The sequence below is a fragment of the Xylella fastidiosa genome (assembly GCF_011801475.1).
GTDB classification, from domain to species: Bacteria; Pseudomonadota; Gammaproteobacteria; order Xanthomonadales; family Xanthomonadaceae; genus Xylella; species Xylella fastidiosa.
In genome coordinates this window covers 2,119,324-2,176,994 of record NZ_CP044352.1, presented here as the reverse complement: position 1 = coordinate 2,176,994, position 57,671 = coordinate 2,119,324, and the positions used below count along the sequence as shown (strand labels likewise).

The window sequence follows — 57,671 nt, the reverse complement described above, 5'->3', positions numbered from 1 at the left end:
TGAAAGCCGTCGCGGCTGCCGGACATGGAGAGGATGGGGGTGAGGGTGATTTTCTTTTGTTGGGCGATGCGGTAGACGTGTTCGTTAGGTGTGCCGTTGACAACTCCCGTTGGGTCTACTCTGTACCAGGTGGGGACGAGTGTGTCGATTTTGTCGGCGTGGGCAAGGAAGGAGTTTGTCGATTTATCGCTGTTCATCAAGTAGAACAGGGCCGTTGGATTTTTTGCGGTCGCAGGCAGTGCAAAAATGAGTGTTAGTAGTAGGGCGAAGGGACGTTGTGTCATACGGGGGGAGTCCATCAAATGGTGGATGAAAGAAGGTGGTGTTACGCGATCGGGAATGTCTATGGGGTTGAGGGGGCAGGTTGCAGGGGGCGGCTGTTTATTGGGATGGTGTAGGGGCCTTTTTATTGAGGTGAAAATGTGTTTTAGCGGTGTGTTGTGTGTGTTTTGAGATTGCAGGGTGTGTCAGGTGCGGTATGTGGTGTTATCGCCGCGGTGTAGTTGATCTGGAAGCAGTGTGCCGGTTGGGATAAAGGTGAGTGAGACGGAGTTCAGGCAATACCGTTCGTAGGTCGGTGGCGGGCCGTCCGGGAAGAGGTGGCCAAGGTGGCTGTTGCAGCGTGCGCAGAGGATTTCGGTGCGGATCATGCCGTGGCTGGTGTCGTGTTGTTTGCGTATATGTGTGTGTGTGTAGGGTTCGAAGAAGCTCGGCCAGCCAGTGCCAGATTTGAATTTGGCGTTGGAGTGGAAGAGGGGGAGGCCGCAGAGCCGGCAGGTGTAGGTTCCAAGCTGGTTGTTGTCCAGCAGTCTGTTGCAGAACGGTGCTTCTGTGCCGTGTTGCAGGAGGATGCGGCGTTCTTCGGCGTTGAGTGTGGCAATCAGTGCTTCACGTTGCGATGGGGATGGCGGGGTTAGGTCGAAAGTGACATTCATCGTAAGGTCTGAGGAGAGGATGCGGTGGAAGATGTCAATACGGTTGTTGATGTTTTGGATGAAGTCACGTTTTTGTGGATAGATTTGGCGATGTACTGTGCAGGGTGTTGAGTGAATGTTATTTGAGCTGCATTTCACTGTTGAACTTGGTTGGGTATGTGTGGTGTGCCCGGTGTGATGGTGTACGTTGCGATGTCATTTTTTGGTGGCATGGTTGCCGTTTGTGTGAGGTGCTGTCTGGGTGTGATCGTTTTTTGGTAGGGCCAGGGTTAGTTTGAATTTTGGGGTGGGTTTCAGTAACAAAAGCATGTGTAGCAGCTTATATGGTGCTCGGATATAGTGCTCCGACTGTGATTGCTGTATGGAATAATCTGGACGGAGATTTCGGATGCGCGTGCTCATTTTGGGAAGCGGCGTGATCGGTACCACCAGTGCCTGGTATCTGTCCAAGGCTGGTTGTGAGGTAGTGGTGGTGGATCGTCAGTCTGGTGCTGGTCTGGAGACCAGTTATGCCAATGGTGGTCAGCTGTCTTTTGGTTATACCTCGCCCTGGGCGGCCCCCGGTGTTCCGTTGAAGGCTGTGAGGTGGTTGTTTGAGCGGCATGCGCCGCTGTCGATTCGTCCGACGACTGATTGGAATCAGTATGTTTGGTTGGCACGGATGTTGCGCCATTGCTCTGCTGAGCGCTATGCAGTGAATAAGTCGCGGATGTTGCGTCTCAGTGAGTACAGTCGTGAAGCGTTGGAGGCGTTATCTGCTGAAACTGGGATCACGTTCGAGGGGCGCCGTTTAGGGACTATTCAGTTATTTCGGACGCAGCAGCAGCTTGATGGGGCTGTTCGGGATATCGAACTACTCACTCAGTACGGTATTCCATACGAGGTGCTCAGTCCGCATCAGCTTGCTAAGTTTGAGCCTGGTTTGGCCGATGGTAGCGTCCGTTTTGTGGGTGCGCTGCGCTTGCCTCATGATCAGACTGGGGATTGTTGTTTGTTCACGCAACGGTTGGCTGCGTTGGCGGCTAAGCGTGGGGTTGAGTTCCGTTACGGTTGTACGGTGCAACGCTTGGAAGTGGATGGTCCTCGTGTGACGGGTGCTTGGATCAATGGAGCGTTGGAGCGTGCCGATTGTTGTGTGGTTGCGCTCGGTAGTTATTCGCCGCTGTTATTGGCGCCGTTGGGCTTGCGTTTGCCAGTGTATCCGTTGAAAGGGTTTTCGTTGACGTTGCCGATGATTGATGCGTCGCGTGCGCCCGTTTCGACGGTGCTTGACGAAAGTTACAAGGTTGCGGTTACTCGTTTCGATGAACGTATCCGTGTGGCGGGTATGGCAGAGGTCTCTGGTTACGATGTGTCGTTGAATCCACGTCGCCGTTCGACGTTGGAGATGGTGGTGCAGGATGTGTACCCTGGGTGCGGTGATTTGGGGCGTGGCGAGTTTTGGACTGGGCTGCGCCCGGCGACGCCGGATGGGACCCCGGTGATCGGTGCGACGCCCTATCAGGGTTTGTTTCTTAATACTGGGCACGGCACGCTTGGTTGGACGATGTCATCCGGTTCAGGCCGTTATTTAGCCGATTTGATATGTTGTCGCCCTTGTGAAATCTCCAGTGAAGGGTTGGATATGTTCCGTTACTTGGTGTCGACGATACCTTGCCCGCAAGAGTGTGCTCCGTGCGTCCCGCCCACGCCGTAATTGATCTGGATGCGTTACGTCACAATTATCGATTTGCTCGCCGTCTTGGCGGTGGCAAGGCGTTAGCTGTGGTGAAAGCCGATGCGTATGGTCACGGTGCGGTGCGTTGTGCGCAGGCTTTGGAGGCTGAAGTTGATGGTTTTGCGGTGGCGTGTATCGAAGAGGCGTTGGAGTTACGCCAAGCCGGTATCCAGGCACCGATCCTGTTGCTGGAAGGATTTTTCGAGGTTGAAGAGCTGGAATTGATTGCTAAGCACAATTTATGGACTGTGATTGCTTCGTCCTGGCAGGTGCGGGCGTTGGCTGCGTTCCACAGTCCATCTCCAATTGGGGTGTGGCTTAAGTTGGATAGTGGCATGCATCGGCTTGGTTTGGAGCCAAAGGAGTTTCGTGATGCTTGGATGTCTCTGCATAGTCTGCCGCAGGTGGGCGAGGTCGTCTTGATGACGCATTTGGCCCGTGCTGATGAGTTGGATAATCCTCGTACCAATGAGCAGGCATCGGTTTTTGCACATGCTTCGCAGGGAATGGTGGCGCCAGCAAGTGTGTGTAACTCTTCAGGTTTGCTTGGTTGGGCAGGGTTGTACAGTGATTGGGGTCGGCCCGGGTTAATGTTGTACGGTGTCAATCCTATTTCGCAGGAGAGCACGTCACTTAGTGGGCCATTGCGTCCTGTGATGATGGTGTATTCCAAGCTGATTGCGGTACGCGAGTTGCCTGCCGGCGAGCCAGTTGGCTATGGGGCATCCTTTGTCACTGAGCGGCCAACCCGGGTTGGTGTGGTAGCGATGGGCTATGCAGACGGTTACCCGTATTTTGCGGTCAATGGTACGCCGCTCTTGGTTGATGGGCGTGTTTGTCCGTTGATCGGCCGGGTTTCTATGGACATGTTGACGGTTGATCTGACAGACCATCCGCAGGCGGATGTTGGCAGTCAAGTGCAATTGTGGGGTGTGCAACCGGGTGTGGCTGAACTTGCGGCACATTGTAATTTGAGCGCTTATCAGTTGTTGTGCGGTCTTAAGCGTGTACGTCGATACTATTTGGGTGAGATGGGCGCAGTGTGAGGGCTGGGGTGCTGCTAGTGGAGCAGTTTTGTGTTTTTCTAACGTTCACTACGGTCGTGTTTCTACGGTGTTCAAGCTGTTTGGCGTCAAATGGGTTATACCGTTTTTTGTTCTCTCAGTAGCTGGGGGCGGGCATTAGGCGCTGCGGTGATCGGCTTTTTGTGTATCGTTTTGATCTTGTTGCGGTCGTGCGTGGTGCAATTGGACAAGGTGTCTATGCGCATTCTGTTGTCTGGGTGAAAAAGCAATGTGCCTGTTTGTTGATGTCAAAATAGTTTCTGTTTGGTGACATGATATGACGTTTTTATGATGCCGTTGGTGGTGATCTGATCGTGTTCTCGACTTGATATCGACACGGTGCGTGCTTGGATAGTACGTTGTCCGGTGCCGATCAGTTTCGGGGTCCATGGTGGCTACTACAAGTTTTATCTAGTACGGATTTTCTTTTGGACATATCGCCTCCGCTTGTCCTGCAGTCACTCGACATCCCATCGGATGTCTACCGGGAGATGCTGTGTACCCTTGAGGCTGGCTTTTGCATCGTGCAGATAGTGTTGGATGACGGTCAACCGGTTGACGGTATATTCCGTTTGACCAATGCCAGCTTTGGTCGCCATCTCCGGCTTGATTCGGTGGTTGGGGAGTCCGTGTGCGGCATCATGCCTGACGATGGGCCGGAATACATTAAGCGTTATGGTGGGGTTGCGTTGTCTGGGCAGCGGGTTCACTTCGAGGCGCGGGCGTTGCGCCGTTGGTATTCGGTGGAAGTGATGCGTGTTGGAGCGCCGGAGGGGCGATTGCTTGGGGTTCTATTTGTGGATATCACCGAGCACAAGCGTATGGAACGTAGGTTGGCCGAGAGCGAGGTGCGTTTCAATATTTTGGCTGATGGTTTGCCGATGCCCGTTTGGGTATTTGATGCACAAGGAGGGATGCGGTTCGTCAATACTGCGTATGGGGAGTTCTTCGGTGTCGATTTGAGCAGTGGCACGCTTCCAGAGTGGAGTATGGTGCTGCATCCGGAGGATGTGCTGATATTCGAGTTCAAGTTGAGTGCGGCGCTGAAGACGCAGAGTGCGCTTCGTGCGTTGGTACGGGCACGTCGTTATGACGGGCAATGGCGTTGGATTGAAATGAGTGCCACGCCGCGTTATTCGCCGGATGGTCACTTCATCGGTCTGACGGGGAGCAGTCAGGATGTGACGGAGCGTCTTGAGATTGAGTTGGCGCGTGAGCAGTTGCTGAAATCCGAGCGTGCGGCGCGCAATGAGGCCGAGAATATGGCGCGATTGAAGGATGAGTTTCTGTCCACGCTTTCGCATGAGTTACGTACCCCGTTAACGACGATTTTGGGTTGGAGTGAGTTGTTGTTGCAACGCATTGAGGAGCAGCATCCTTGTTACAAAGGGTTGTCGGTGATTGCTAGCAGCGCCAAGGTTCAAAAGCGTTTGATTTCGGATATGTTGGATCTAAGTAGCATGCTGCTGGGCAAGATGCAGTTGGAAATGGAGGTGCTGGATTTAGTGGAGCAGATCCGCGAGGTGATTGGGTTGTATGAGCAGGTTGTCGAGAGCAAGGGGCAGCGGTTGCTGCTGCGCGCGCCGGAGATGCCGTGTTTGGTGTTGGGTGATGCAACGCGCTTGCGGCAGATATTCGAAAATTTGTTGTCTAATGCGATCAAATTTACTCCAACGGATGGCTGCATTGATGTGGAGATTGATGCCGATGGCGACAGTTTCCGGGTATCGGTGACGGATTCTGGTGATGGGATCGCTGCCGAATTTCTACCGCATTTGTTTAGTCGGTTTCGTCAGGCTGATGGTACGACGACCCGTTGTCACGGTGGGCTTGGTCTGGGGTTGGCGATTGTGCAGAGTTTGGTGGAAATGCATGGGGGTTATGTTGGTGCGACCAGTCCGGGGCTTGGTAAGGGTGCAATGTTCACGGTGTCTTTGTTGCGTTATGTATGTGCGATCAATGTTGCCGATACTGTGATCTGTGATCGGCGTTTTGGATCAGTAGGCGACCAAGGGGAGTATTGAAGTGATTTCATTGTTCTGGTTGTACCAGGATGCATTTGCAAAATGCCGTTTCCAGGTTGGATGCAGCATTGCCGTTCAATGTCATTGTGTGGCCGGTGTCAGTAAAGCGCTGTAGATCGAATGCCTTTGTATTTGTTCGATGCACTGCTCACTTCTGGTCTCAATCGTCGGCGTTGTCGTCAACGGAACAGCGGTGCGTTGAAATCTGTTCATTCACAACGGAGTCAATGTGAAGAATGATTTCCGGCAAGGGACGGATGCAGGGATAAAGGCACGTTTTATTTGAAGCGTCATGTTGCGGCCTATGCCCAATCAGGTTTGGTGATGCATGCTGATGCGGCGTGTGGCGTTAAGCACGTCTCGGTGGCGAATGTTTGTGTTGGCTTTGGGATGACTTTCGTATCGGTTTGAATGATGAATGCGTTGTGGGGGCATCTGGAAGCCGACCAAGTGTATGACGTCATGCTTGGGGGGCTTGGGGGTTGATGTAATAAGCTGAAGGTGAGGAAGGAAAGGAGCGGGGAAACGCTTGGAATCTTCGTAGTGATGCGGACTTAGGAGTTTTTGGGTTGTTCTGGACGCTGGTCGGGGAGACAGGATTCGAACCTGCGACCTCTACGTCCCGAACGTAGCGCTCTACCAGACTGAGCTACACCCCGAAGCAAGCGGCCAATGTTACGGTGATTCCAACATATTCACAAGGATTTTAAGTCATTCGGATAGATCTCCAGCTTTTTTAAATAATGATGTGCTCAATGTATCTGCGCTTGGTTGTGTGCTGATGTGATTTGCACAAACAGCGTTGGGGTTTGTAGTGCGATTGTGTCGCTGAAAGTGGTTAAAAACGACTTGGATAGGTACCTGACGATGGAACAGGCAGATCTCATGTTGTCGTTATGCAGTTTGCTGTTCTGAATTTGGCAACGTGTTGTGTGCTGCTCTGAGTGTTGTCAGCGAGATATGAGGGGCGGTGGCTGTCTCTGCTGGAGGTGGTAAGCATCAGAAAAAACAGTTTGTCAATTGCAATCATAATACGGGTGTATCGTTATTTATTGGAAATAAGAGTGACTCATCAGAATCGAGCGCTGTAATGGTGTTCGATAGGACGACTTCGCAAAATAGCAGATTCAAGCAGGACGATTGACGTTTGCACGGGTTTGCTTGGAATCGCCGGTGGTGTGTTATTTCTTGGGGAGATAAACCAGTGGATCGACGGGTTTACCGTTGTAGCGGATCTCGAAATACAGCATGCGGCCCATTTCGGCAATGGGTTGGTTTGCTTTGACGGTTTGTCCCTCATTGACCAGACGTTTTCGGTTATGGCCGTATGCAGAGATCCATTGCTCGTTGTGTTTGATGATGATTAATTCGCCGTAACCTATCAGGGCCGATCCGGAGTACACCACTGTACCGTTGGCAGCGGCGCGAATGGTTTGACCGTTGTTGCCGTTGATACTCACGCCTTGTTTGGTGGTTTGGCCAGCGACGAAATTGCTGACGACAGCGCCCTCGGTTGGCCAGAACCAATTGAAGCCGCTATTTGCTGGAGCGGTGCTGGTTGTCGTTGGGGATGGGTTTGAGGGTGTGGGTCGGGATGTGACGGGCTGTGTGGGCGTGGGCGTGGGCGATGCTGTTGCATCCTCTGGATACAAACGCAGTACTTGGCCCGGGTAGATGGTTTTGGATGCAGTGAGCCTGTTCCATGCGGCGAGATCTTGCGGTGCAACGCCGGTGCGGCGTGAGATTGCATACAGTGTGTCGCCCTGTTTCACAACCACAGTTTGGTTGGATTTGGCGGTGGTGCGTGGGTTGCTCGTATTGTTGGGGCGTACCGCAGTGGCAGTGCTGCAGGCAGTGAGTGCTAGTGCGAGTGCTGTTGACAGTAATAGTTTTGATATCTCCATTGACCTTTCCATTATCCAAATTTGGTTTTCCAGATAACCCAGCCAACCAGACCGATCAGAAGCGCGCTGGTGATCCAGCCAAGGGGTTCAATCCATCGATGCAGTAGGGTTTCTGCGCGTTTGCCGCCAAGTTTGATTGCGCCAGCGACTAAGTAGACTCGCTTGCCGCGGCCGATCAGCATGCTGCTCAAGAACGGCAGTAAAGGTACACCGACGATGCCCGATGCCCAGGTGAATATTTTTAATGGGATCGGGGTGAAGCCGACCAACACGAGCAGCCAAAACGCGCGCCATGGCGATTCGAGGACGAGCTGTTGCAGTTGGTGTATTTGCTTATCGATGGCTTCGCTCCAGCCCAACCATGCGATCAGTGGTTGCATTATTGCAAATGCGAAGTGGCCGAGTAAGTAACCCAGTAGTGCGCCAGCGAGTGAGCCGAGTAGACTCAATGTGGCGAACCACAGTGCTTGATGTCGGTTGGCGAGCGACATCGGTGCCAGCATCACTTCTGGCGGGACGGGAAAGATGAACCCTTCGACGAAACTCAGTCCTGTGAGGAGTGCGGGGGCATAACGATGACGTGACCAGGTGATTGCGCGGTTGTACAAAGGACCGAATATTTTCATCAATGGCGTCCTTAAGGTGGATTTAATCCAACATCCCTGGTAGCAGGGATACAAATGTGACTGGTTCTAAAATCTCGTGTGTGATGCTACCGTCGATTGTTCGTGTGAGCTGCACTAGGGCTTGCTCTGAAGCGGTGCCGACAGGAGCCACCAGGCGTCCGCCTATTGCAAGTTGTTCGATGAGAGTGTCGATCAGTGTCGGGGCTGCTGCTGTGACCAAGATGGCGTTGTAAGGTGCATGTTCTGTCCAGCCGGTGCTCCCGTCATCGTGTTTGCTGCGTATTTTTATGCCAAGCTGGCGGAAACGCTTACGTGCTTGACGCAGTAGTTTGCCGATACGCTCAATGGTGTACACCTCCAATCCTAGTGAGGCCAGAATGGCGCTCTGGTAGCCGGAACCTGTACCGATCTCGAGTATTTTTTTGGGGACAACCTGCATGACAGCTTCGGTCATCCGTGCGACGACCCAGGGTTGCGAGATGGTCTGTCCATGGCCGATGGGCAATGCGGTGTCTTCGTAAGCGCGCAGTGCCAAGGCTTCATCAATGAATAAATGGCGTGGCACGATGCGAATGGTGCTGAGTACCCGTTCGTCTTGGATGCCGCATTCGCGTAGTCGTTCGACCAGGCGGTCTCGGACGCGTTGCGACGTCATGCCGATCCCTACGGCTTTCGCTTGCAGGGATGGAGGTGCAGTCATGTGGGCCAGTCCATGTGTGCGGTGAGTCTGTCCGTCCATCGGGTGACATTTTCCAGGGCTTGGTAACGGGTCAGATCGACGTGAATCGGGGTAATGGAGATGTATGTGTTACGTACTGCGTCGAAGTCAGTTCCTGGGCCGGCGTCCTGTTCAGGACCTGCGGGGCCAATCCAATAGATGGTATGTCCGCGCGGATCGGTTTGGGTGAGACAGGGGGCGGAGCGGTGACGATTGCCAAGCCGGGTGACTTTGAAGCCGCGCATCTGTTGCCAAGTCACATCTGGCACGTTGACGTTGAGGATGGTATCGGCTGGGAGCGGGTCGGTTTTTAGTTGCGCCACAATATTTATTGCTGCGTGTGCGGCGGTTTCATATTGAGGTGCTTGCTGTCCTTCGCGGCAGAGAGTGACCAACGATACGGCGACTGCAGGGAGTCCGAGGAAGCGTCCTTCCATGGCTGCCGATACTGTCCCGGAATAAATCACGTCGTCTCCGAGGTTGCCGGTGTTGTTGATTCCGGAGACGACGATGTCTGGGTCGTAGTTCAGCAGGCCGGTGAGTGCCAGATGCACGCAGTCGGTGGGTGTGCCGGCGACACTGTAAGTATGCATGTCGATTTGTTTGGCTCTGATCGGTGTGTCCAATGTAAGTGAGTTGCTGGCGCCGGAACGGTCCCGATCCGGGGCAACAACCATCACTTCGTGTCCGGCATTGCGTAGTGCGTCCGCCAAAATCTTGATGCCGGGAGCGTCGACACCGTCGTCGTTACTGACAAGAACGCGCATTAGTGTTTTCTTGAGTGAGTGTCATGCCATTACATGATCGTATCGTGTAACAAATTGAGGGGCCAACACGATGATCCAGTGATCTTGCGTGTTTGGCATGTGCCTTACATGATGCCTTGCACTCGGTTCCTAATGCCACAGGATTTAGAGCGAGCCGGTGTTTTTTCTACCGGATGGAGCTTTGCTGCGTTCATCAATCCGTATGGTGTTAGGGGATGCGAATGCTTTCCGGAATTGGCCTGCTTCAGTGAAGTGCTGCATCAATATTTTCTTGCGAGCCAGGATTTTAAACGTATCGTCGTGTTGTTGTTCAGCAGTGTTGATAATGAGGTTTGATGTTTTAGTGAACGATGCGTGCGGCGTTTTTGCAGTTGCCTTGCCTCAGTGTGCGAGTGCTTCTGTTCGTATGCTGATGTTGATGTGTGCGAGTTGCTTGCTGAATTGGAATGTGTAAAGAAAAAAATCGATATCCCTTCATCATGTCGTGACGTGGCATTAAGCCGCTTACTGTGGAAGGAGAAGGGATGATGAATGGTGTTAATGCGGTTGTTTCCTAGCAATGGCAATGTTGCGGTATTGCTTAAGTGGTGGGAGTGTCGTTCGCTCATGTGCGGTGTGTGGTGATAGAGCATCGTTGTCGTTGTGTACTGCATTTTTTTAATTTTAAAGGGATCACGGTGTGCTGCATTGATCTGCTGCAGTGATCCGATTGCGTCACAATGCGTATTGCAGCTGTGAGCGGCGGTATGTTTGTATCGTTCTAATTTTACAGTGATGTTAGGGTTGTTTTCATAGTGCACGTTTGCATCGGGGTCACATAGACAGTCGGCGCTGTGTCGGTTTTTTCAGTGTATTGGTGATGTGGTGAAGATGGAGTGCTCAGATCAGCAGCGCTGTGTCCAGGATAAGATGCGGGGGTTTTTCTTTGCCTTGGTGTCATATTGAGATCGCCTCTTAATAGGGATTACGATCCTCGTATGTCTGTTGTCTGTTATTTGCGTTGGTGTGTGGAACATTGTGTTACCAGCGATCTTGGTAATCTCATTCCGTGAAGCGTGTATCAGCGGATGGGTTGGTTCTGAATAGGAAAGCGGCATTGATACCGATAACGCTGTGCTCGCATTATTCCGGACACACTGTCATTGCAGCGTCCATTGTTGTAACCGCAATTCACGTTGCAAATAGCCGTTGCTGATTGCAGTTGAATACAGACATTGTTTCAAGAGGGAGGTTGAATCCTAGCCTGCTGATCACGTGGTGTCCGGAATGCGGTGTTGCTTGGCGTGAGTTATATCGGTGCAGCAGCAGCGTCACACTGAAAAGCAGCAGGTGCTGTGTTAATACGGTCAGTATGGGGTTTCTAGCGATTGGAGTTGCTGTTGATCAGTTGCTATGTAGAGTGTTGATGCGTGATGCGTGATGCGTGATGCGTGATGCGTGATGCGTGATGCGTGATGCGTTGTTGCATTTTGTGATGGTCAAGGGGCGATGGTGTTATCGATCTTTGGGGCTGTTCCTGCGTTGCCTCTGCGGTTGCTGATGTTCGTTTTAGCGACATATGGCGGTAGTTTTTTGCGGGTGTTGTTGCAGGAAGGGTTCCCATGTTCTGTGGTTGTGGAGTTTCATTGTTTCCGCGGCAAGCGTAGTTCTCCTAGAGGGCTTGCCATGCGGAACGGTACGGATACCAGGCGCAGATTGCGATTTAGTTGTATTGCAAAGTGTAAGTGGGGAGCGGTGCTGAAGCCGGTATTGCCTGACAATCCTAAGCATTGTCCGGTGGCGACGCGGTCACCCTGATGCACGGTGATGCCGTCCGCAGACAGGTGTGCGTATATGGCCATGCTGCCGTCTTCGTGCAGGATGCGAATCAGGTTGCCGCCCCCAACGTGGTGACCATTGGTGGCTGTTTCTTGAAAGCCTGTTTGAACTTCCATGATGCGTCCTGCACGTGCGGCCAAGATGGGAGTGCCCTTGGGGAGGGCAAAGTCTAGCGCGTAGTAGTTGGCAACGTCGTGGTGGCTGAATGTGCCGCCAAAGCCCTGATCAATGCGAATGGGGGTGATGTCGAATGGCACACGGTAGATGCTGTCATCGGCGTATCCGTACGGATCTCCTGGAACAACCTCCAGGCGGATATCCACGCCTTGGTGCAGACCGTTTTTACCCGGGTACAGTTGTGCTAGTGCAATGCACTGCCCTGGGGGCAGGACGGCGGTGATGGGGAGTGTGGGGGCTGTATGTAATGGGATTGATCCGGTTGCAATTAGTCTGACTTGTGCCGGTCCTGCGAGTGGATTGCTTGCTTGGGCGGTGTAGCGATCCCCATCGCGGCGTAGATCCAGCCAGGAATTGGGGGCAGTGATGCATGAGGTGGTGGGGGAGGCGGTCCGTGGCCACAGTGTGGTGCGCCAGTCGGGTCGGTCTTGGGCAGTGGAGGGAGGGGGCATCATGGCGATCAGGACCGCAGCAGACACAGGGAGCAGATGTGATGGCATGGTGTTGAGTGTGAGTCGGTGCAGAAGGTTTGAGTGATGAGTGGCATTGAATTTTGATTAGATAAAAATATATCTCTCTATCCGTATGGAGAGATTGACATGGTTGTGTAAGGGTGGCATTTTGGGAAGGCCATTGAGAGCGTCCGACGGGATAAGCCCTGCAATGCTGAAGCAGTCAGTAGGGCGCGTAAAGCGCCTGGGTTTGATGTGGAATTCAGTGTGGACTTCCGCGTCTGCTAAAGGAGGGGGTAACTCCGTGCCCTTTGCTTGACGCACCTGGCTTTCTATCAAGCTCGATGGGTCGTTGCTTTGCTGGAGACTGCTATGAGATCCGTAAATCCCTCATTCACTTTTTGTCTTGATATGCCCACTCCCGACGATGATGGCCAGATTGCTGTGCGCGGTGAAATCATGGTGCCTTTGTCGATGTGCCATGCCGGATGGGTCGATCTGCGTTTGCGTTATGAGTTGATTGGCTGTGCTGCTGGGCCGGTGGTGTTTGTGCTTGGTGGTATCTCTGCACATCGCCATATTGCTGCGACCGCTCGTTTCCCGGAGAAGGGCTGGCTTGAAGGGTTGGTTGGTACGGAGCGTGCATTGAATCCGGAGCGTTTCCGGCTGCTTTCGTTCGATTTTCTAGGTGCTGATGGCCAACTTGATGTGCCCATTGATACCGCCGATCAGGCGGATGCGATTGCTCTGTTGTTGGAGAGGCTGGGGATTGCTACGTTGTATGGTTTCGTCGGTTATTCATATGGTGCGCTTGTTGGTTTGCAGTTTGCGATCCGTCATTCAGAGCGGGTACGTCGCATGATCGTGGTTAGTGGCGCACATCGAGCACACCCTTATGCAGCGGCTTGGCGTGCATTGCAGCGCCGTGCGGTAGCGTTGGGGCAGTTGCAGTGTGCTGAGCATCAGGGTTTAGCATTGGCACGGCAGCTTGCGATGCTGAGTTACCGTACTCCCGAGGAGTTTGAGGAGCGTTTTGATGTGGCGGCGCAAGTGATCAACGGTCGTGTGCGTGTGGCGGCTGAGGATTATCTAGACGCTGTTGGCGCTCAGTATGTGGCGTGTACTCCGGTCAACGCTTATATGCGTCTGTCCGAATCGATTGATTTACACCGTGTGGACCCAACGCAGGTGGTGGTGCCTACGGTGGTGGTTGCCGTTGAGGGGGATCGTTTGGTGCCGCTGTCCGATCTTGTTGCACTGATTGAGGGTTTAGGCCCGTGCGGCAGTTTGCGGGTGTTGCGTTCTCCTTACGGTCACGATGCTTTTTTAAAAGAAACTAATCGCATTGATGCGATTCTTACGACAGCGCTACGTCCTATAGGAGAATCCATATGAGCATTCATGATGTGCACGAAGGCACGTGTCACGTGACCACTTCCGCGGTGCGTGCTGGGATCGATTCCGACACTGCTCATGGGGCAGTGACGCCACCGATTGTGCTTTCATCCAACTTCTCGTTTGAACGTTTCGGTCATAAGCGTAAGTACGATTACACACGTAGTGCTAATCCAACGCGGGATCTGCTCGGCGAGGCGCTTGCGGAGTTGGAGGGGGGTGCCGGTGGTGTGGTTACGGCGACTGGGATCGCTGCGATTACGTTGGTGTTGCACGCATTGCTCCGGCCGGGTGATCGTTTGGTTGTGCCACATGATGCTTACGGTGGCAGTTGGCGTTTGTTCAATGCGTTGGCTCAAAAGGGACATTTTGAATTGATCACTGTCGATTTGACGGATGCACGATCACTGGTTGAGGCATTGGCACTACCACCGAAGTTGGTATTGATCGAAACTCCTTCCAATCCATTGTTACGTATTACTGATTTGGGTGCGGTGATTGAGGCAGCGCACCGTGTCGGTGCTTTGACTGTGGTCGACAATACGTTTATGTCTCCGGTGTTGCAGCGTCCTTTAGAGTTCGGCGCTGACTTGGTATTGCATTCGACCACGAAGTACATCAATGGCCACAGTGATGTTGTCGGTGGCGTTGTTGTGGCACGTGATGTTGCGCACTATCAGCAGTTGGTGTGGTGGGCGAATGCGCTGGGTCTGACCGGCTCGCCATTCGATGCCTTCTTGACGTTGCGGGGGGTGCGCACGCTGGATGCGCGTTTGCGTGTGCATCAGGAGAATGCGCAGATGATTGCAGCCTTACTGGAGGGGCATGGTGTGGTGAAGCACGTGCATTACCCAGGATTAGCTTCGCATCCGGGGCATGTGCTGGCGGGGCGGCAGCAAAAAGGGTTCGGTGCCATGCTCAGTTTCGAGTTGCAGGGTGGGGAAGAGGCGGTGCGGGCTTTTGTCAGTGGCTTGCGTTATTTCACGCTGGCTGAGTCGCTGGGTGGGGTTGAGAGTTTGATCGCTCATCCGGCTTCGATGACGCATGCTGCCATGACGCCCGAGGCGCGTGCTAAAGCGGGTATCTCTGATGGGTTGTTGCGCTTGTCGGTGGGGATTGAGGCCAGTGAGGATTTGATCGTTGATCTGGTGGCTGGTTTGGGGCGTGCTCAGGCGGTGCGGGAAGAGTGCAAGGTGTGAGTATTGGGGCGGGTCATTTGTTTACTCGTTAGTCCGATGTTCGTTGTGCTGGATGATGCACGTTGATGTGTGTGTTAACGGTTGCTTCGGTGACTCGTTGTGGTGATGTTCTCGGTGTGGTTTGTGCTGCTTTATCAATGTGGGTGATAGGGAGTGGGGATTTCTTGATTAGGTTATCCGCACGATCAGGTGCAGTAGGTCTGGGTGATCTGCATGGTTGATATGTAGCGGCGGCTGTCTGTCATTGGGGCAGGGCAGATTTAGTGTGTCGGTGTTTGATTCGTTGTGGGGCTATTGGTGCTGTTGTGATGTGGCTTGTCGATCCGTGGGGGGGGATCAGAGCAGTGATGTGGTAGGGGCAGCATCGTGTTATACCTTTCAGCAGATGTCGAAAGTAAGCTACACCTATTGCAAATAGGGAGGTGTCACATGGGACACGACCACACGCATGTACCGAAGGGGATGCATCACGAGCGCCCCTTGTGGTGGGCGCTTGGGCTTACGGCGAGTGTCCTAGTGGCCGAAATTATTGGTGCGGTGCTGACACGTAGTTTGGCGCTGTTGTCTGATGCGGTGCACATGGCTACCGACGTGTTTGCGTTAATGATTGCATTGGTCGCGGTGCGTCTGAGTCGGCGTCCGCCTGATGTGCGTCGTACCTATGGTTATGCACGGTTAGAGGCGTTTGGTGCGTTGGTTAACGGGGTATTGCTGTTTGGCGTCGGTGGTTACATTTTGTGGGAGGCTGTGCAGCGCTTGCGCGCTCCGCAGGAGATTGTGTCCAGCGGTATGCTGGTCATTGCCGTCTTGGGTTTGGTCATCAATCTGATCGTAATGCGTTTGTTGCATGCCGGTCGTGGTGAGAACCTCAGTATGAAGGGGGCTTACCTTGAGGTGTGGAGCGATATGCTCGGTTCGGTCGCTGTCATCGTTGCTGCGATGGTGATCTATGTGACCCGTTGGTATTGGGTGGATTCGGTATTGGCTGCGTTGATTGGGCTATGGGTTTTGCCGCGAACCTGGCTGCTATTAAGTGAGGCTGTCAATGTGTTGTTGGAAGGGGTGCCGAAGGGGTTTGCGTTGCCACCCATACGTGATGCACTTAGTGATCATCCTGGTGTGGCCAATGTCCATGATGTGCATCTGTGGGCATTAGGGTCCAGGCAGCCGTTGCTGACGGCGCATGTGGTGGCAATCCAAGGCACTGCACCGGATGCGTTGCGTCGCACATTGCAGGAGTTGCTGCATGAGCGCTTTAGTATTGAGCATGTGACGTTGCAAATTGAGATCGAGCATTGTGGGAGTGATGCTTGTGACGCGAAGCGTTCATAGTGTTTCAATGGGCGTTTGTGGTTTGCCCTGATGTGGGGCGCGAATGTCGTTACTGGCGTTGCTGTGCTGTTATTGAGACGGAATTCCACTTTGGTCGAAGTACTCAATGACATCAATGGAAATGTGGTCAATCTCTAACGTTGTGTCCGTCACCATCTCGACCCATATGTGTCTGTTACCCCAAGAGTCTTACAGCCTGCTGGTGCTTTCGCTGATAACGACAAACGACACCCCTGCTTCATCACCCATCATCCTGCCTGACGCGGGGCCATCGGTTGCCGCTCTACCCGCGGGGCGCTGGAGCAGTGCCTTTACCGGCACCTTAGTCGTTTTAATAACTCTGTCTTGGATCTGAGTTAAAGATGCCGGACTCAATCTACATCCCTTAACGATTGAACCATTTCAAACAGGTCAATTGCACTTTTGTTGCTATCTCCAATGTGGACTAGAACGCAATTCTTGATAGTGTTTTGAGTAAACGGTCCGCTATTGTTTAGCATCTGAAAGCGATTCACACAGAACCCTAATTTCCGCTCCGCAATTACTAATTTCCATTAAAAATCCGCTGAAAAGAATAATTAGTAATTTCACTCATTGCTGAGTTGAAATCCAATATAAATTATTTATTTTTATAAATAAAACATGCATTTCCTATGTTGTACGGTGACCGTAGCATCCAGTTCAGCGCTGGCTACACTGGATGGTGTTGTCTGAATGTCGATAGGCTAGTTGGCTATGTTGCTTTACTTTGCTGAAGTAGCGGATTTTTTGGGGAGATACAAGTCGGTGATGGTGCCGTCGTAGACTTCGGCGCTCATGGCAATCGATTCGCTCAGTGTGGGGTGTGCGTGGATTGTGTGGCTGATGTCTTCGGCTTCGGCACCCATTTCGATGGCGAGTCCGATTTCAGCCAAGAGGTCGCCTGCGTGGACGCCGACGATCGCTCCGCCAATGATGCGGTGTGTGTCTTCGTCGAAGATGAGTTTAGTGAAGCCTTCAGTGCGTCCGATGCCTATGGCGCGACCGCTGGCAACCCAGGGGAATTTGGCGACGCCGATGTTGAGTCCTTTCGCTTTGGCTTCGGTTTCAGTGATACCGATCCAGGCAATTTCCGGGTTGGTGTAGGCCACGGATGGGATCACGCGGGCAACCCATTCCCGATGTTTGCCTGATTCTGTTTCAGCAGCGGCGACTTCGGCGGCCAGTTTGCCTTCATGTGTGGCTTTGTGCGCCAGCATTGGGTTACCAACAATGTCTCCAATGGCAAAGATATGGGGTACGTTGCTGCGCATTTGGCGATCAACCGGGATGAAGCCGCGTTCGGTGACGTTGACGCCTGCTTTTTCAGCGCCGATGTTGTTGCCTGTCGGTGTACGGCCGACGGCAACAAGGACGCGATCATAGGTCGATGTTTTTAATGCGGGTTGTGTGCCTTGGGTGGGTGCTTCGAATGAGACGGTGATGCCTTTTTTGTCGGCTTTGACGTGGCTTGCTTTGGTGTTCAGGTGTATTTCAATGCCCTGTTTTTTCATGCGGTCCGCCAGTGGCTTCACTAGATCTTTGTCGGTGCCGGGGATGATCTGGTCCATGAATTCGACAATGGTGACGTGGCTGCCCAGGGCGTTGTACACGGTAGCCATTTCTAGGCCGATGATGCCGCCACCAACGACAAGCAGTTTTTTTGGCACTTCGGCCAGTTCCAGTGCGTCAGTGGAGTCCATGATGCGCGGGTCGTCCCAAGGGAAGTTTGGTAGCTTCACTGGGTGTGAGCCGGTAGCAATGATGCATTGTTGGAAATGGAGTCGTTGGGTGCTGCCGTCAGCAGCGGTAATGTCCAGTGTGTTGGGAGAGACGAAGTGCGCGATGCCGGTGACGGTGCGTACCTTGCGTTGTTTGGCCATCCCGGCCAAGCCGGCAGTCAGTTTGTTGACTACGTTTTGTTTGTATTCGCGCAGTGTGTCTAGGGTGATTTTGGGTTTGCCAAAATCAATTCCAAAGGTGCTGGCATGTGCAGCTTCGTCGATGACGGCGGCTGCGTGCAGTAATGCTTTGGAAGGAATGCAGCCGACATTGAGGCAGACGCCACCTAGGTTGGGATAGCGTTCAACGAGCACTGTATCCAAGCCGAGGTCAGCGGCGCGGAATGCTGCGGTGTAGCCGCCGGGACCGGCACCGAGTACGACCATGCGGCACTTGATGTCGGAGTGTTGTTGATCGGGTGCTGTCGGCTTGGAAGCGGCTGGTTGGGGGGATGGCGGGGGCGGTGAGGTGGTGTCGGATGTCGCCGCGTTGCTTGGTGAGGGGGGGCGGTGGTGTCTTCGGTCTCCAGCAGGAGGATCACGTCGCCTTGTGAAAGCAAATCGCCGACGTTGACTTTCAGTTCTTTGACAATGCCATTATTCATCGATGGCACTTCCAAGGTGGCTTTGTCTGATTCTAGTGTGAGGATCCCTTGGTTTTTGACCAAGTGGTCGCCAACGGTAACCAGCACTTCGATGACTGGGACCTTGCTGTAATCGCCGATATCGGGAACTTTGATTTCAATCACCGTCATAGGTGTCTCCTGTCGCTCGGTGGTTTGTGTTGGTCAGCGTCTTTGTCACAGCAGTACGCGCCGCATGTCGGCGAGTATCTGGCTGAGATAAGTGGTGAAGTGTGCGGCCAAGGCACCATCAATGACGCGGTGATCGTAGCTTAGTGACAGCGGCAACAGCATTTTAGGTGCGAATTGTGTGCCATCCCAGATGGGTTGGATGAGGGATTTGGAGACACCCAGGATCGCTACTTCAGGTGCGTTGATAATGGGTGTGAATGCGGTACCTCCGATGCCACCGAGTGAGCTGATGGAGAAGCAACCACCGCTCATGTCTGCTGGGGTGAGTTTGCCATCGCGTGCTTTTTTGGCGAGATCGCTGGTTTCTTGTGCGATCTCTACGATGCCTTTTTGGTCTACGTTGCGGATCACCGGGACGACGAGTCCGTTTGGTGTGTCGGCGGCGAAACCGATATGGAAGTATTTTTTGAGTGTGAGCGTTTCGCCAGTGGCATCAAGGGAGGCGTTGAATGTTGGAAATTTTTTCAGTGCTGAGGCGCTTGCTTTGATAAGGAAAGCCAGAACAGTCAGTTTAATGCCGGTTCCGTTCTTGTTGGATGCGGCATTCTCTTTATTGATTTGTACGCGCAGGGCTTCCAGTTGGGTGATGTCGGCCTGATCAAATTGGGTGACGTGCGGGATCATCGCCCAATTGCGGGCAAGATTGGCACCGGAAATCTTTTTGATCCGAGATAAAGGCTGGGTTTCAATTTCGCCGAATTTGCTGAAATCCACATTCGGCCAAGGGAGTAAGTTGAGGCCACCATTTGTGGTGATTGAAGCGGAGGGTGTTCTGCCTTCAGCCATACCAGTACCTAAGGTGGTGTTGACGAATTTCTGTACGTCTTCGCGGGTAATGCGTCCATTTTTCTCGCTGCCTTTGATGCGGCTCAGGTCCACGTCTAACTGGCGTGCAAGCAGGCGTACGGCGGGGCTGGCATAGGGGACCTTGGACGGTAGCACGGTGTTGGCGTCGAAGGTGATCGGTGGGGTGCTCTGTGTCCCTGCAGGGGATGCTGGGGCGGAGATGGCATCCCCTGCAGGGCTGGAATTGGGTGGCAATGCTGGTTTGTTTGTGGTTGGAGTGAGTGGGGTGCTCTCTGCGCTTTGAAGCACAACGACGATATCGCCTTGCGACAAGGTGTCTCCAATGTTGACCTTGAGTTGTTTGATGACACCGGTGGCGGAGGAGGGCACTTCCAAGGTTGCTTTGTCAGATTCTAAGGTGATTAGACTTTGGTCCTTGGAGACGGTATCGCCAACAGCGACCAGGACTTCAATCACTGGGACGTTGGTGTAATCGCCAATATCAGGGACACGCACTTCGATTAAGCTGCCTTCGTCTTCTGGATGTGCAGTGTTGTGAGCACGCGTGGTTGGCGTGTTAACGGTCATGGGTGTGGTGACTTCGGCAGTCTCTTCGGAGACTTCGATTAATGCGACGACATGGCCTTGGGATAAGGTATCGCCAACCTTCACTTTTATTTCTTTGATGATACCGGCTGTTGACGAAGGTACTTCCATGGTTGCTTTGTCAGATTCCAAGGTGATCAAACTTTGGCCCTTGGAGACGGTATCGCCAACAGCGACTAGCACTTCAATCACTGGGACGTTGCTGTAGTCACCGATATCGGGGACAAAAGCTTCCTTGATTTCGGTCATTACAGTACTCCGGCTATAAACAATAGGGGTGTCTATTGTGGCTGGCTCAGGGTGCAGCGCCAAGCAGTGGGTAATGATGTCAAAAATGAGCTTCGGTGTCGGTCCGCATTTTTTTAGTAAGTAGAAGGCATTTCTTTTTGCATGCGTGTCCGGTGTTGCGTCGTGTGGGTGCTCAGTGTGGTTGCAGTGCGTTTGCTGATTTAACTCATGGTTTGCGTTGGGTGCTGTATTGAGGCGTTATTGCCGGTCATGGGGGCTGGCGACGATGTTAGGGGCAGGGTTGCAGAAAGCGGTTGCTTTTTCTGTTTTTTGATTTTTATGGCGTGTATATGTTCTTTTTTACAGTGTCTTAGAACGTGGCTTGGACTTCGTTGGGTGGCTCGTTCGTAGGTGGAGTCATAGTAATGATGTTGATTTTCCCGTCATCTCATCGTGGATAAGTGTGCGGTTGGGCTGTATTCGCTTTTTGTCTGAAATCTAAACTAAAGTGCGGTACCTGATTTCAGATGGCGGGTATCGTTGGAACAGGGGCCGAATGAAGTAACCCCTGTAGCTGAACGACGGCTACGGATACACGGAGATGATGAAGAAGGGGTGTTTGAAGGGGTGTTTGAAGCGAAGCTGCTCACATTTGTTGTACTGGATATGACTGTTGACTGAATATGCCGCGGCAAACGTTTTTGGAGTGGAACGCTTGGCAGAATTACGTCCGGCGCCTCATGGAGCGCTATTTATGAAACGATGTGCCGTTTTTTTAGATGCATTTGATATTTTTGCCGAGCTAATTTCAGTGTACAGTGTCACAGTTGTTAAAAATTCATCACTTGGACGCCAAGCGTTGCGCTTCCCAATTCCAAGGGTGAGAATGAACAGTTAAGGAACTAGGAGAAAGATTCTATGCGTAAAATTTCACTGATTGGCCTAGCTACTATGAGTATGCTGGCCTTTAACACCTCAGCCTTTGCGTTGGGCACGGCTTCTTCCAACAGTGGTGCCTCCGGCAAGCATTGGTCAGTGGTTGGCGGCGCTGCCCTCGTGCAACCAAAGAATGGGAAAAATGCAGCACAGAATACTGTCAAGTTTGGTGGCGATGTTGCACCAACGCTTAGTGTCACCTACTACATCAACGATAATGTGGGATTCGAGCTGTGGGGTATTACTAAAAAGTTGAGTTATACCGCAAAGACTGACGCATCGGGCAAGATCGGCAATGTGACTCAAAAGACACCGTTAGCGTTGAGTGCGCAGTATCACTTTGGTCAGGCGCAAAACGTGTTCCGTCCGTTTGTTGGTGTTGGTTATTCTCAAGCTAAGTCTAGATTTACTGCTCTGGGATCTACCGATCGTGTGAATCTAGGCAATTTCCGCGGTGCAATCGGCACGATTGGTTTAGATATGAATGTTGATTCAAATTGGTTTGCTCGTCTTGATGCGCGTTATACGCGTTTCAGTAATAGCAATAGCAAGGCGGCTCTTTCTTCAAGTTTGGGTCTCGATCAGAATCGGAGACTGGATCCGTGGTCCGTGGGTTTCGGCATCGGCGCGCGTTTCTGAAAGTTTAGATCTCTCTCCAATAACAGCGTAAACCAAGACGGGCCCACCAGGGCCCGTCTTCTTGTTTGTAAATGTCCAGGCTGATTGGGACACATTTAGAACGCTGGTAACACCGCGCCGCCATACTTTTTATCGATAAAGCGTTTTACTTCAGGGCTGGTTAGTGCTTTTGCTAGCTTTTGTACCCGTGGGTCGTCTTTGTTGTCTTCACGTGAGACCAGATAATTTACATACGGGGAGTCTTTGTTTTCGATTGCCAATGCATCTTGATTTGGTTTCAGCCCGGCACTCAGTGCGTAATTGGTGTTGATGAGTACCAAGTCGATCTGGTCAAGCACGCGCGGTAGCATGGCTGCGTCTAATTCGCGGAATTTGAATAGCTTAGGATTCTCAAGGATGTCGCGCTGAGTCGCTAGCATGTTTTTAGGATCTTTGAGTTTAATCAGCCCTGCTTGGTGCAGTAGGATAAGTGCGCGGCTGTTGTTACTCGGATCGTTGGGGATCGCTATTTCTGCTCCTTTGGGTAGTGATGCGAGTGCTGTATAGCGGCGTGAGTAGGCACCGAACGGCTCAATGTGTACACCAACGACGGTGATCAGATGCGTGTTGCGGCTGCGGTTGTATGCTTGCAAATAAGGCTCGGTCTGAAAGTAGTTAACGTCGATTTGTTTTTGAGCAACCTGGTCATTGGGTTGCACGTAATCGTTGAATACACGGATGTCGAGTTGGATGCCTTGTTTGGCCAGCGTTGGCTTCACAAACTCCAAGATCTCAGCATGCGGTACCGCAGTGGCGGCAATACTGAGGCGATCATGGTTGCTGTCAGAAGGGCCGCAGCCGACGAAGAGGAGAGTGGCGACACACAGTAGGAAATGCTTCATTGCATAGAGTCGGTTATGAAAGATAGTTGGAAATGCGCGCTTTACTGTAGCAAAGCATGGCTGCGACATTTGCTTGGTGATGTGTATTGAAGCTCAACGTCGGCTGTAGTGTGCGACCAACCAATCACCAAACATCTGTATCAATTGCACCACCATGAGCAGTGCAATCACAGTGACCAGAGCAACGTCTGTGTGTGAGCGCAGATAGCCTTCGCGGTAGGCGACGTCACCCAATCCCCCCGAGCCGATTGCGCCGCCCATTGCTGTAAAGCCGACCACCGCGATTGCGGTGATTGTGGCACCAGCAATCAAACCGGGGCGTGCTTCTGGTAGCAGGACCCGCCAGACGAGTTGCCAGGTGGTTGCTCCCATCGCTTGTGCAGCTTCGACGACACCACGATCAACCTCGCGTAGCGCGCTTTCGACGAGGCGTGCGTAGAACGGTGCTGCACCGATGACTAGCGGCAGGATTGCACCACGGATGCCTAGTGAGGTCCCCATGATCAGCAAGGTGACTGGGATCATTGTGATCATCAAAATGATAAAGGGCACCGAGCGTAATAGATTCACTGCCAGTGCCAGCAGGGTGTACACCTGGGGATGGCGGCGCAATTGCGATGTGTTGCATAAATACAGTGCGATTCCCAAGGGAAGACCAAGCGCCAATGCGGGTGGCAATGCACCTCCGACCATGAGCAGGGTATCGAGTGTGGCGCGACCGATGTCTTCCCACTTATCAGCGTCCAGGTTGACGAAAAAACCGGGAGCGGCGATTGAGGGAAAGATCATGGGGATATTCATGCGCGTAGCTCCTCAATATGGATGCCGGCAGCAGCAAACGCTGCCTGTGCGGCGACTGGGTCGCCGCCAGACAGCGCGACAGTCAATTGTCCGTAGGGTGTTTCTTTAATACGGTCGATACGACCTGACAGAATGTTGTAGTCCACGCCAGTTTCTCGCGCCACACGTCCGAGCAGTGGGAGGTAAGTGTCCGTTCCGATGAAGGTCAGGCGCACAATGCGGCCCTTGACTAATGCGAAATCCTGATCCAGCGCGCTTGTGTCGATGTGCTCAGTTTCCATGACGAAGCTGCGTGTGGTTGGGTGCTGTGGATGCAGAAAGACATCTGTTACTAATCCGATTTCGACCAGGCGTCCAGTATCAAGCACGGCGACGCGGTCGCAGATGCGGCGGATCACATCCATCTCGTGAGTAATCAGCACGATTGTCAAACCAAGTTCACGATTGATCCGTGCCAGTAGCTGTAACACCGTGGAGGTGGTTTGCGGATCCAGAGCGCTGGTGACTTCATCGCATAGCAGGATCTGCGGGCGTGTCGCCAGCGCACGCGCGATGCCAACGCGCTGTTTCTGTCCTCCGGATAGCTGTGCCGGGTAAGTATTGGCATGTGCTTCTAGACCGACCCAGGCCAGCAGCTCAGCCACGCGTGCGTTGATCTTGGCATCAGATGCACCGGTAAGCTTGAGTGGGAAGGCGACGTTGCCAGCGACGGTATACGAAGACAGCAAATTAAAGTGCTGAAAAATCATGCCGATCTGGCGACGTAGTGCGCGCAACCCCATGCGATCCAGTACGGTAATGTCTTGTCCGTTGATCAGCAAATGTCCGCCGCTGGGTTCTTCTAAGCGGTTGATCATGCGGAGCATTGTCGATTTTCCTGCGCCAGAATGGCCGATAATGCCGAAGACCTCCCCTGCACGGATCTCTAGATTGAGAGGCTGTAACGCAGTGACCTCACGGCCATTGGCGCCATAGTGTTTGTAACTATCTTTAAACTGAATCACTGTGGTTGCAGCGAAATAAAAGGGAGTCAAGCCTATCAGGCTCGGACGATCGTTATTATTTCATGCGGTGTTTGCATTATGACGGTACCGAAGCAGTGCGGTGTTGTTTTCTATTTTTCTTCATTCATCGTCTTGTCTGAAGATGTCGATGATGCTTAGGGCGCTCGAGACGCACTACGCATGAAGGACGTGTTGTAACGTTTGGGAGCGAGAGTTCCAATGTTGATCGCACCAGGTCGATCACACAGATGCGACGGTTGATGCAGTGATGATCCGAGGTCATCGTGATGGACCGACACTCTAACGATGATTGGTTGATTTGTGACCCACCAAGGTCAGCGGCGCAGCATGGGAACACGGGAAATCAATGCACTGTCATTCTCGAAAATAGTGCTTGAAATTTTTTTCTCAATAGTGGATGAGGCATAAACGTTGGTTTTTTCTCTCTGATTCTCTTCTCACTTGCTTTACGCTCCCTTGCACTCGTTGCTGGTCGGTGTGTTCGACCTTCTGTGGTAGTCGACATATAGCGTTGTGTTGTGCAGATATCGCTGCTTCACCATGACCAACACAAGTTCAAGGTGTAGGTCCGGGCCAGATACGCTACCTGTAAAGTGCGCAACGCAGCGTGCCCGATATGCAGTGCAATGTGCGAGCACTGCGTAAACGTCGTGACGTTGATTTAAAGAATATGGCCGTAAGTTCCACAGTATCTGTGATATCTAAAGCCCATCGCAGCCGTTGTTGCATGTGATTGCTCTACACGCGTTTTTCGAGGTCAGGTTATGGATGCAATGGTCTGTATTGTTCCGCGAATCGTTCTTTTCTTAATGATGGATCAGAACACCATGAGCGCATGTTGGTACCTGGATTCACAGTGGCCGATGTCAGCGTCGTACGGGACCAATTAGCCTGACATTGAACAGGAGCGATTGATGTCGCACTGTTCGATACCTGAGTAGTGTTGGGAGTCACCTGAGTAGTGTTGGGAGTCCTCTGCCGACGTAGACGTCGCTTCACATGCGGTCATCAGACGCTCGGTCAGTTTGTGCAGCGCGGTTGCCTCTTGTTCCAAATGGGCGAGGAGAGCCGCTGGCAAATTGTGCATATCATGTCTCCAAATCTTATTAGCACTGCAAAAAGCAAATTTCAGGCCAATTTATTTGGAGGACCGTATCAACTTGTATTTGCAATGAGTGCTGTGTTCCTGGATGCAGCGACGTGCCCGCATTCATCTATTGGTATTTGTAGTCATGCATGGTGGGGAGGGCAGAAGACCAAGAAAAACATTGGGTAGAATGCATCCCGGGCAGGCAACTGAATATGGACGCTTGGGATTTTGATGGCTATCCCAATTCTGATGTATCACAACATTGCGAAAGTGCCGAAGCAGGTGCGACATCTGCGCGGATTGTATGTGACGCCGACGGCATTCGCGCGCCAGATGTGGCTACTTCACCGGCTTGGCTATTGCTGTCTGTCGATGTCCGCCGCGATGCCGTATCTCCGTGGTGAGCGTTCAGGAAAGGTCATGGTGGTGACTTTGGATGATGGTTATCTGGATAATCTGCAAGCGGCGCTTCCGGTGCTTCAGGCGCACGGTTTCAGTGCAACTTGTTACCTTGTCAGCGGTAGCCTCGCTCGCTTCAACACGTGGGATGCGGAACGGCTCAAAGTGTGCAAACCGCTGATGAGTCCTGCGCAAGTCCGTCAATGGCATGACGCTGGGATGGAGGTGGGGGCGCATACACGTAGTCACCCGCATCTCAGTGGGTGTACAGCAGCACAATTGCATGAAGAGATCGCCGGTTGCCGCGATGATTTGGAGCAGTGTATCGGTGCGCCGGTGACCCAATTCTGTTATCCATACGGTGATGTGACACCGCCGGTGATTGATGCAGTCTGTGATGCCGGCTATGCTGCGGCGACCACGACGCGGCGTGGCCGCGTCTTCCCCGGCCAACATCTGTGGACATTGCCGCGCGTGCCGGTATCGTACCGTCACATCCTCCCTCAGTTCGCGTTACGTACATTGACTGGTTATGAGGATCGTCGGGGATGAAGGTGTTGTTTGTGGGAACGTCCCGTGGAGGTGGGGGGGCTGAGAGTCATTTTGTCGGCCTAGTGCGCGCGATGGCTGAGACCAATCACCAGAGTACGGCGTTGGTTCATCCGGATGGATTGATCGCACGTCAGTTGCAACAGACGGCGATACGGCTGTTTACTGCTACGTTCCGTAACGTGATGGATCTACGTGGCTACCTAGCAATTGCGCGTGTGCTGCGTCTTGTTCATCCCGATGTGTTGGTGGGTGACTTTGGTAAAGAGTATTGGCCTTTGTTGTTGATGGGACGCCTTTACCGCTTGCCGGTGGTGCTGTTCCGGCATCGCTTGCCACCGATGAATCGTTTTTCGACCTATTGGGTGCCGCGCTTGGCAGATCGATTCTTCGCGGTCTCTGCTTACGCGCGCCGCCACTATTTGGCTGAAGGGATGCCCCCAGAACGGGTACAGGTGTTGTATAACCCGGTGGATACTGACGCGTTACGTCCCGATCCAAGAGTGCGTAGAGCAATGTTGCATGAGTTGGGTTGGGATGAGGATGTCCTTGTGGTGGGGTGCTTCGGACGGATCCACGAAGGGAAGGGGGTGTTCGTCCTTGCTGAAGCAATGGAGCAGGCGATGCAGGAGGAGCCGCGTTTGTGCTGTTTATGGATGGGTACAGGACTGCACGTGCAGCGCTTGACAGCCACCGTTGCCGACAGCCGATTCGCATCGCGGCAGCGTGTGTTGGGTTGGGTGACTGACCCGGCGCGTTATTTCCAGGCGTTGGCGATGCTGGCGATGCCTTCTTTGTCGCCGGAGACGTTTGGACGTGTCTCCGCAGAGGCGCAAGCATCCGGTGTGCCTGTGCTTGTGAGTGATGTGGGTGGTGCTGCGGAGACATTGCAGGATGGTACGACCGGGATGCTGCTGCCCGCCGGGGACGTGCCTGCGTGGCGGAATGCGATTCTGGCATTTTGTGATCCGCAACTCCGGGCCGCGATGGCGGCAGCAGCGCCGAGTTTTGTAGAGGCACGTTTCAGTCAGCGGGTGATCGCAGCGGAATTTATCAGTGAACTGGAGCGTGTGATTTCAGATCGTCATCACATGATTGCACCAATGCGCTGACGCTCCAGACCATCACATGCAAATAGGCTTGATCTTTCCTTTGCCTGTTCTTGTCTGCATTCACTAACATTCGTGCCTTTCATCCTCGCCATGTGTGTTTAGGCACACTTAAACCATTCGGGATCAATACGTAGATGCATTCACTTGAGCACTTGCTGCAAAACAACCGCAATTGGTGTGAGCGGATTAACCAAGAGGACCCGGAGTTCTTCGCGCGTCTGTCCAAGCAACAGTCCCCTGAGTATTTATGGATTGGCTGCTCAGATTCGCGTGTACCGGCGAACCAGATTATTGATATGGCGCCAGGGGAGGTATTCGTACACCGCAATGTTGCTAACGTGGTGGTGCATACTGACTTGAATTGTCTTTCGGTGATTCAATTTGCAATTGATGTCCTTAAGGTCAAGCACATCTTAGTGGTGGGGCATTATGGTTGTGGGGGTGTCCTTGCCAGTTTGACTCGAGCGCGCCTGGGCTTGGTCGATAATTGGATCCGTCATGTGACCGATGTTGCTGAGAAGCACAACCCCTATTTGGAGACACTTGGTGCACTTGCTGACCAGCATGCACGGTTGTGCGAGCTAAATGTGCTTGAGCAAGTGATGAATGTCTGTAGCACGAGCATCGTGCGTGATGCGTGGAGCCGTACTCAGCCGCTGAGTGTGCACGGTTGGGTGTATAGCTTATCCAATGGGTTGGTGCATGATCTTGGGATTGATGTGGATCGCTTTGAGATGTTGCCGTCCTGCTATGCCGATGCACTGGCAAGGATCCAGGCTGATCGCGTTGTGCGTTGAATCGTTTTTCATAGCCATTCTATTTTTCCCCAGTTGCACGGGTGTGACGTGGTAGGCAGCAAATAGCATCACTGTGTATGAATGTATCCAGCTCCAACGAAGACACGCCTAATGCGCCTGACATGCTGTCTTGGTGTGTACACACTCAGGACAATCACCCCTTACCATTGCCCGAACTGAGGGCAAAGTTGTTAGCGTTAGGCATTGATGCCGATACATACGCCCTTACAACGGGGTTATCAATGGAGTTAGAACCCACAACGCTTGCCGATGCTGGCTATGACCGTTACCAGCGTCCGTTATTGCTTACGGTCGATGCAGCGCGTGCCTGGCATGCCATGCGTCAGGCCGCTGTAGGCGATGGGATTGTTCTTGATGCGATTTCAGGCTATCGCAGCTACGCGTATCAGTTCGGTATTTTGGAGCGCAAGCTCGCCCAAGGAAAAACATTGCAAGAGATTCTCACTGTTAACGCGGCCCCGGGTTTCAGCGAGCACCATAGCGGTGAGGCGCTGGATATTGGCATGCCTGGCGAGTCGCCTGTGGAGGAAAGTTTTGAAGGTAGCAGCGCGTTTGCCTGGTTGCACAGACACGCTGGACGATTCGGTTTCCATCTCAGTTATCCTCGCAACAATCCACATGGGATTGTTTATGAGCCTTGGCATTGGCGTTGGCGTGCTCGCTGAGTATTCGATCTTGATCGCTGAAGTGCTCCATGCTTCTGTCTTTGGATAAGACGACTACATCGTATGAGCGATTGTGTGGAGCGATGATTGCGGCGGTTCTTCTGGAGCACCTGCAACGCCTTGATGCTTTGCACGAGCGCATCTAGCAATGGGTGATTGTTTGGTGTGCTGAGGCGAAAAAACGTGCGAAATCATCCGATCCGGTCTACACCGGACGCTTGGCGGTGTGAAATTGGGGAATCGTGCCGTGATTCCGTGGGAGCAGTATTGCTGCCGTTGAAAAACGCGCGTACCTCAGCAATATCACGTGTCTGCGGGAATGAGGGCAGCGAATCTAGAAAGATCCGTCCGTAGCTTTTGGACAGCAGTCTCGGGTCACACAGCGCCAGCACACCGCGATCAGACTCGCTACGAATGAGTCGGCCAACGCCTTGCTTCAGTGCAATGACCGCTTGGGGCAATTGTTCGTCAAAAAACGGGTTGCCGCCTTCCTGGCGGATGGCTTCCAAACGCGCTTCGAATACTGGATCGTCCGGTGCTGTAAACGGTAACTTGTCAATGACGACCACGCTCAACGCTTCCCCTGCCACATCCACACCTTCGCGGAAGCTCGCTGAGCCGAGCAATAGGCCATTGCCAGAGACTCGGAAGCGGTCTAGGAGCGTGGCGCGCGGCGCGTCTCCCTGCACGAACAATGGCCACGGCCCGCCACGTAGCGCTGCGGCGGCTTCGCGTAACGCACGATGTGAGGCGAACAGCAAAAAAGCGCGTCCTGAAGAAGCTTCCAACACCGGAATTAATGCCTCAATCAAGGCGACTCCGAAGCCGTGCGCCGCTGGATTCGGTAAGCCTGGAGGCAGGTAGCATAATGCTTGCCGCGCCCAATTGAAGGGACTGGGTTGCAGCAGTGTCATGGGATGATTCAGACCCAGGCGTCGTGCGATATGTTCGAATGTGCCATCCACCGCCAATGTTGCTGAGGTGAACACCCATGCGGCCATTGATGTTTCACGGTGTGCTTGTAATTGCGCAGAGACATCCAGTGGCGTGCGCTGACAGCGAAAGCCGCGCTGTGTCAGTTCGTACCAGAGGACGTCGTTGTTAGGGGGGGATCCCCCTCAAACCCGCTTTTTTCGGCTGTTCCGCCCAGCCAACGTAACAGCCGGGACAGTGCCTCCTGGGCACGTGCGGCGCAGGCATCCAAGCCTGCTGCGGCGCTGCGCAGTGGAACCAGTAGGGAGTGTAGCGAGGTCAGCGCAGTGATGAGAGTTTCAAATCCCTCACATACCTCTGGTTTAGCGAGCAGGCGCGATTGAGTGCCGCGTGATGGTAAGCCTTCCATTGCCGCGCGCAGCGTGCGTAAGGCCTGCTCCAATTGCCATACGGAGTGTTGCAGTGCGGCCTGCGCACCAGCGACCGAGCGTGCTTCGACCATGCAGTCGCGTCCCAGTTCTTGTAACGGACGCATGCCGAAACTCTCGCCAAAAAAGTTGGCGGCCAGTGCCGGGAGTTGGTGTGCTTCGTCAATGATAAATGCCTGTGCGCCTGGCAATATCTCGCCGAAGCCCTCTTGTTTGAGTGCTAAATCAGCTAGCAGCAGATGATGATTGACGACGACAACATCCGCAGCCTGGGCACGCTGCCGTGCTTGCACGACAAAGCATTCATTCCAGAATGGGCAATCCTTTCCCAGGCAGTTATCCAGTGTCGAGGTGACCAGCGGTAGGAGCGGTGAGTCGTCTGGCAACGTGTCCAGTTCGGCCATATCGCCGAATTGGGTGCGGCCGCTCCAGGTGAGGATACGTTGCAGTTGCGTCGTTTGCTCCGCGGTGCCTAAATGGGGCGCAGCAAAGGTCTGCTCTAGACGGTATTTACAGACATAGTTGGTGCGGCCTTTCAGCAATGCGCTGCGCAGGTCGACCCCAAGGGCAGCGCGTACCCGTGGTAGATCGCGGTGGTAGAGCTGCTCCTGTAACGCGCGGGTGCCTGTGGAAATGATGGTTTTCAGTCCTGACAGCAACGTCGGTACCAGGTAAGCAAAGGTCTTGCCGGTGCCGGTCCCGGCTTCAGCCAGCAGAATGTTGCGTTGCTCAAAAACCTCGCCAATCGCCGCAGTCAGCCGTTGTTGCCCCGGACGCGGAACAAAATTATCGAGTTGGCGCGCCAGGAGGCCGCCATCGCTGAGTGCTTCGATGCTAGCCCGGGAAAGCATGGACATGGCTACGGTCAAGGCTCTGGAAAAACACGCAGCAGGTGCATCGTGTCGGAGGACAGAGGCGCAGCAGCGCGCTGCAATGCAATGGTGGACCAGGCATGTTGAACGTGCCGGTATGGTTTAGTAACGCTTGATCCCTGGCACGGTGCAGCGTCCAATCTGCGTGTGCGCTGAGGATGCATTTTCTTTTTCACCGCGTGCCAGTCGTGCCTGCTCAATCGTGGCCCAGTGGCGGCGACAGAGTGGGCCGGTTTTTGAACCGAGTTCTACCGCACGTTTGGCGTAGTGTTCGGCACCGGTCCAGTCGCTCTGCAGCAGGGCGATTTCAGCGCGCTCTTGCAGCACTGCCGGATCATTGGTGACGAGTTCTAGCGCGTGGTCAAGTTCAGCAGCGGCTGCAGCCAAGTTGCCTGCTTGGCGTTTGGCTTTTGCAGCCTGACGCAGGTCATCAATTTGTAGATCATGCAGCGGTTGCACCAACAATTCGGTGTCATCGGCACTGGCAATTTTGGTTACCGCAGCCAAACGCTGCGCTGGGGATAGGGTGTCTACAGGGGGCGGTGTCGCGGGTGGTGGTGCTGGTGTTGCAGGTTGCGGCGGGCTGATACAGGCAGTAAGGGCCAAGGCCATCATGCCGGTAACGGTGAATGCGCGGAACGGAACATGCAATCTTTTCATTGTGTCGATTGATCGGGAGGAGGCGTTATGGGGGGCGATGCTTGGTCCCCCTTCTGCTTATCCAGCCCGAACCAGTTACGCCAGCCGATATTATGCCCGGCTTCGGGTGCTCCGCCAGCACCAGAGCATGCTGTATAAGGCGGAGCGAAGCCGGTTACAAACGGAAAGCGGCGTGCGCCTGGGCAGTTTGCGTCTGTGGTGCCAGTGCCCATAGGCTCGACTGATTGCCAATCCAGTCCTTTGCCGTTGACTTGTAATCTGGTGCTTGGTAACTGCGAGAAGATGCTCGACCAGACGCGCATGGCACCGGTGGCGCCGTATAGGCCAGTTTGCTCGTTTTGGTCGTTGCCGACCCAAATGACAGCCAAGTGGTTCCCGGTATAGCCCGCGTACCAGCTGTCACGTCCATCGTTGGAGGTTCCGGTTTTGCCGGCAGGGGACAGCCGACCCAAGCCATCAATGATGAGTTGCCGCGCGGTACCGCTGTTGACCACTTCCTGTAGCGCAACACTGATGACGTTGGCTGCGACTGAATCACCGGGCTGTGCAGGTGCCGGGGTATTGTCATAGCGTTTGAGCAGTTTGTTTTGCGGATCGAGTACGCCACGCACTGCGTGCAATGGTTGGATTTCACCCCCAGAAGCCAGGAACTGATAGAGCTGCGTCATTGCATAAGGGCTTTGGTCGGTTGCGCCCAGGATCAGCGATGGGTTGGCGTCGGCTTTTAATCCGGCCAGAACGTTAATCAATTGAGCCACACGTTCTGGGCCGACCTGCATGCCAACGCGCACTGTTGCTTGGTTGTAAGAGTGTGCCAATGCATCAATCAAGCGCACGGTTCCGTGGCTGATGTTGTCTGAGTTGCTTGGCGACCAAATGCGCCCATGTGCCAGCGGTATGTTGACCGGGGTGTCTTCTACCCAACTGGACAAGGACCAACGATCCGGTGAGGCCAGTGCTAGTAGATAGACGAACGGTTTCAGCAGCGAACCCACCTGGCGTTGCGCTTCAATGGCACGATTGAAACCCGATTGGGTTGCATCGCGACTACCGACCACGGCCAGGACATCGCCGTTATGCACGTCCGTCAGTACCAGTCCGGCTTGCAGTGGCGGACGTTTCAGCCCCTTGACCTTTTCCAGTGCACTGAGCGTGGTTTTTACTCCTCTCTCAGCATAGGCTTGTGCTGAGGGCGACATGCCGGTAAGTACGGTCATGCCTGCGCCACGCAACACATTCTCTGGGTAATCGTGAGCAAGCTGGCGGCGTACCAGGTCCAGGTACGCGACGAAGCGGTTGGCTGCAACCAGGCCAGGTTCTTTGGGGACACCTAGGGGCGATGCTTGGGCGCGCATGTATTCAGCATCGTCGATCAGTTTGTTTTCATGCAGTTTGCCAAGCACGAAATTGCGTCGGGACAATGCGCGATCAGGGAAACGGCGTGGATCGTAGTACGAAGGTCCTTTGACCAGTCCGATGAGCAGGGCGACCTGCTCAGTAGTGAGCGAGCCTAGCTCACGTCCATACCAGAACTCCGCGCCAGTTGCGACACCATGTACGGCCTGACTGCCACGTTGACCCAGGTAGACTTGATTGAGATAGGACTCCAGGATAACGCGCTTGGAGTAGCGTGCCTCCAGGATCAGTGCATACAGGATTTCGTTGCATTTGCGCTGCAACGTCTGTTCTTTGCCGATACCAAGCAGTCCGCTACGCGCCAGCTGTTGCGTTAGGGTACTGGCACCTTGGCGAACGCCACCGCCTGAACGCACCATCACCCAGGCTGCGCGCAAAATGCTGGTGATGTCGATGCCGTGGTGATGTTTGAAATCGCGGTCTTCCACCACTTGTAAGCCGGTGACGAGCAGTTGGGGAACTTCCTCCAACCTGACCAAACGGCGTTCTTCCTGCTTCTGGCCGTACAGTGTGGCGATCCGTGCTGGATCCAGTCGCCCGCGCCTGATTGGTTTACGTGTATCTGCATTCCGCAGTGCAGACACTTGGTTGTTGTTCAGCGTGATGATCAGACGGCTTGCTGGTATTGCACCATCCACATCAACGTAGCCACGGCTGGAGACAGTGAATCGGCCATTTTGTTGTTGGTAAGTGCCTGGTAACTCGCCGTGATTGTCCTCACGATAGGATGCAGCATCCAGTTCGATCTTCAACGTGCGCGCATCTAATGCCATCCCCGGTTGTAGCATCAAAGGGCGAGCATAGACCCGGGTTGGGATCTGCCAGCGCAGCTCACCAAAGCGAGCGGTCACCTGCTGATTCAGGTAAAGCGTGTAAGGGATCAGAAAGCCCATGGCAAGCGCCAAGCCTGCCAAGCCACAAGCGATCAGCCAGCCCCACCAGGGGGAATGGCCCGGCATGTTGCCATTTGACGCTTCGTTGAAATCATCTTCTGCGTGGTATGCCACGGGTATGTGAGAATTAGGACTTTATGGAGTCTAGCGCAACACCTACATGTCTGTTGACTCTGTCTCACGTAAGCATGACCGGATTCCGTTTATTCGTTTTCTCGGTGTTTACTTATTGTTTCAATGGCGACGCCAGTGCGCGCGGTTACATCGTGCTCGTATTGCGTTGTATTCCCGCCGTTTCGGGCAGTGGATCCAGTTGCGTGCTGCTGTTTCTGCTGACCAGTCAGCACCGCCCAGTGTTGCTGCTGTTGTGCCTGCCAGTGCGACGCAGACCCCCACCAATACCCGCTGTATTTTGCTCATTGATACTGTGCCCCCGCGTCCAGACCGCGATTCAGGCTCATTGCGCTGCCATCATTTAATGCATTTGATGGTTTGCATGGGCTATAACGTGGTGCTGCACTGCCAGGAACGCATGCCAAGCGCTGCGGAGATCATGGCATTACGTGCGATCGGCGTTACAACCACCGCCGTTGCGGGTGGCTTCCCATCCTGGCTCCTGACCAACCCAGAGCGTTATTGTGCTGTTGTAGTTTGTCGTTACCACCTTGGCCTGTCTTGGTTGCCCTTACTACGAACCTTCGTACCTGACAGCCTTTGCATCTTGGATACAGTCGATTTACACCACCTGCGTGAGCAACGCGAAGCCGAGTTACGCAATCTGAGTGGCCTGCGTGCTGCTGCGGCCATCACGCGCCGCCATGAATTGCATGCGATCAGTTGCGCTGATCTAGTGTGGGTGGTGAGTCCTGTTGAACGCGACTATTTGGGCAGATTGCTGCCGCAGGCGCGTGTTGAGGTGGTACCGAACATGCATGACATGGTCGAGACGATTCCTCCGTTCGTGTCCCGGCATGGTTTTCTGTTCGTCGGGGGGAGTCGTCATCCACCCAATGTGGATGCAGTTCGCTGGCTGCTGTCTGAGATTTTCCCACGCATCCGTGAACGGCTACCTGATGCACAGTTGCACTTGGTGGGTGCCGGACTGGCTGAAGCGATACAGAGTCAGCAGATGATATGTCCCGGAGTCAGTTTCCACGGTCATGTGCCACAGATGGCACCTTTACTCCACGCCTGCCGAGTCAGCCTTGCTCCGCTGCGCTTTGGTGCCGGTGTCAAAGGTAAGATCAGTGAGGCCTTGGCCTACGGTCTGCCCGTGGTGACGACACCTGAGGGAGCCGAAGGCATGTACCTGCGCTCCGGTATGGATGCCTTAATCAGCCGCGATGCCGAAGACTTGGCCAGACAGGCAGTGTGTGCACATGAAGATCTGGAGGTGTGGCAACGCCTCTCAGACAATGGGCAACAGATCATCAAGCAGCACTTCTCGCTGCACAGTACGCGTGCTGCTCTGGCGGCCATGCTTCCCCATTGAAGGATTACTCTAGAGTCATTTATGTCACTGTCTCGGATTACCGCGTTGATTGCTCGCCATGATCGCCTCAAGCGTCTGATGGTGCGCTTACTGTCTTGCGTTCCAGCGGTGGATGTTTGGCTTAGGCATCATGTGAGTGCGCGTAAATATCGTCGTTCCTTGCTCGACGTCGGTGAGGCGGATTTGCCTGAGGTGGCCCTATCCGTCTACCGACAGTTGCTGATTGCAGCAGGCAAGGATGGCCATTTGTGAAATTGGTCATTGATTTGCTTGGCGCGCAGACGCGTAGCCATCTGCGTGGTATCGGCCGTTATACCCGTGAACTGACAAAGGCACTGCTGCGCCAAGCGGGTGAGGCCCACGCGATTCACCTCGTTTTGCATGCACCGTTGGAGCAAGCCAGTGATGCATTAATTGCAGAATTTGGTGCCTTGTTGCCGCGTACACGCATCCATTTGTTGCGCCTGCCGCGCCACACCTCCGAACATCTGACTGGCAATACGTGGCGTCATCATGCAGCCTCGCGTTTGAGCCACTATGGTCTGACATGCTTGGATGCAGATACGGTGTGGCATAGCAGTGTATTTGAGGGGTATGACGAAGATGGGGTACTGCCAGATGCACCCCTGTTTCATACAAGCCGTGTTGCCACCCTCTACGATCTGATTCCGTTGCATGATCCGGAAGCATTCTTGCCGGGAGCCCGGCCCAAGGCCTGGTATGAGCGGCGCAGCGCTTTCCTGCCCACTTGCGATTTACTCTTCTGCCTTTCTGAATGGACTGCACAAGAGGCGGTACAGCGGCTGCACCTTGATCCGGAACGTCTTGTTGTCATCGGTGGGGGTGTTGATTCAAGTTTCCGTCCACTGGTGTTCGATGCGCAGCAGCACGGCAACTTACTCGCGCGTTTTTCGATCACCCGTCCTTATGTGCTGTACAACGGTGGGTTAGATCAGCGCAAAAATGTCCCTGCGTTGCTGCGTGCTTTTGCACTGCTGCCGATGGCCATACGGCAACGCCACCAGTTGATTGTGCTGGGTGATGATCGTCAAGTGCACCAATCCATGATCGCATTGTGTCGCCAGCTGGGGTTGGACCAGCAGGAAGTGGTGTTTACCGGCCGTGTCAACGATAGCGATTTGGTCTCACTTTATGGGCTGTGTGCCTTGTTCGTGTTCCCATCCCGTTTAGAAGGTTTCGGACTTCCCGTGTTGGAAGCGATGGCCTGTGGCGCACCCACATTGTGCAGTGATGCGGCTAGCCTGCCAGAGGTGGCGGGGCGTCAGGACATCCTGTTTCCGCCTGAAGATCATGTTGCCTTGAGTGCCCGCATGTCCCAGGTGCTTGATGATCCACAGTGGTTACAGTCGCTGCGTGATTATGGTTTGCGCCGTGCTACAGCATTCACTTGGGATCGCGTGGCGCAACGTGCGCTGGACGCATTGACACGATTGCAAGTGCGATCTTCCGGAATAAAGTCGCAGCGTCTGAGTGGTGTCTCCCCCATGACACACACCGAGACAGCGGCCCCCGAAATGTTGCCGATCACGGAGATTCAACTGGTGACTGATCTGGCTGCACTGCCCGGTGATGCGTCACGCGACGATCTGGCTCAGGCCGCGTTTTCAATCTGCTCAATGCGCGTTGCTCCGCATACGCCACAATGGTTGGTCGATGTCAGTCAGATTGCAAAGACTGATATCGGTACCGGCACGTCCCGTGTGACCCGCAGCATCTTGCGTGAATGGTTGAGCACGCCGCCGCCGGCAGCGTGCATCGTCCCGATATATCTACGTGAAGGACAGTATCACTATGCACGGAGTTTCACGGCACAGCTACTTGGCCTCGTGTCAGAGACCCCGCAGGAAGGGATTGTGATGGTCTATCCCGGTGATGTCTTCGTCGGCCTGGATTGGGCACCGGAGGCGATCAACGCCGCCCGTGCCCGCTTGCAGGATTGGCGCCGTGCTGGAGTGGCGACCTGCTTCGTAGTGCACGACCTGTTGCCAATCACCTTGCCTGATTGCTTCCATCCATACACGTGCAACCTGTTTGAACAATGGCTCCGCACCGTTACTCATCTGGCCGATGGCATCGCCTGTATTTCCGCCACCACTGCCGAGGTACTCTCCAGATGGTTACAGGACACAGCGGTGGATTACCAGTTTGGTATACCGCCACAAGTGAAACATTTCCCACTTGGTGTCAGCTTTCCCGAAGTGTCTACCCCACAGGAAACGATCCGCGAAGAACTCCGTACAGCCTTGGAAATGCGTCCTACTCTGCTGATCGTCGGCACGTTGGAGCCACGCAAAGGCCATGTCCACGCCTTACGGATTTGCGAGCAACTTTGGGAGCAGGGCGAAGATGTGAATTTGGTCGTAGTGGGCCAGCGTGGGTGGTCCGAGCATGCATTGGTTATCCAGCTGACCCGACATCCCGAGGCAGGCCATCGACTGTTCTGGCTCAGCGATGCCGCCGATGCCGAATTGTCGGCATTGTACGTCCATGCCACCGCCCTCTTAGCACTGTCCGAAGGAGAAGGTTACGGATTACCGTTGTTAGAAGCAGCCCATTTTGGGCTGCCCATTCTGGCCAGACCACTGCCAGTATTCCTCGAAATCATGGCTGATTACCCCCACTACCTTGATGGCACTGCTCCGGATACCTGGTCGGCGACAGTGGCGCAGTGGCTTCATACCTCTGACAGACCCATCTCCAGCCATGTGCCTATTACTTCCTGGAAAGAAAGCGCTCAACAACTGGCGGATATCGTCAGCGATTGCCGCCTTTCGCTTGATTCCAAAAAACTGTCCGCTCCCCTCAAATAATCGGTCCATCCCCCCCCATCCCCCCGATTCTGACCGTCTTTCAGATTTTTCTGACATCCACATCCGGCAAATTCCTCCCTTTCGTCTTCACCTCCTTCCCCTGTCGCCCCTGATAAAATGTGACAAAAATCACCCATTAACACAGCATCCCCCCACACCAAACGATTCGGGATGCCCCTTACCCAAAGGAAACCTCATGAACAAGGACCTCTACCGCCTCATCTACAACCGTGCCCTGCGTCTGTGGCAAGTGGCCTCAGAACGAACCACCGCACCCGGCGGTACCCCAGGTCCTTCCCCGACAGCGCAACGGCCAGCCCGTGCCTGCCTCCATCCCATCCCCTTTGCCCTCTGGCTCAGCCTTGGCTGGGTGAGTATCACCGGCATGGCCACCGCCCAAGTGGTGGCTGACCCCCACGCCCCCGGCCAACAACGCCCCACCATTCTCACCGCCCCCAACGGCGCCCCCCTGATCAACATCCAGACCCCCAGCCCAGCGGGCGTCTCCCGCAACACCTACCAACAATTTGACATCACCCCACAAGGCGCCATCCTCAACAACGCCCGCACCCCGACCCAGACCCACCTGGCGGGCACCGTCCAAGGCAACCCCTGGCTGGCCGCCGGCACCGCCAAAATCATCCTCAACGAAGTCAACAGCCCCACCTCCACCCAACTGCACGGCACGATGGAAGTGGCTGGCGCCCGCGCCCAACTCATCATTGCCAACCCCTCCGGCATCACCTGCAACGGCTGCGGCGTCATCAACGCCCACCAACTTACCCTCACCACCGGCACCCCCATCTTCAACGCCCGTGGCGCCCTAGACCACTACCGCGTCCAAGGCGGCGCCATCCAGATTGACGGCCTAGGCCTAGACAGCCACAGCACCGACTACACCGCCCTCATTGCCCGCACCGTCCAACTCAACGCTGGCCTCTGGGCCCACACCCTGCAGACCACCACCGGCCCCGCCACCGTCGCCCTGGACGGACACCCCACCGCCTCCCTGCCTGCCCCCCCAGGCGACCGCCCCACCGTGGCCCTGGACGTCTCCGCCCTGGGCGGCATGTATGCCGGCAAAATCACCCTGATTGGCACCGAACACGGCCTGGGCGTCCGCAACGCCGGCCAACTCAGCGCCACCAGCGCCCCCCTCACCGTCACCGTGGATGGTCTTCTGGAGAACACCGGCCGCCTTCAATCCGCCACCGACACCCAACTCAACGCCACCGCACAAGTCACCAACAGCGGCCTCATCAGCGCCGCCCAGACCCTGACCCTGCACACCCCCACCACCATTGACAACCGCAGCGGCACCCTCAACGCCGCCCGCCTGGACATCACCGGCACCCGCCTGGATAACCGCGGCGGCCACATCCAACAAACCGGCCTCCAACCCCTCACCCTCCAGACCCAACACCTGGACAACCAGGACCAGGGCCGCCTTGGCGTCCTAGACACCCCAGCGCCCGCCACCCCGGCCACCCCGACAGTCACGGCCCCGATTAGCAACGCCCCTCCCACCGTCACCGCCCCCCCGGCCACCGACCCCACCACCTCCCCCGTTGCCCCCACCGTCCCCCACCTGGCCCATGGCACCCTTACCCTCACACAGACCATTGACAACCGCGGCGGCCACATCACCGCCGGCGGCCCCATCGACGCCATCCTCACCGACCTAGACAACCGCGACGGCACCGCCGCCCTCAACCGCCTCACCCTCCAAGGCCAACGCCTGGATAACCAACACGGCATCCTCACCCTCGCCACCGATGCCACCATTCACACCCACACCCTCAACAACACCGCCGGCCAACTTCACGCCAACGGCACCCTGGACCTCACCGCCGACACCTTCAGCAACCAAAACGGCCAACTCCTCACCACCGGCCCCCAGAACGCCACCCTCACCATTGCCGACCTCCTGGACAACCAACACGGCATCATTGCTAGCGCCGCGAACCTCCTGACCCTAAAGACCGACCACCTCAACAACGCTGCTGGCCAACTCCACGCCAACGGCGCCCTGGACCTCACCGCCCAACGTTTCAGCAACCAAAACGGCCAACTCCTCCACACCGGCTCCCAGAACGCCACCCTCACCATTGCCAACCTCCTGGACAACCAACACGGCCTAGTAGCCAGCGCGGCTAACGCCCTGACCCTGCACACCGGCCACCTCAACAACGACGCCGGTCAATTCCAGACTAACGGCGCTCTTGACCTGACCGCCCAACGTTTCAGCAACCAACACGGCCAATTCCTGCACAACAGCCCGCAAAGCGCCCACCTGCGGATTGATGGCCAGCTGGACAACCAACAAGGCGTACTCGCCAGCAACGCCGCCGAACTGACACTAGAGACTGGCCAATTCAACAACGACAGCGGCACCCTCCAACAGAGCGGGCAGGGCACCCTGCACATTGACGCCGCCACCCTGACCGGCCACGGCGGCACCCTGACCAGCCAAGGCGCCCTCACCCTCACCGGCACCCACACCGACCTCAGCCACGCCACCACCACCGCCCAACACATCACCATCCACACCGACGACCTCACTACCGCCGGCGGCCACCTCACCGCCTACGGAGAACACACCCTCCAACTGAATGCCCGTACCCGCATCGACAACACCGCCGGCACCATTGCCACCAACGGCAGCCTAGACCTGCACACCGCCGCCCTGGATAACACCGGCGGCACCCTCCACAGCACCGCCACCGGCCCCAACCGCCTAGACATCACCCACACCCTCACCAACACCGCCGGCCACCTCCTCCTTAACGGCCCCACCACCCTCACCACCGGCACCTGGACCAACACGGGCGGCCAACTCCAGATCACCGGCCCGGCCACCCTCCACGCCACCACCCTAGACAACCGCGGCGGCATCCTCCACACCGCCACCGGCCCCCTGGACCTGCGCGTCACCGGCACCATTAACAACCAAGACAACGGCATCCTCTCCAGCACCGCCGCCCTCACCCTCACCGCCGCCAGCCTCCACAACCAACACGGCACCCTGGATGCCGCCGGCCCCGCCCACCTCACCCTTACCGGCCTACTGGATAACACCGCCGGCCTCCTCCAAACCGCCCACACCCTCTGGCTCACCAGCGCCGGCCTCACCAACCGCAGCGGCACCCTCACCGCCGCCGCCCTCACCCTAGACACCCAAGCCCACACCCTGGACAACACCAGCGGCCGCCTCGGCACCACCACCGGCAACCTCACCCTTCACACCGGCCTACTGGACAACACCGCCGGCCTCCTCCAAACCGCCGCCACCCTCACCATCGACACCGGCGCCGCCCCCCTGACCAACCGCGACGGCGGCACCCTCCTGGCTGCTGACACCCTGGACCTACACACCACCACCCTGGACAACCGCGGCGGCACCATCGACTCCCAGACCGCCACCCACCTGCACACCACCACCATTGACAACACCACCGCCGGACACATCAGCAGCAACGGCACCCTCCAGATTGACGGCACCACCCTCACCAACACCGGCGGCCGCCTCCACAGCGGCGGCGACACCCGCCTCCACCTCCAAGACACCCTGAACAACCACGACGGCCGCATCACCGCCGCCGGCACCCTGGACATCACCACCACCACCCTGGACAACCACAGCACCCCCCTTACCGCGCCCCCGGCCACCCAGACCCGCGCCCCCACCGGCGCCCCAGACAACGGCCTCTACGCCACCCACATCCAAATCGCCAGCACCACCCTGGACAACACCGCCGGCACCCTCAGCGCCGCTCAAAACCTCACCCTCACCCTGAGCGACACCCTCACCAACACCGCCGGCCACCTCAGCGCCGGCGCCACCCTGGACCTCACTGCAGACCACCTGAGCAACCACACCGGCACCCTCCTCAGCGGCGCCAGCCAAACCCTGCACCTCCACCGCCTCACCGGCGACGGCCGCCTCCATGCCGGCAACGCCCTCACCCTGACCCTCCAAGACAGCCTCGACACCGCCGGCACCCTCAGCGCCACCGGCCTGCTCACCCTCACCACCGCTGGCGACCTCACCAACCGCGGCCTCATCCAAGCCGCCGACCTCACCGCCCAGGCCCGTGACATCACCACCACCGCCACCGGCCAACTCCTGACCACCGGCCACACCCACCTCACCGCCACCGGCACCCTGAACAACAGCGGCCACCTCCAAGCTGCCGACCTCACCGCCCAGGCCCATGACATCACCACCACCGCCACCGGCCAACTCCTGACCACCGGCCACACCCACCTCACCGCCACCGGCACCCTGAACAACAGCGGCCACCTCCAAGCCGCCGACCTCACCGCCCAAGCCAACACCATCACCAACACCGGCACCTTCCTGGCTACGAGCCACGCCACCCTCACCGCCACCGACACCCTGACCAACAGCGGCTTGCTCCAAGCCGCCGACCTCACCGCCCAAGCCAACACCATTACCAACACCGCCACCGGACGGCTCCTGACCACCGCCCACACCCAGCTCACCGCCACCGACACCCTCACCAACAGCGGCCTTGTCCACGCCGGTGACCTGACCGTCCACGCCCGTGACATCACCAACACCGCCACCGGCCAACTTATCGCCAGCAACCTCGCCCAACTCACCGCCACCGCCACCCTCACCAACCGCGGCCTCATCGACGCCTTCACCACCCACCTCAGCGCCCCCACCATTGACAACCTCGGCACCGGCCGCCTCTACGGCGACCACATTGCCCTCCAAGCCCACACCCTCACCAACCGCGATGAAACCAGCGACGGCCACACCCACACCGCCACCATCGCCGCCCGCCAACGCCTAGACATTGGCGCGGACACCCTGCGTAACACCGCTAACGCCATGATTCTCAGTGATGGAGATGCCGCCATCGGCGCCACCCTGGACAACACCCTCCACGCCACCGGCATCGCCACCCTCATCGACAACCGCAGCGCCACCATCGACATCACCGGCACCCTGAACATCACCACCACCACCCTCAACAACATCCGCGAAAACGTCCACATCGCCCACGCCCCCGACGTCGTGACCGAAGCCCGCATGTACCAACCCCACTGGCGCAAAAACAAACCCAACGGCGGCTCAGGCGACTTCCGACTGAGCAGCAACTACGACGCCCACGAAATCTACTACCTCAACCCCGCCGACATCCTCGAAGACACCCCCTACATCACCCCCGATGGCCAAAAGATCCACCGCGCCATCGTCCGCCTCACCCCCCAGACCAGCGCCTACTTCTATGCCCGTGGTGGCCTGCATGCCAGCCAGGCTGAACGCCGCCGCCTGGACCTCACCGCCCGCACCGGCGACAGCGTCGTCCTGTACTACACCGACCGTCAGGACAAACAGCCCAACCCCGACCACGTCGCCGCCGCCGCAACCAATGACAGCGCCTTCATCGGCCTGGACGCCGCCCAGCAAAACGAACGCTTAAAAATCGTCCCCATCACCTACGCCCCCGGCGATGACCGCCTCACCTACGACCCCACCTACGGCACCTGCACTGACGACTGCGTCCGCCTCGTCACCTGGCACGACTACACCGACCCAGACCACACCCTCATTGACATGCGCCGCGGCCCCAACGATGTCGACGACAACGAGCGCGAACGTCATGCCACCAGAACCACCCAACAAGAAATCCTCAACCCCGATGCCGGCGCCCCAGCCCTCATCCAGTCTGGCGGCACCATGCGTATTGACGTCGGCTACCTCTACAACCACTACGCCGACCTGCTGGCCGGCGGCGACCAAACCATCGTTGGCCTGCCCCCCCATCCGACCAAAGAAACAGCAGATGACGAACACAAGTACAACAGAGCCCTGCTGATCGACAACCGCGCCCTCCAACTCTCCCGTACCGACAGATTCCAAAACATCAGCACCACCTACCGTGGCAAAGACTCCGCACCATGGAGCAATGAATCCCGGACCACCCCCACCACACAGATTGGCGGCCGCATCACCAGCGGCGGCCACCAACACATTGCCGCCCAAACATTCAACAACGTCACCGACTCCACCCACGCCCCTGAGCCCATCCAACATGTCACCTACAACCCCAGCACCCAAACCCTGACCATTGCTGACGGCCACATCACCGTCACCGACACCCCCCCAGCCTCCACACCGTCTCCCTTGCCGACAACGGCTTCAGCCACGGCCAAGAACTCACCTACATCCCTGAAAAGAGCATCACCACCCCCAACGCCCCCATCCGCGACCCCGCCGCCCCCCCCGCCGTCACCGTCACCCCCACCGGCCCCCTCACCCTGCCCAACAACAGCCTCTTCACCATTCACCCCGACACCGCCACCCTCATCACCACCGACCCCCGCTTTACCCTCGGCCGCCCCTACACCAGCGCCGACAGCCAACTCCACGCCCTGGGCGACCACGACACCCTCCACAAACGCCTCGGCGACGGCTACTACGAACAACGCCTCATCCGCGAACAAATCGCCCAACTCACCGGCCGCCGCCGCCTGGACGGCTACACCGACGACGACCACCAATACCGCGCCCTCCTGGACGCCGGCCTCACCGTCGCCAAACAGCACCAACTGCGCCCCGGCATTGCCCTCAGTGCCGACCAAATGGCCCAACTCACCAGCGACATCGTCTGGCTCGTCCAACAAGACGTCCACCTGCCCGACGGCACCACCACCGTCGCCCTCGTCCCCCGCCTCTACCTGCGCCCCCGCACCGGCGACCTCACCCCAGACGGCGCCCTCCTGGCGGCCGCCAGCACCACCATCAACGCCCACACCCTCACCAACACCGGCACCATTGACGCCCGCGACCTCATCAACATCAACACCCACATCATGGACCAACAAGGCGGCCGCCTTACCGCCGACGCCATCAACATCCACACCACCGGCGACTTCACCAACCTGGGCGGACAATTCACCGCCGGCGACTTCCTCAAAGTCCATGCCCAAGGCAACTTCCTTGCTAGCAGCACCCTACGCGACGCCACCACCCAAGGCACCCGCCACCACAGCGTGACGGAACTGGACCAACAGGCCGGCTTCACCGTCACCGGCCCCGGCGCCTACCTCGGCTTGAGCACCAACCAAGCCATGACCCAACAAGCCGTTGCCATCAGCAACACCGGCACTGACGGCTACACCTTCCTCAAAGCCACCGGCCCCCTACACCTGGGCACCCTCAACACCCACCGCAGCGACACCACCCAGTGGGACCCCCGCAACAGCCGCCACACCCGCATCGACACCGAACACGGCACCAGTATCACCGGCAACGGCGATATCAACATCAGCGCCGATGTCGGTATCACCGGCCGTGCCGTGACCCTGGACAGCAGCGCCGGTGACCTGACGCTGACTTCCAGACACGGCGCCGTGACCCTGCTGGCCGGAGAAGCACGCCTCAGTGACCAACAAGAGCGCACCAGCCGCCGCAGCGGCCTGCTCCGTTCCAGCAGCAGCCACAGCACCTCCAGCAGCACCGATACCGTCGCCCTCTCCAGCGTCCTGGGCGGCAAGAACATCACCATCACCGCCGCCGACACTGTCCACAGCGTCGGCACCCAGTTCATTGCTGATCAAGACATCGACATCTTCGGCACCAAGGGCGTGCGCCTGGAGAGCGCACAAAACACCCACAGCTCCAGCTACACCAGCCAACAGCGCAGCAGCGGCCTCTCCCGCGCCGGCCTGGGTGTGAGCATCGGCTCCAGCCGATCCAGTGAACAAGGCGACACCCAGGCCACCTCCAGCGTTGCCAATACGGTGGCTGCACTCAATGGCAACATCACTATCCACTCCAGCCAAGGCAACGTCGATGCTGCCGGTAGCGAACTGCTTGCCGCCGGCAACCTCAGCGCCAGCGGCGTCAACGTTGACCTGGGCGAGGTCTACGACACCCTCAGCACCCACGAACAGCAATCCAGCAAACAAAGCGGCCTGACCATAGGCTTCAACAGTGCTCTAACCAGCACCGCTCAGGGCGTCTCGGCTGACCTGAAAAACCGCCGCAACGCCCCCACCGGACGGCTGAGCAGCCTCTACGGCTGGCGTGCCCTGAGCACCGCCGCCAGCGCCGGCTATCAGGCCTATGGCGAAATCGACACCCTGCGCAAGACCAGCAGCCTGCCGAGCACCTTTCAAATCGGCGTCTCTGTCGGCACCAGCAGCAGCCAAAGCCAAAGCAGCATGAGCGCCCGCACCGCCCGCGGCACCCAATTACGCGCCGGTGGTGACATCTCCATCACCGCCTTTGGTGTTTACGAACTGGATGAAAAAGGCAATCCCACACTCAAAGCAGGCACCGGCAACATCAACGCCACCGCCGCCCAGTTCAGCAGCCATAATCTGAACCTCACCGCCGCTGGCAACCTGGACGCCCACAGCGCCCAGAGCACCCAAGAACAAACCTCCAGCCAGCGCCACCGCAGCGCCAGCCTGGGTGCCAAGATCGGGGTGACCGGCGGCGGCACCAGCGTCAGCGCCGATGTGGCCCGCGGCCGCGGCTCCTCCCGCCAGCAGTCCGTCACCCAGGTTGACACCGTCTTCACCGTGGCCAATCACGCCACCATCAGCGTTGGCGGCGATGCCACCATGAAGGGGGCCCACCTCAACGCCCACTCCATTAAAGCCACCATTGCCGGCAACCTGGACATCACCAGCCTGCAAGACACCCTGCAGGCCAGCGCCCAGCAACGCCAGAGCAGCATCGGCGGCACCTGGGTCATCAACGGCGCCGGCAGCACCGCCACCTTCAGCCGCAACCGCCAAGACGCCACCCAAGACTACGCCAGCGTCCGCAACCAAAGCGGCCTATTTGCCGGTGCCGGTGGCTATGACATCACCGTCGGCGGCCATAGCCAATTTAACGGCGGCGCCCTCACCAGCACCGCCCCGCAGGCACTCCAAGCCTTCTCCACCAACACCATTGGCTATACCGACATCCACAACCACAACAGCGCCAACGCCAGCGCCTCTGGCATCACCATCGGCAGTGACCTGGTCAGCGGCCTGAGCAAAAACAACCCCAACGGCACCGCCAACCTTGGTTTGTCGATCTACAGCGGCCTGAGAAGCGGCGCCGGCCAATGGATGGCCAATGCAGACCGCAGCGTTAACCAACACAGCACCACCGCTGCCGTGGTCAGCGCCACAAACATCCAGGTCAGTGACCCTGGCAGCAGCGGCGCCCTGGCCACCCTGCGCCGTGACCCCATCGGCGCCCACCAGGCCTTAAGCCCCACCGACCTGGGCGCCCTGCAAACCGATGTCCAGCAGCGCAGCCAGGGCGGCGCCCTGCTGGCTGACATCGGCCGTACCATGGTGGACCAGAGCATCAGCAACATGCTCACCCCCACACTCAACAGAGTGTTCTGCATCCAACAACCCTGCACCAACGACCATGTTGCCAACGATGCCCTGGTGAAAGAACGCACCGAAGCACTGCGCCAGGCCCATCCGGGCTGGTCGGACCGAAAACTCCGCCAACACGCCGTTGCAGAACTCGCACTCACCGACCACAACGCCAACCGCGTGCTGGATCAAGACAAAGTCAAGGAGATGATTGCCAATAAAGGCGAGGGCCACTACAGCCTGCAACATGACCTGCTGGCCTCCGGGCGCTGGGGCATCAGCCGCGGCATCGGCAATGTCCAAGTGCTGCCGGTGAGCCTGGCCGACCTCAGCCGCTTATCGGACGAAGAAAAGAAACACGTCACCCTCTACGGCAACGGCATCAGCAACGACATCCACCGCGCCGGGGAACTGGCCTTGCAGATGACGCCGAAGAATGACAAAACGCACGAGATTCGGGAAAGCGGCGAAACCTACCAAAACACCACCTACCAGGCGTATACCAAACCCACCCACCAGCTGGGGGAACTGGTGACCGCCGGCATTGAGAAACTGCTGGAGATCACCAAAATCGCCAGCCCTGCCTCGCGGCTCCAGGCCGCGGCGGCCAAAGAGGTGATGTATAACGCCGAGGACAAAAAATATACAAATCCGATCTATCTAGAGGGCCACAGCCGCGGCACCATGACCCTCAGCAATGCGTTGCGGCTACTCGCCGCGGATCATGTGTTTGGAAAAAACCTTGAAATACTGGCCTACAACCCTGCCGCGGAAGGGGGGCGCCTGACCGAGGCCGCTGCCTTGGTGACCAGCAATTCAGTCGACATCTGGTCACCACGCAAGGACTTTGTGGCTAACAAGATTGGCGGCTATGCCGGCGATGCCACCTTCCATGATCTGCGGGAGATCTTCCAAACCAACTACTCCGTGCACAGCAGCGGCGGCACCGCCGCCCTGGGTAGCGACTCAAACCATGTCGATAAAGACAAACTGTTTAGCTTTCTTGGCCTGGATATCAACGATATGAACGCCAAGCGTCAGGGGCGGACCATCGGGCTGCTGGAGCAATGGCAGAAGACACCCCGCCCAGAGGACCCGGTGGCGACCCAACTCACCCAACTGCAACGCCTGCTGTGGCAATCCCAGCAGTGGCAACAGCAGCTGGACACCACCCCGGGGGTGCTGACACGGCCCACCCCGACCACCCCGGACGCCCCCAGCGCCCGGCAACAGCACCTCCAGCAGTTGCGCCAGTCCCTCACCCCACATTAAGGAGCCTTCTCCATGCAACGACGTCCCTTACTCGGTGTATCCCTACTCGCCGCCAGCCTGTTGCTGGCCGGCTGCAGCAGTGGCCCCCCCATCGACAGCCGCACCGGTAAACCGATGATGGCCGGCCCCTGGGAGAACCGCGACCTCAGCCTGGAATACTTCAATTTGGATTTTTTAGGCCAATACACCGTCAAACATGCCTTTATCAATGGCATCAATATCAAACGCTGTTATCGCGGCTCACCGCCTGACCATGTGCAGGTGGTGATGGTGACGTCCCCCAGTGGCTCCACGACTCCGGGGATTGTGGCAGATGGCCGTATTAACCAGCCCCCTGAAGCATGGCCAATGCGGGCATACTTCATCGGCTCCCAGTACTCCAATACCAGCAACACATACCAGCCCGATGGGACCGTGCTACGCAACCCCGATGGCACCCCGCAAAAGAAGGTGGTGAAAGGCTGGACATTTAATGCCTTGTGCAGTGCGGAGTTTGCGGGGGGTAATTACATTGGCTTTGGCATCCGCAGTGCTGCTAGCGAAAGTATCGACAGCAATACTAAAGCTATGATTGCTCGGCTAAGTGGTCTTGATCCGGATTACAAGGACACTTACAAGGACAGTCGTTTTTTAGATCCCCCACGCACCGAGACGCGCTGGGGCAACCACTGGACTTGGTACCGCACCTATATACCGACACCGTTTTGGAATGGTACAGAAACCTGGATGACCCCGATTGGCAACACCGGCTACTACATCACCGTGTACCTCAACTTTATTGAAGCCGCCCGCCAAAAAAACACCGAAGACTACCAACGCGCCCGCAAACTGATGGACGGCATCCTGCAATCGGTGGTGATCCAGAAGCAGTGACGGGCTGGGCGATCCCCTGGAGGCCGTTCATCACTCAAGTCATGAACCGCCTTTATATTCAGGACAGCGGCCAAACCTACCGCAACACCACCTACCAGGCGTATACCAAACCCACCCACCAGCTGGGGGAACTGGTGACCGCCGGCATTGAGAAACTGCTGGAGATCACCAAAATCGCCAGCCCCGCCTCGCGGCTTCAGGCCGCGGCGGCCAAAGAGCTGATGTATAACACCGAGCAAGATAATCACTCCAACCTGGTGTATTTGGAGGGCCACAGCCGCGGCACGATGACCCTTAGCAATGCACTGCGGGTGCTGGCAGGATTTAATGTGGGTGACACGAAATTAGAGGTGCTTGCCTACAACCCTGCGGCAGAAGGCAACCGCCTTGCTGAAGCCGCTGCCCTGGTGACGAAAAAACCAGTCAAGACCTGGGCCCCGCCCAAGGACTTTGTGGCTAACAAGATTGGCGGCTATGCCGGCAATGCCACCTTCCATGATCTGTGGGAGATCTTCCAAACCAACTACTCCGTGCACAGCAGCGGCGGCACCGCCGCCCTGGGCAGCGACTCAAACCATGTCGATAAAGAGAAACTGTTCAGCTACGAAGGCCTGGATATCAAGGACATGAACGCCAAGCGTCAGGGGCGGACCATCGGGCTGCTGCAGCAATGGCAGAAGACACCCAGCCCAGAGAACCCGGTGGCGACCCAACTCACCCAGTTGCAACGCCTGCTGTGGCAATCGGGCCAGTGGCAACAGCAGTTAGACAACACCTCCGGGCTGCTGACACGGCCCACCCCGACCACCCCGGACGCCCCCAGCGCCCGGCAACAGCAACTCCAACAGTTGCGCCACTCCCTCACCCCCTACTAAGGAGACCCCCTTATGTCCCTGCATCCGCGACTGTCTTGCTCCCTGCTGGCCGCCAGCCTGCTGCTGGCCGGCTGCAGCAGCGGCCCCCCCATCGACAGCCGCACCGGCAAACCGATGATGGCCGGCCCCTGGGAGAACCGCGACCTCAGCCTGGAATACTTTCAGCTGGATTTTTTAGGCCAATACACCGTCAAACATGCCTTTATCAATGGCATCAATATCGACCGCTGTTACCCAGGCGCGCCGCCTGACCATGTGCAGGTGGTGATGATGTCTTTCCGTGATGGCTCCAGGAGTCCGGGGATTGTGGTGACGGGTGGAGGACGTCCTCCACGCCCTGCCGATGAACATGCCGCATTTATCGGCTCCCAGTACTCCAATACCAGCAACAAATACCAGCCCGATGGGACCGTACTACGCAACCCCGATGGCACCCCGCAAAAGAAGGTGGTGAAAGGCTGGACATTTAATGCCTTGTGCAGTGCGGAGTTTGCGGGGGGTAATTACATTGGCTTTGGCATCCGCAGTGCTGCTAGCGAAAGTATCGACAGCAATACTAAAGCTATGATTGCTCGGCTAAGTGGTCTTGATCCGGATTACAAGGACACTTACAAGGACAGTCGTTTTTTAGATCCCCCACGCACCGAGACGCGCTGGGGCAACCACTGGACTTGGTACCGCACCTATATACCGACACCGTTTTGGAATGGTACAGAAACCTGGATGACCCCGATTGGCAACACCGGCTACTACATCACCGTGTACCTCAACTTTATTGAAGCCGCCCGCCAAAAAAACACCGAAGACTACCAACGCGCCCGCAAACTGATGGACGGCATCCTGCAATCGGTGGTGATCCAGAAGCAGTGACGGGCTGGGCGATCCCCTGGAGGCCGTTCATCACTCAAGTCATGAACCGCCTTTATATTCAGGACAGCGGCCAAACCTACCGCAACACCACCTACCAGGCGTATACCAAACCCACCCACCAGCTGGGGGAACTGGTGACCGCCGGCATTGAGAAACTGCTGGAGATCACCAAAATCGCCAGCCCCGCCTCGCGGCTTCAGGCCGCGGCGGCCAAAGAGCTGATGTATAACACCGAGCAAGATAATCACTCCAACCTGGTGTATTTGGAGGGCCACAGCCGCGGCACGATGACCCTTAGCAATGCACTGCGGGTGCTGGCAGGATTTAATGTGGGTGACACGAAATTAGAGGTGCTTGCCTACAACCCTGCGGCAGAAGGCAACCGCCTTGCTGAAGCCGCTGCCCTGGTGACGAAAAAACCAGTCAAGACCTGGGCCCCGCCCAAGGACTTTGTGGCTAACAAGATTGGCGGCTATGCCGGCAATGCCACCTTCCATGATCTGTGGGAGATCTTCCAAACCAACTACTCCGTGCACAGCAGCGGCGGCACCGCCGCCCTGGGCAGCGACTCAACGCATGTCAATGCCCCCGAGTTGTTCAGCTACGAAGGCCTGGATATCAACGACATGAACGCCAAGCGTCAGGGGCGGACCATCGGGCTGCTGCAGCAATGGCAGAAGACGCGGCGTCCCGAGGACCCGGTGGCGACCCAACTCACCCAGTTGCAACGCCTGCTGTGGCAATCGGGCCAGTGGCAACAGCAGTTAGACAACACCCCCGGGCTGCTGACACGGCCCACCCCGACCACCCCGGACGCCCCCAGCGCCCGGCAACAGCAACTCCAACAGTTGCGCCAGTCCCTCACCCCCTACTAAGGAGACCCCCTTATGTCCCTGCATCCGCGACTGTCTTGCTCCCTGCTGGCCGCCAGCCTGCTGCTGGCCGGCTGCAGCAGCGGCCCCCCCATCGACAGCCGCACCGGCAAACCGATGATGGCCGGCCCCTGGGAGAACCGCGACCTCAGCCTGGAATACTTTCAGCTGGATTTTTTAGGCCAATACACCGTCAAACATGCCTTTATCAATGGCATCAATATCGACCGCTGTTACCCAGGCGTGCCGCCTGATCATGTGCAGGTGGTGATGATGACCACTCCCAGTGGCTTCACGACTCCGGGGATTGTGGTGACGGGTGGAGGACGTCCTCCACGCCCCGCCAGCGAAGCTGCCGCATTTATCGGCTCCCAGTACTCCAATACCAGCAACAAATACCAGCCCGATGGGACCGTGCTACGCAACCCCGATGGCACCCCGCAAAAGAAGGTGGTGAAAGGCTGGACATTTAATTCATTGTGTAAGGCGGAGTTTGCGGGGGGCAATGACATCTACTTTGGCATCCGCAGTGCTGCTAGCGAAAGTATCGACAGCCATATTAAAGATATGATCTGGCGGATGACTGCCCCCGATCGGGATTACAAGTCCAACCGTTTTATAGACGCCCCACGCACCGAGACGCGCTGGGGCAACGCCTGGACCTGGTACCGCGCCTATATGCCAACCCCGGTGGGGGATGGTGTGGAAATGTGGATGACCCCGATTGGCAACACCGGCTACTACATCACCGTGACCTTCAACTTTATTGAAGCCGCCCGCCAAAAAAACACCGAAGACTACCAACGCGCCCGCAAACTGATGGACGGCATCCTGCAATCGGTGGTGATCCAGAAGCAGTGACGGGCTGGGCGATCCCCTGGAGGCCGCTCATCGCTCAAGTCATGAACCGCCTTTATATTCAGGGCAGCGGCCAAACCTACCAAAACACCACCTACCAGGCGTATACCAAACCCACCCACCAGCTGGGGGAACTGGTGACCGCCGGCATTGAGAAACTGCTGGAGATCACCAAAATCGCCAGCCCTGCCTCGCGGCTCCAGGCCGCGGCGGCCAAAGAGGTGATGTATAACGCCGAGGACAAAAAATATACAAATCCGATCTATCTAGAGGGCCACAGCCGCGGCACCATGACCCTCAGCAATGCGTTGCGGCTACTCGCCGCGGATCATGTGTTTGGAAAAAACCTTGAAATACTGGCCTACAACCCTGCCGCGGAAGGGGGGCGCCTGACCGAGGCCGCTGCCTTGGTGACCAGCAATTCAGTCGACATCTGGTCACCACGCAAGGACTTTGTGGCTAACAAGATTGGCGGCTATGCCGGCGATGCCACCTTCCATGATCTGCGGGAGATCTTCCAAACCAACTACTCCGTGCACAGCAGCGGCGGCACCGCCGCCCTGGGTAGCGACTCAAACCATGTCGATAAAGACAAACTGTTTAGCTTTCTTGGCCTGGATATCAACGATATGAACGCCAAGCGTCAGGGGCGGACCATCGGGCTGCTGGAGCAATGGCAGAAGACACCCCGCCCAGAGGACCCGGTGGCGACCCAACTCACCCAACTGCAACGCCTGCTGTGGCAATCCCAGCAGTGGCAACAGCAGCTGGACACCACCCCGGGGGTGCTGACACGGCCCACCCCGACCACCCCGGACGCCCCCAGCGCCCGGCAACAGCACCTCCAGCAGTTGCGCCAGTCCCTCACCCCACATTAAGGAGCCTTCTCCATGCAACGACGTCCCTTACTCGGTGTATCCCTACTCGCCGCCAGCCTGTTGCTGGCCGGCTGCAGCAGTGGCCCCCCCATCGACAGCCGCACCGGTAAACCGATGATGGCCGGCCCCTGGGAGAACCGCGACCTCAGCCTGGAATACTTCAATTTGGATTTTTTAGGCCAATACACCGTCAAACATGCCTTTATCAATGGCATCAATATCAAACGCTGTTATCGCGGCTCACCGCCTGACCATGTGCAGGTGGTGATGATGACCACTCCCACTGGCTTCACGACTCCGGGGATTGTGAAAGAGATCGCTAATCGTCCGCCGGAACCGTATAGCCAGTCCGCCGCATTTATCGGCTCCCAGTACTCCAATACCAGCAACAAATACCAGCCCGATGGGACCGTGCTACGCAACCCCGATGGCACCCCGCAAAAGAAGGTGGTGAAAGGCTGGACATTTAATTCATTGTGTAAGGCGGAGTTTGCGGGGGGCAATGACATCTACTTTGGCATCCGCAGTGCTGCTAGCCAAAGTATTGAGGAGAAGATTCAGGGCACATCTTCTCGGGTCAGTGGTCCCGATCGGCATTTCAAGGACAGTCGTTTTTTAGATCCTCCACGCACCGAGACACGCTGGGGCAACACCTGGACCTGGTACCGCGCCTTGATCCCAACCCCGGTGGGTGATGGTGTGGAAATGTGGATGACCCCGATTGGCGACAGCGGCTACTACATCACCGTGACCTTCAACTTTATTGAAGCCGCCCGCCAAAAAAACACCGAAGACTACCAACGCGCCCGTAAGCTGATGGACGGCATCTTGCAATCGGTGGTGATCCAGAAGAAATAAAGGAGCCTTCTCCATGCACGTCCGTCTTCTACTGGGTTCCTCCCTACTCGCCGCCAGCCTCTTGCTGGCCGGCTGCAGCAGTGGCCCCCCCATCGACAGCCGCACCGGTAAACCGATGATGGCCGGCCCCTGGGAGAACCGCGACCTCAGCCTGGAATATTTCCAGTTGGATTTTTTCGGCCAATACACCGTCAAACATGCCTTTATCAATGGCATCAATATCGACCGCTGTTACCCAGGCTCACCGCCTGACCATGTGCAGGTGGTGATGGTGACGTCCCCCAGTGGCTCCACGACTCCGGGGATTGTGGCAGATGGCCGTATTAACCAGCCCCCTGAAGCATGGCCAATGCGGGCATACTTCATCGGCTCCCAGTACTCCAATACCAGCAACACATACCAGCCCGATGGGACCGTGCTACGCAACCCCGATGGCACCCCGCAAAAGAAGATGGATAAATGGTGGAAGTTTAATCCACTGTGTAAGGCGGAGTTTGCGGGGGGCAATGACATCTACTTTGGCATCCGCAGTGCTGCTAGCCAAAGTATTGAGGAGAAGATTCAGGCAGTGACGGATTTGGTCAATGAATCTGGGATTAGGTCCAAACGCGCTTTTTTAGATCCCCCACGCACCGAGACGCGCTGGGGCAACACCTGGACCTGGTACCGCGCCTTGATCCCAACCCCGGTGGGTGATGGTGTGGAAATCTGGATGACCCCGATTGGCGACAGCGGCTACTACATCACCGTGACCTTCAACTTTATTGAAGCCGCCCGCCAAAAAAACACCGAAGACTACCAACGCGCCCGCAAACTGATGGACGGCATCCTGCAATCGGTGGTGATCCAGAAGCAGTGACTGCCCCATGTTCTCCATATCAGAGGCTGTGACTCGCCAGCGCTGTACGGCACGATGCACGGTATTCTGCCGGGCAGCACCAGCACCAGCACCAGCACCAGCACCAGCACCAGCAGCAGCAGCAGCAGCAGCAGCAGCAGCAGCAGCAGCAGCAGCCAAAGCCAAAGCCAAAGCCAAAGCCAAAGCAGCATGAGCGCCCGCACCGCCCGCAGCACCCAATTACGCGCCGGTGGTGACATCGCCATCATGGTCTTTGGTGTTTACGAACTGGATGAAAAAGGCAAGCCCACACTAAAAACAGGCACCGGCAACATCAATGCCACCGCCGCCCAGTTCAGCAGCCACAATCTGAACCTCACCGCCGCTGGTAACCTAAACGCCCACAGCGCCCAGAGCACCCAAGAACAAACCTCCAGCCAGCGCCACCGCAGCGCCAGCTTGGGTGCCAAGATCGGGGTGACCGGCGGCGGCCCCAGCGTCAGTGCCGATGTGGCCCGTGGCCGTGGCAGTGCGTGCCGTGATTCCGCTGAGGGGCAGTGTTACTTGAGGGGCGCTGAAGTAGGCAATCAAACACCGCAAGGTTGTCGGTTATCGTGAGTTGGGAGGGGTGGAAATCGTTTGCAGCAATAGTATGAAGCAACGGGCGGCTGATGGTCAGATATCTGAAGCGCTGCCCGAGGTGTCGGGCAGCGATAAGGGGGGCGCTGAGGGATTGTGAAGGCCGAGCAGGAGTCGGGTTTGATGGGGCTGTGCAGGGGTTTGCTCAGTCGGAAGCGTTGTAGGGTAGGGCAAAGGTTGCGGTTTGTTTGTCCCGCTAGACGTTCTGGGAGGGGACGGTGTCGCTTTAAGGTTGTTTGGGTTGTGGATGGTTATCACAGTCCTTGGTTGAGCGAGCAGTCATGAGTTGGGTACGGCGTTCTTTGGCTGTTTTGATCGCCTGATTCCGTTCGAGGGTGTTGCCGATGCCGAAATCCCCCAAGAAGCTGGCAACTGACATGCCACTGAATTTTGCTTGTTCTGCGACTTGTTGTTCGAAAGCGTCAATCTTTGCCAGTTCTAAGTCGATTTGGGTGCAGTTGTAGTTACGGCTCTCGTAGCTGGTTAATGGTTGTAGTCTTCCATATCGCTTTGTGGCGCAGCCTGAGAGCAGTGTTGCTGTTGTAACAGCGAGTAGGGCGATGACATAGGTGTTTTTCATTGTGTATTCCTCTCCTTGTTGATGAGTTTTTTTCGACTTCGTGCTCCCCTTGTGATGTTGTTGTTTGACGAAGTCTTCAGTGTGCCTTTT

Annotated in this window: 45 protein-coding genes, 1 tRNA gene and 2 pseudogenes (1 of these 48 running past the window's edge); 28 read left to right on the top strand and 20 right to left on the bottom strand. The window is 56.4% G+C overall.

Features of this window, described 5'->3' with window-relative positions:
* On the bottom strand, positions 1–284 hold the start of the coding sequence (locus F7G16_RS10075) for a glycosyl hydrolase family 18 protein (protein ID WP_004088175.1). 772 nt of this gene lie to the left of the window's left edge; the window shows 284 of its 1,056 coding nt (coding positions 1–284); it begins with the start codon at positions 282–284; its stop codon lies off the left edge, out of view.
* A 183-nt stretch (positions 285–467) separates the two neighbouring features.
* On the bottom strand, positions 468–935 hold the full coding sequence (gene msrB, locus F7G16_RS10070; RefSeq protein ID WP_004088178.1) for a peptide-methionine (R)-S-oxide reductase MsrB: 468 nt from the start codon (positions 933–935) through the stop codon (positions 468–470).
* A 388-nt stretch (positions 936–1,323) separates the two neighbouring features.
* On the opposite strand from msrB, the gene F7G16_RS10065 reads away from it, so the two are divergent.
* The 3 genes from F7G16_RS10065 (at position 1,324) to F7G16_RS10055 (ending at position 5,740) form a co-directional block, all read left to right on the top strand.
* On the top strand, positions 1,324–2,631 hold the full coding sequence (locus F7G16_RS10065) for a D-amino acid dehydrogenase (RefSeq protein WP_004088180.1): 1,308 nt from the start codon (positions 1,324–1,326) through the stop codon (positions 2,629–2,631).
* Positions 2,610–3,698 carry an alanine racemase gene (gene alr, locus F7G16_RS10060; RefSeq protein WP_004088182.1) on the top strand — a complete coding sequence of 363 codons (1,089 nt, stop codon included), beginning with the start codon at positions 2,610–2,612 and terminating at the stop codon, positions 3,696–3,698. Before F7G16_RS10065 ends, alr begins: the two co-directional genes overlap by 22 nt.
* A gap of 509 nt (positions 3,699–4,207) precedes the next feature.
* Positions 4,208–5,740, top strand: a complete 1,533-nt coding sequence (locus F7G16_RS10055; RefSeq protein WP_014607478.1) for a PAS domain-containing sensor histidine kinase — start codon at positions 4,208–4,210, stop codon at positions 5,738–5,740.
* Between the two features lie 7 nt (positions 5,741–5,747).
* Here the strand turns inward: F7G16_RS10055 and F7G16_RS12025 are convergent, their stop codons facing one another.
* On the bottom strand, positions 5,748–5,885 hold the full coding sequence (locus F7G16_RS12025) for a hypothetical protein (RefSeq protein ID WP_155115085.1): 138 nt from the start codon (positions 5,883–5,885) through the stop codon (positions 5,748–5,750).
* A 137-nt stretch (positions 5,886–6,022) separates the two neighbouring features.
* Here F7G16_RS12025 and F7G16_RS12595 point away from each other — a divergent pair, with 137 nt between their 5' ends.
* On the top strand, positions 6,023–6,151 hold the full coding sequence (locus tag F7G16_RS12595; RefSeq protein WP_020852843.1) for a hypothetical protein: 129 nt from the start codon (positions 6,023–6,025) through the stop codon (positions 6,149–6,151).
* A gap of 171 nt (positions 6,152–6,322) precedes the next feature.
* Here F7G16_RS12595 and F7G16_RS10050 read toward each other — a convergent pair.
* The 7 genes from F7G16_RS10050 to F7G16_RS10020 form a co-directional block, all read right to left on the bottom strand.
* A tRNA-Pro gene (locus F7G16_RS10050) sits at positions 6,323–6,399 on the bottom strand.
* A 522-nt stretch (positions 6,400–6,921) separates the two neighbouring features.
* Complete coding sequence (locus tag F7G16_RS10045; protein WP_011098270.1) at positions 6,922–7,656, bottom strand: peptidoglycan DD-metalloendopeptidase family protein; 735 nt, start codon at positions 7,654–7,656, stop codon at positions 6,922–6,924.
* The gene (locus F7G16_RS10040) at positions 7,656–8,270 is read right to left on the bottom strand and encodes a YqaA family protein (RefSeq protein WP_004088189.1); all 615 of its coding nucleotides are present in this window, start codon (positions 8,268–8,270) and stop codon (positions 7,656–7,658) included. Before F7G16_RS10040 ends, F7G16_RS10045 begins: the two co-directional genes overlap by 1 nt.
* Before the next feature lie 22 nt (positions 8,271–8,292).
* Positions 8,293–8,970, bottom strand: coding sequence for a protein-L-isoaspartate(D-aspartate) O-methyltransferase (locus F7G16_RS10035; protein ID WP_011098268.1), 678 nt, complete (start codon positions 8,968–8,970; stop codon positions 8,293–8,295).
* Entirely contained in the window at positions 8,967–9,755 is a 789-nt protein-coding gene (gene surE, locus F7G16_RS10030) for a 5'/3'-nucleotidase SurE (RefSeq protein WP_004084374.1), read from the bottom strand. Before surE ends, F7G16_RS10035 begins: the two co-directional genes overlap by 4 nt.
* 260 nt (positions 9,756–10,015) lie before the next feature.
* Positions 10,016–10,555, bottom strand: coding sequence for a hypothetical protein (locus tag F7G16_RS10025; RefSeq protein ID WP_011098267.1), 540 nt, complete (start codon positions 10,553–10,555; stop codon positions 10,016–10,018).
* Positions 10,556–11,377: 822 nt separating this feature from the next.
* Positions 11,378–12,250 (bottom strand): M23 family metallopeptidase, encoded by an 873-nt coding sequence (locus F7G16_RS10020; RefSeq protein ID WP_004088194.1) that lies wholly within the window; start codon positions 12,248–12,250, stop codon positions 11,378–11,380.
* Positions 12,251–12,574: 324 nt separating this feature from the next.
* On the opposite strand from F7G16_RS10020, the gene metX reads away from it, so the two are divergent.
* The 4 genes from metX (at position 12,575) to F7G16_RS10000 (ending at position 16,483) form a co-directional block, all read left to right on the top strand.
* A complete protein-coding gene (metX, locus tag F7G16_RS10015) occupies positions 12,575–13,597 on the top strand; it encodes a homoserine O-succinyltransferase MetX (protein WP_012382741.1) in 1,023 nt (340 codons plus the stop codon).
* Positions 13,594–14,796, top strand: coding sequence for an O-succinylhomoserine (thiol)-lyase (locus tag F7G16_RS10010; protein ID WP_004088196.1), 1,203 nt, complete (start codon positions 13,594–13,596; stop codon positions 14,794–14,796). Before metX ends, F7G16_RS10010 begins: the two co-directional genes overlap by 4 nt.
* A 429-nt stretch (positions 14,797–15,225) precedes the next feature.
* On the top strand, positions 15,226–16,128 hold the full coding sequence (locus F7G16_RS10005) for a cation diffusion facilitator family transporter (RefSeq protein WP_004084369.1): 903 nt from the start codon (positions 15,226–15,228) through the stop codon (positions 16,126–16,128).
* Positions 16,129–16,294: 166 nt separating this feature from the next.
* Complete coding sequence (locus tag F7G16_RS10000; protein ID WP_126715040.1) at positions 16,295–16,483, top strand: hypothetical protein; 189 nt, start codon at positions 16,295–16,297, stop codon at positions 16,481–16,483.
* Positions 16,484–16,871: 388 nt separating this feature from the next.
* Here the strand turns inward: F7G16_RS10000 and lpdA are convergent.
* Both lpdA and aceF read right to left on the bottom strand, forming a co-directional pair.
* A pseudogene (gene lpdA, locus F7G16_RS09995) lies at positions 16,872–18,682 on the bottom strand (dihydrolipoyl dehydrogenase).
* A gap of 45 nt (positions 18,683–18,727) precedes the next feature.
* A complete protein-coding gene (gene aceF / locus F7G16_RS09990) occupies positions 18,728–20,383 on the bottom strand; it encodes a dihydrolipoyllysine-residue acetyltransferase (RefSeq protein WP_004088199.1) in 1,656 nt (551 codons plus the stop codon).
* A 652-nt stretch (positions 20,384–21,035) separates the two neighbouring features.
* On the opposite strand from aceF, the gene F7G16_RS09985 reads away from it, so the two are divergent.
* A complete protein-coding gene (locus tag F7G16_RS09985) occupies positions 21,036–21,260 on the top strand; it encodes a hypothetical protein (RefSeq protein ID WP_011098263.1) in 225 nt (74 codons plus the stop codon).
* Positions 21,261–21,280: 20 nt separating this feature from the next.
* Positions 21,281–21,937 carry an OmpW family outer membrane protein gene (locus tag F7G16_RS09980; protein ID WP_004088201.1) on the top strand — a complete coding sequence of 219 codons (657 nt, stop codon included), beginning with the start codon at positions 21,281–21,283 and terminating at the stop codon, positions 21,935–21,937.
* Between the two features lie 95 nt (positions 21,938–22,032).
* Here F7G16_RS09980 and F7G16_RS09975 read toward each other — a convergent pair whose 3' ends face one another.
* The 4 genes from F7G16_RS09975 to F7G16_RS09960 all read right to left on the bottom strand — a co-directional run bounded on the left by F7G16_RS09975 (position 22,033) and on the right by F7G16_RS09960 (position 25,731).
* A complete protein-coding gene (locus tag F7G16_RS09975; protein WP_004088203.1) occupies positions 22,033–22,818 on the bottom strand; it encodes a MetQ/NlpA family ABC transporter substrate-binding protein in 786 nt (261 codons plus the stop codon).
* A 93-nt stretch (positions 22,819–22,911) separates the two neighbouring features.
* Positions 22,912–23,604 carry a methionine ABC transporter permease gene (locus F7G16_RS09970; protein WP_370447377.1) on the bottom strand — a complete coding sequence of 231 codons (693 nt, stop codon included), beginning with the start codon at positions 23,602–23,604 and terminating at the stop codon, positions 22,912–22,914.
* Positions 23,605–23,615: 11 nt separating this feature from the next.
* The gene (locus F7G16_RS09965; RefSeq protein WP_011098262.1) at positions 23,616–24,623 is read right to left on the bottom strand and encodes a methionine ABC transporter ATP-binding protein; all 1,008 of its coding nucleotides are present in this window, start codon (positions 24,621–24,623) and stop codon (positions 23,616–23,618) included.
* Positions 24,624–25,530: 907 nt separating this feature from the next.
* Positions 25,531–25,731, bottom strand: a complete 201-nt coding sequence (locus F7G16_RS09960) for a hypothetical protein (RefSeq protein WP_004088209.1) — start codon at positions 25,729–25,731, stop codon at positions 25,531–25,533.
* A gap of 234 nt (positions 25,732–25,965) precedes the next feature.
* On the opposite strand from F7G16_RS09960, the gene F7G16_RS09955 reads away from it, so the two are divergent.
* The 4 genes from F7G16_RS09955 (at position 25,966) to F7G16_RS09940 (ending at position 29,277) form a co-directional block, all read left to right on the top strand.
* Positions 25,966–26,685, top strand: coding sequence for a polysaccharide deacetylase family protein (locus tag F7G16_RS09955; protein ID WP_011098260.1), 720 nt, complete (start codon positions 25,966–25,968; stop codon positions 26,683–26,685).
* A complete protein-coding gene (locus F7G16_RS09950) occupies positions 26,682–27,794 on the top strand; it encodes a glycosyltransferase family 4 protein (protein ID WP_004088215.1) in 1,113 nt (370 codons plus the stop codon). Before F7G16_RS09955 ends, F7G16_RS09950 begins: the two co-directional genes overlap by 4 nt.
* A 134-nt stretch (positions 27,795–27,928) precedes the next feature.
* Positions 27,929–28,591: a carbonate dehydratase gene (gene can / locus F7G16_RS09945; protein WP_004088218.1), complete on the top strand. Its 663-nt coding sequence runs from the start codon at positions 27,929–27,931 to the stop codon at positions 28,589–28,591.
* A 77-nt stretch (positions 28,592–28,668) separates the two neighbouring features.
* Positions 28,669–29,277: a M15 family metallopeptidase gene (locus F7G16_RS09940; protein WP_004088221.1), complete on the top strand. Its 609-nt coding sequence runs from the start codon at positions 28,669–28,671 to the stop codon at positions 29,275–29,277.
* A 191-nt stretch (positions 29,278–29,468) separates the two neighbouring features.
* On the opposite strand, the pseudogene yoaA reads toward F7G16_RS09940, so the two are convergent.
* From yoaA to mrcB, 3 genes and pseudogenes are all read right to left on the bottom strand, one after another.
* A pseudogene (gene yoaA / locus F7G16_RS09935) lies at positions 29,469–31,495 on the bottom strand (DNA repair helicase YoaA).
* A 117-nt stretch (positions 31,496–31,612) separates the two neighbouring features.
* On the bottom strand, positions 31,613–32,170 hold the full coding sequence (locus F7G16_RS09930; RefSeq protein ID WP_004088223.1) for a hypothetical protein: 558 nt from the start codon (positions 32,168–32,170) through the stop codon (positions 31,613–31,615).
* Entirely contained in the window at positions 32,167–34,545 is a 2,379-nt protein-coding gene (gene mrcB / locus F7G16_RS09925) for a penicillin-binding protein 1B (protein ID WP_004088225.1), read from the bottom strand. Before mrcB ends, F7G16_RS09930 begins: the two co-directional genes overlap by 4 nt.
* 94 nt (positions 34,546–34,639) lie before the next feature.
* On the opposite strand from mrcB, the gene F7G16_RS09920 reads away from it, so the two are divergent.
* The 14 genes from F7G16_RS09920 (at position 34,640) to F7G16_RS09860 (ending at position 56,980) form a co-directional block, all read left to right on the top strand.
* Positions 34,640–35,971, top strand: coding sequence for a glycosyltransferase (locus F7G16_RS09920; RefSeq protein ID WP_004088227.1), 1,332 nt, complete (start codon positions 34,640–34,642; stop codon positions 35,969–35,971).
* Between the two features lie 21 nt (positions 35,972–35,992).
* Entirely contained in the window at positions 35,993–36,223 is a 231-nt protein-coding gene (locus tag F7G16_RS09915; protein WP_004088229.1) for a hypothetical protein, read from the top strand.
* A complete protein-coding gene (locus tag F7G16_RS09910) occupies positions 36,220–38,802 on the top strand; it encodes a glycosyltransferase family 4 protein (RefSeq protein WP_004088231.1) in 2,583 nt (860 codons plus the stop codon). The genes F7G16_RS09915 and F7G16_RS09910 overlap by 4 nt, the downstream gene beginning before the upstream one ends.
* Before the next feature lie 196 nt (positions 38,803–38,998).
* On the top strand, positions 38,999–45,835 hold the full coding sequence (locus F7G16_RS12590) for a two-partner secretion domain-containing protein (RefSeq protein ID WP_425527300.1): 6,837 nt from the start codon (positions 38,999–39,001) through the stop codon (positions 45,833–45,835).
* 74 nt (positions 45,836–45,909) lie between these two features.
* Positions 45,910–49,440 (top strand): hemagglutinin repeat-containing protein, encoded by a 3,531-nt coding sequence (locus F7G16_RS12830; RefSeq protein ID WP_425527309.1) that lies wholly within the window; start codon positions 45,910–45,912, stop codon positions 49,438–49,440.
* 12 nt (positions 49,441–49,452) lie between these two features.
* Positions 49,453–50,313: a DUF769 domain-containing protein gene (locus F7G16_RS09900; RefSeq protein WP_140161859.1), complete on the top strand. Its 861-nt coding sequence runs from the start codon at positions 49,453–49,455 to the stop codon at positions 50,311–50,313.
* Entirely contained in the window at positions 50,310–51,188 is an 879-nt protein-coding gene (locus F7G16_RS09895; protein WP_140161282.1) for a hypothetical protein, read from the top strand. Before F7G16_RS09900 ends, F7G16_RS09895 begins: the two co-directional genes overlap by 4 nt.
* Positions 51,189–51,200: 12 nt before the next feature.
* A complete protein-coding gene (locus F7G16_RS09890; RefSeq protein ID WP_140161858.1) occupies positions 51,201–52,058 on the top strand; it encodes a DUF769 domain-containing protein in 858 nt (285 codons plus the stop codon).
* The gene (locus F7G16_RS09885; RefSeq protein ID WP_140161857.1) at positions 52,055–52,933 is read left to right on the top strand and encodes a hypothetical protein; all 879 of its coding nucleotides are present in this window, start codon (positions 52,055–52,057) and stop codon (positions 52,931–52,933) included. The genes F7G16_RS09890 and F7G16_RS09885 overlap by 4 nt, the downstream gene beginning before the upstream one ends.
* A gap of 12 nt (positions 52,934–52,945) precedes the next feature.
* Positions 52,946–53,791 carry a DUF769 domain-containing protein gene (locus F7G16_RS09880; protein WP_128712506.1) on the top strand — a complete coding sequence of 282 codons (846 nt, stop codon included), beginning with the start codon at positions 52,946–52,948 and terminating at the stop codon, positions 53,789–53,791.
* Entirely contained in the window at positions 53,788–54,666 is an 879-nt protein-coding gene (locus tag F7G16_RS09875; RefSeq protein WP_038233168.1) for a hypothetical protein, read from the top strand. The genes F7G16_RS09880 and F7G16_RS09875 overlap by 4 nt, the downstream gene beginning before the upstream one ends.
* A gap of 12 nt (positions 54,667–54,678) precedes the next feature.
* Positions 54,679–55,524 (top strand): DUF769 domain-containing protein, encoded by an 846-nt coding sequence (locus F7G16_RS09870; protein WP_140161856.1) that lies wholly within the window; start codon positions 54,679–54,681, stop codon positions 55,522–55,524.
* A 13-nt stretch (positions 55,525–55,537) separates the two neighbouring features.
* Complete coding sequence (locus F7G16_RS09865) at positions 55,538–56,383, top strand: DUF769 domain-containing protein (protein WP_004089585.1); 846 nt, start codon at positions 55,538–55,540, stop codon at positions 56,381–56,383.
* Between the two features lie 54 nt (positions 56,384–56,437).
* Positions 56,438–56,980, top strand: coding sequence for a hemagglutinin repeat-containing protein (locus tag F7G16_RS09860; protein WP_128712471.1), 543 nt, complete (start codon positions 56,438–56,440; stop codon positions 56,978–56,980).
* A 247-nt stretch (positions 56,981–57,227) separates the two neighbouring features.
* Here the strand turns inward: F7G16_RS09860 and F7G16_RS09855 are convergent, their stop codons facing one another.
* Positions 57,228–57,581 (bottom strand): hypothetical protein, encoded by a 354-nt coding sequence (locus F7G16_RS09855; RefSeq protein ID WP_004089599.1) that lies wholly within the window; start codon positions 57,579–57,581, stop codon positions 57,228–57,230.
* Between the last annotated feature and the right edge of the window lie 90 nt (positions 57,582–57,671).

Excerpts from the sequence above, each read along its gene's own strand:
- msrB (WP_004088178.1), bottom strand. The coding sequence starts at position 935 with ATGAATGTCACTTTCGACCTAACCCCGCCATCCCCATCGCAACGTGAA.
- F7G16_RS10065 (WP_004088180.1), top strand. The coding sequence starts at position 1,324 with ATGCGCGTGCTCATTTTGGGAAGCGGCGTGATCGGTACCACCAGTGCC.
- F7G16_RS10055 (WP_014607478.1), top strand. The coding sequence starts at position 4,208 with ATGCTGTGTACCCTTGAGGCTGGCTTTTGCATCGTGCAGATAGTGTTG.
- F7G16_RS10045 (WP_011098270.1), bottom strand. The coding sequence starts at position 7,656 with ATGGAAAGGTCAATGGAGATATCAAAACTATTACTGTCAACAGCACTC.
- F7G16_RS10040 (WP_004088189.1), bottom strand. The coding sequence starts at position 8,270 with ATGAAAATATTCGGTCCTTTGTACAACCGCGCAATCACCTGGTCACGT.
- F7G16_RS10035 (WP_011098268.1), bottom strand. The coding sequence starts at position 8,970 with ATGACTGCACCTCCATCCCTGCAAGCGAAAGCCGTAGGGATCGGCATG.
- surE (WP_004084374.1), bottom strand. The coding sequence starts at position 9,755 with ATGCGCGTTCTTGTCAGTAACGACGACGGTGTCGACGCTCCCGGCATC.
- F7G16_RS10020 (WP_004088194.1), bottom strand. The coding sequence starts at position 12,250 with ATGCCATCACATCTGCTCCCTGTGTCTGCTGCGGTCCTGATCGCCATG.
- metX (WP_012382741.1), top strand. The coding sequence starts at position 12,575 with ATGAGATCCGTAAATCCCTCATTCACTTTTTGTCTTGATATGCCCACT.
- F7G16_RS10010 (WP_004088196.1), top strand. The coding sequence starts at position 13,594 with ATGAGCATTCATGATGTGCACGAAGGCACGTGTCACGTGACCACTTCC.
- F7G16_RS10005 (WP_004084369.1), top strand. The coding sequence starts at position 15,226 with ATGGGACACGACCACACGCATGTACCGAAGGGGATGCATCACGAGCGC.
- F7G16_RS10000 (WP_126715040.1), top strand. The coding sequence starts at position 16,295 with ATGTGTCTGTTACCCCAAGAGTCTTACAGCCTGCTGGTGCTTTCGCTG.
- aceF (WP_004088199.1), bottom strand. The coding sequence starts at position 20,383 with ATGACCGAAATCAAGGAAGCTTTTGTCCCCGATATCGGTGACTACAGC.
- F7G16_RS09980 (WP_004088201.1), top strand. The coding sequence starts at position 21,281 with ATGCGTAAAATTTCACTGATTGGCCTAGCTACTATGAGTATGCTGGCC.
- F7G16_RS09975 (WP_004088203.1), bottom strand. The coding sequence starts at position 22,818 with ATGAAGCATTTCCTACTGTGTGTCGCCACTCTCCTCTTCGTCGGCTGC.
- F7G16_RS09960 (WP_004088209.1), bottom strand. The coding sequence starts at position 25,731 with ATGCACAATTTGCCAGCGGCTCTCCTCGCCCATTTGGAACAAGAGGCA.
- F7G16_RS09955 (WP_011098260.1), top strand. The coding sequence starts at position 25,966 with ATGGCTATCCCAATTCTGATGTATCACAACATTGCGAAAGTGCCGAAG.
- F7G16_RS09950 (WP_004088215.1), top strand. The coding sequence starts at position 26,682 with ATGAAGGTGTTGTTTGTGGGAACGTCCCGTGGAGGTGGGGGGGCTGAG.
- can (WP_004088218.1), top strand. The coding sequence starts at position 27,929 with ATGCATTCACTTGAGCACTTGCTGCAAAACAACCGCAATTGGTGTGAG.
- F7G16_RS09940 (WP_004088221.1), top strand. The coding sequence starts at position 28,669 with ATGAATGTATCCAGCTCCAACGAAGACACGCCTAATGCGCCTGACATG.
- F7G16_RS09930 (WP_004088223.1), bottom strand. The coding sequence starts at position 32,170 with ATGAAAAGATTGCATGTTCCGTTCCGCGCATTCACCGTTACCGGCATG.
- mrcB (WP_004088225.1), bottom strand. The coding sequence starts at position 34,545 with ATGCCGGGCCATTCCCCCTGGTGGGGCTGGCTGATCGCTTGTGGCTTG.
- F7G16_RS09920 (WP_004088227.1), top strand. The coding sequence starts at position 34,640 with ATGTCTGTTGACTCTGTCTCACGTAAGCATGACCGGATTCCGTTTATT.
- F7G16_RS09915 (WP_004088229.1), top strand. The coding sequence starts at position 35,993 with ATGTCACTGTCTCGGATTACCGCGTTGATTGCTCGCCATGATCGCCTC.
- F7G16_RS12590 (WP_425527300.1), top strand. The coding sequence starts at position 38,999 with ATGAACAAGGACCTCTACCGCCTCATCTACAACCGTGCCCTGCGTCTG.
- F7G16_RS12830 (WP_425527309.1), top strand. The coding sequence starts at position 45,910 with ATGACCCAACAAGCCGTTGCCATCAGCAACACCGGCACTGACGGCTAC.
- F7G16_RS09900 (WP_140161859.1), top strand. The coding sequence starts at position 49,453 with ATGCAACGACGTCCCTTACTCGGTGTATCCCTACTCGCCGCCAGCCTG.
- F7G16_RS09890 (WP_140161858.1), top strand. The coding sequence starts at position 51,201 with ATGTCCCTGCATCCGCGACTGTCTTGCTCCCTGCTGGCCGCCAGCCTG.
- F7G16_RS09880 (WP_128712506.1), top strand. The coding sequence starts at position 52,946 with ATGTCCCTGCATCCGCGACTGTCTTGCTCCCTGCTGGCCGCCAGCCTG.
- F7G16_RS09870 (WP_140161856.1), top strand. The coding sequence starts at position 54,679 with ATGCAACGACGTCCCTTACTCGGTGTATCCCTACTCGCCGCCAGCCTG.
- F7G16_RS09865 (WP_004089585.1), top strand. The coding sequence starts at position 55,538 with ATGCACGTCCGTCTTCTACTGGGTTCCTCCCTACTCGCCGCCAGCCTC.
- F7G16_RS09860 (WP_128712471.1), top strand. The coding sequence starts at position 56,438 with ATGCACGGTATTCTGCCGGGCAGCACCAGCACCAGCACCAGCACCAGC.
- F7G16_RS09855 (WP_004089599.1), bottom strand. The coding sequence starts at position 57,581 with ATGAAAAACACCTATGTCATCGCCCTACTCGCTGTTACAACAGCAACA.